Below are 56762 nucleotides of genomic sequence, written 5' to 3' on the forward strand. Positions count from 1 at the left end.
TCGCCTCGAAAACCTTCGAAAGGTCACTGTCCGTACAAGGCATCACGCTGCTGCGGCCATCGAGGAAGAAGGAGATCCTGCGGCCCGGCGAGCCGATGCTCAAGAAGGTCCGCCAGCTGATCGAGTCGGTCAACGACACCCTCAAGGGACAGCTCGACCTGGAACAACACGGCGGGCGCACCGTCGAGGGAGTCGCTGTCCGCGTCGCTCAGCGCATGCTGGCCTTGGCCGCCGCGATCTGGCACAACTTCCAGACCGGTCAAGCGGTCAGCCGCTCACTGACCGCCTATGACCACTGACCGTATTCGGAAAGACTCGTCTAGGGGAGGTCCGGTTTCTGCTCTCTGGACCCCCGCTTCTCAACGCCGGTCAGGCAATCTCAGCCTGTCCGGCGTTTGAGGACGAGGCCCCTTCAGGGCCGAAGCGGGGGTCCGGGGGCGGCAGCCCCCAGGGGACGGTGGGGGTCCCCCTCTGGGGGAGGGTAGGGGCGGCGGGGGCGAAAACCGCTCTCAGCGCCCGAACCGCACCGCCAGATACTCCTCGAACGTCCCCTTGCCCACCGCCCGCTCCGGCGCCAGATGCCCACCCGCCCGAAAGGCCCGATACGCCTTGCCCGCCAGCGGCACATTCACCACCCGCCGCTTCCGCCCCGTCGCCTTCAGATAGTCCCGGGCCAGGGCCTCGAACGACCGCTCTTCCGGCCCCGCCATGTCCTCGACCCGCCCCGCAGGAGCGGCCAGGGCCAGTTCAACAAGGCGATCCGCCACCTCGGAAACGTCGACAGGCTGGTCCCGCACCCCACTCGGAAGCAGCATCACCGGCGGCTTGGACAGCGCCCCGAACACCTGCACAAGCAAGTCGTGGAACTGTGTCGCCCGCAGGATCGTAAAGCCGACCCCCGAGTTCTCGACCAGCCGCTCCACCGCGAGCTTGCTGCGGTAGTAGCCGAAGGGAACCCGGTCCACGCCGACGATCGAGATGTAGACCAGATGGCCCACACCCGCCTTCCGTGCCGCGGCGATCAGGTTCGCAGCCGCCCGTTCATCGCCCCCGCGCGGAGAGCTCGCGCAGTGCACGATCACCTCCGCACCGGAGACGGCCGCGGCCAGCCCGGGCCCGCCCTCACGCAGGTCCACGGCGTACGGCTGCGTGTGCCGGCTGAGCACCCGCACCTCGTGCCCGTCCGCCTCCAGCCGCTCGGCGACGAGCCGTCCGAGCGTTCCGGTACCGCCGGTCACCAGGATTGTGGTCATGCTGTTCCGTCCCTTCGCAGGAGGCCGGGGCCGTCATCACCACACCCTGCCAGAAACGGGTGTTGAAGGCCCGGCGGCGGGCAAGGGCCGTCGTCACCGCCGCCGGGCCGGTCCGAGCGCGGAGCTCAGCAGGCGCCCAGGTCCTGCCACACACCCCATTCACCGGTGGTCCCGGGTTCCTCGCCCTTCGTCCACCACTTCGCCTTCCACGAGCGCCCCTTGTGCGACACGGTGCTGCCCCCGCCGTACTCCGTACTCGCGCTCCAGGCCGGAGTCGTGCACGAACCGGTCCCGTCGGAGGGAGTCGGTGAGGGCGAGGGCGATCCACCACCCGGCTCCACCACCGTCGTCCCCCGCGCCAGATCCCCCGCCAGCGCATACGTCGTCCCGCCGAAGCTCACCGTCCAGTTCGACGGAGTCGACACCGGCAGGTAGTACACGAAGTCCAGCTCCACCGACGCCCCGGGTGCCAGCGTCTGCCAGCTGGGCAGCTTCAGCGAGACCCGGTTGTAGTCGCCCTTCAGCCCGCCGACATTGCTCCCGGTGTGATCGCTGCGGATCACCGAAGTGCCCCACCCGGACTGGTCCTTGGCGTTCCCGGGCGCCGAAGTGCCGTAATCGAAGCGGAACTCCGTCCCGCCCGGCAGTGTCGCCGACGTGTTGTTCGTGATCTTCAGCTTGGGGCTGATCGGGTAGTTGGAGTCACCCAGCGGGAACTGCCCGAACTCCACGTCGATGTTCAGCGCCCGGCTCGGCAGATCGATCGTCGACCGCTTCGCGCCGTAAGGGGAAGCGGACTTGAACTTCTCGTACATCGCGGTCGTCAGCGTCGGCCCGGGCTCGTACTGTCCCTTGGCCGCGTTCCACCCGTAGTCGCCGGCCAGCTCCCAGACCATGGTGCCGCCGATGCCGTTCTCGACGACGTAGTCGGCCTTGGCGTTCACCGACTGCTCGTCCTCGGTGGACAGGAACACCTTCTTCTCCGCGTTCCACAGCCACGGCGCGACCAGCGTGGAGTCGTACTTGCGGGCGTAGGTGCCAGTCAGTCTGGTGTCGGCGGGGAAGCCGTACTTCGTCACGTAGTCCCCGACGACGCCCTTCTCCAGGTTCTTGGCGTGCCACATCGGGTTGGAACCCGCGGGCGACTCCTTGCCGTTGGTGTCCAGGTCGTGCCAGAGGTTGTCGATGCCGGAGGCGCCGTCACCGCACTTGGTCAGCCCGGACCCCGCGGGGCAGTTCGTGGACGGGGCCCTGCCCCACAGCCCGTCGGTCCCGCCGGTGACGTTCTTGAATCCCCGGGTGTAGTAGGGGAGTCCGATATTGATGCGTCCGGCCGGCATCGAACCGCGGAAGTAGTGATACGACCAGTCGGTGTTCAGATAGCCGATTCCGCCGTACTGGGAGGTGGAATACACGCCCGCGGCGGCGAGTTCGGCGTCCTTCCCGTCGTCGAAGAGCGAGGCGTTGGGGCCGACGTATTCGTTCCAGGCGCCATGGAGGTCGTACGACATGATGTTGACGTAGTCCAGGTACTTCTGGACCTGGAAGGTCTCCATGCCGCGCAGCAGGTATCCGGAGGAGGGTGCCGCGACCGAGAGCAGATAGTGCCTGCCGTCCGCGGCGCCCGCCCGGTCGAGCTTCTCGCGGAGCGTCTTCATCAGGGCCGCGTAGCCCTTGACCAGGCCGGCCCTGCGGGCGTTGGAGAGGGGCCAGTCGAGCGGGTTGCCCGCGTCCTTCATCGTCGTCGGGTACTCGTAGTCGATGTCGACGCCGTTGAAGCCGTACTTCCTGATGAAATCGACGGTGGAATTCGCGAAGGTCTCGATGCCTGGCTGATTGACCGAGCCGTCGGCGTTGGTGGCCATCGAGTAGAAGCCGCCGGAGTTCACCCGTGTGCCGTCGTCCGCGAAGTAGCCGCCGGTCTCGGCCCAACCGCCCACCGATATCAGCGTCTTGACGTTCGGGTACTGCTTCTTGAACTTGTTGAGCAGATTGAAATGGCCCTTGTAGGAGAACTCGGGGTCCATCTCCGCGCCGCTCACGCCCGGCCAGGTCATCCCGGTCGCCGCGTTGGTGGCGTTGTCCGTGCCGACGGAGATCTTGTTCGAGCCGTCGATGCGCGCGAAGGCGTAGTTGAGGTGGGTGACCTTGTCCCAGGGGATGTCCGGGGCGAGATAGGCGGGCGTGCCGTCCTTGCCGGTGCGCCAGCCGGTGAAGTAACCGATCACCCGGCGCTGGTGGTCGGCGCCCATCCTCTCCCGCCCCTCGGCGTCGTAGACCGAGCAGTACGGGACGTCGACGCCGGGCGTCTTGTAGAGCCCGTCGGGGCGGCAGGACTCCTGGTCGGCGGCGTGCGAGACGGTGGCCGGGAGCCCGGCGAGGACCAGGCCGGCGACCGCGGCCGCCGCGGCGAACAGGGCGGGTCTCGCTCGGTTGCGTGACAGCAAGTCGGTTCCTCTCCACGGAAGTTGCGCAGACCCTAGGGAGGACTAGACCAATGAGTCAATAGGTATGGACCAATTCGGGGGGGGGGGCGGATCGCCAGGTGCAGAAGTCCAGGCGTGATCCCTGTGAGCCACCCCACAGCCCTCACCCGCATGGACGCCGAGCGGGCGTGGCACACTGGCCCTGTACCAGAAGCAGCGCACTCCGGGGTCGGTGAAAGTCCGAACCGGCGGTTACAGTCCGCGACCCGGTCGCCTCCAGCGGCCGGTTGACCAGGTGAAATTCCTGGACCGACGGTTAAAGTCCGGATGGGAGGCAGTGCGCGGCGGGCGGGCATGCGTGCGCGCCGCCGATATGAGCTCGTCCTTTACGGACGGGTCTGTCCGGCGTCGCTCCCGGTGTCGTCGCCCGTAGTCTCTGTCGTTCTTCGACAGCCCCGGAGTCCGTGCCCCCATGAGGCAGGGAGGACCCGGGAAGTGTTCACCGGAATCGTCGAAGAGCTGGGCGAGATCACCGCCGTCGAGAACCTCGGCGACGCCTGTCGCTTCCGTCTGCGCGGCCCCGTCGTCACCGACGGCGCCAAGCACGGTGACTCCATCGCGGTCAACGGCGTCTGCCTCACGGTCGTGGACCACTCGGGCGACGAGTTCACCGCCGATGTGATGGCCGAGACCCTGAACCGCTCCAGCCTGGGCGCCCTCGGCGTCGGCTCCCGCGTCAACCTGGAGCGCCCCACCGGGGTCGGCGCCCGTCTCGGCGGCCACATCGTGCAGGGCCACGTCGACGGCACCGGCGAGGTGCTGGAGCGCAAGCCCTCCGACAACTGGGAGATCATCAAGATCTCGCTCCCCGCGGACCTCGCCCGGTATGTCGTCGAGAAGGGCTCCATCACCGTCGACGGCATCAGCCTCACCGTCGTCGACGCGGGCCCCGACTACTTCACCGTCAGCCTCATCCCCACCACCCTCGCCCTGACCACGCTCGGCATCAAGCAGCCCGGCGACCCGGTCAACCTTGAGGTGGACGTCGTCGCCAAGTACGTCGAGCGGCTGCTGGGAGCGGCCAAGTGAACTGGCTCAACTCCGAGGCCTTCGTCCTGTTCGGCCAGCGCATCATCTGGTCGGACATGGTCGGCAACATCCTGGGCCTCATCACCCTCGCGCTGGGCTTCCGGCGCTCCCTGTGGACCTGGCCGGTCCAGTTCCTCTCCGGCCTCGTCCTCTTCGGCGCCTTCTACGGCCATCTGACCGGCAGCGCCGGCAAGCAGGTGGTCGTCATGGCCGTCGCGCTGTACGGCTGGTGGCAGTGGAACCGCGGCACCGCCCGGGCCGCGGACGGCAAGGTCGCCGTCCGGTTCGCCACCTGGACCGAGCGCGGCGCGATGACCGCCGCGGCCGCCGCCGGCACCGTCGCGGTCGCCCTGCTCTTCAAGGCGTATCCGAGCCTGTCCTGGGACCCTTGGCCGGACGCCTACATCTTCGTCGGCACGATCGTCGCGATGTACGCCCAGGCCCGCGGCATGGTCGAGTTCTGGTTCGCCTGGCTCCTCGTCGACCTGGTCGGCGTCCCCCTGAACTTCGCGAACGGCTACGCCTTCTCCGGCTTCGTCTACGTCATCTACGGCGCACTCGTCCTGTGGGGCATGCGCGACTGGTGGCTGCGCTCCCGCAGGGACACGCGGCCCGTCCTGGAAGGAGCGCCCGCGTGAGCACCTCACCCGTTCTGTACAGCACCGACAACATCGAGGACTGGTCGCTCGACCCGGTCGAGCAGGCCATCGCCGACATCGCCGCCGGCCGCCCGGTCGTGGTCGTCGACGACGAGGACCGGGAGAACGAGGGCGACCTCGTCATCGCCGCCGAGAAGGCGACCCCCGAGATCGTCGCGTTCATGATGAGCGAGTGCCGCGGTCTGATCTGCGCCCCCATGGAGGGCGACGAGCTGGACCGGCTGCGCATCCCGCAGATGGTCGAGAACAACACCGAGTCCATGAAAACCGCGTTCACCGTCAGCGTGGACGCCTCGGGCGCTCATGGTGTGACCACCGGTATCTCGGCCTCGGACCGCTCGACCACGCTTCAGCTCCTGGCGAGCGGCGAGTCGGGGGCCGACGACTTCGTCCGCCCCGGCCACATCTTCCCGCTGCGCGCCAAGCCCGGCGGCGTCCTGGCCCGCAACGGCCACACCGAGGCCGCCGTCGACCTCGCCCGCCTCGCGGGACTGCGCCCGGCCGGCGCCATCGTGGAGATCGCCGGCGAGGACGGCCGTATGCTCCGCCTCCCCGAGCTCATCCCCTTCGCCCGCAAGCACGGCCTGACGATCATCTCCATCGAGGACCTGATCGCCTACCGCCGCTCCGCCGAGCCCACCGTCCGCCGCGAGGCCGAGGTCCACCTGCCGACCGCGCACGGCACCTTCACGGCGTACGGCTACCGCTCCACCGTCGACGGCGTCGAGCACGTCGCCCTGGTGCACGGCGAGATCGGCGACGGCGAGGACGTCGTGGTCCGCGTCCACTCCGAGTGCCTCACCGGCGATGTCTTCGGCTCGCTGCGCTGCGACTGCGGGCCCCAGCTGGACGCCGCCCTGGAGCGCATCCAGGAAGAGGGCCGGGGCATCGTGGTCTACCTGCGCGGGCACGAGGGACGCGGCATCGGCCTGCTGTCCAAGCTGCGCGCCTACGAGCTCCAGGAGCGCGGCCGCGACACCCTGGACGCCAACCTGGAGCTCGGCCTGCCCGCCGACGCGCGGGACTACGCGGCCGGCGCCCAGATCCTCGAAGACCTCGGCGTGCGCAGCGTGCGCCTGATGACCAACAACCCCGACAAGACCGACGCGCTCGTGCGACACGGCATCAAGGTCACCGACCGGGAGCCGATGCCCGTCACCGCGGGCGAGCACAACCTCCGGTACCTGCGCACCAAGCGGGACCGGATGGGACACGACCTGCCCTGGCTGGAGGCGGCCCCGGCCGTCTCCGCCTGCGCCAACCAGTAAGAGAGCAAGAGGAGAGACGTGAGCGGCAAGGGTGCACCGGAACTGTCCGTACAGGGCGTGGGCGATCTGCGGGTCGCCGTCATCGCGGCGCAGTGGCACGAGAAGGTGATGGACGGCCTGGTGGACGGCGCCCTGCGCGCCCTGCACGACCTCGGCATCGACGAGCCGACCCTGCTCAGGGTTCCCGGCAGCTGGGAGCTCCCGGTCGTCGCCAAGGTCCTCGCGGGCCGCGGCTACGACGCCATCGTCGCCCTCGGCGTCGTCATCCGCGGCGGCACCCCGCACTTCGAGTACGTGTGCCAGGGCGTCACCCGGGGCCTCACCCAGGTGTCGGTCGAGACCGGCGTCCCCGTCGGCTTCGGCGTGCTCACCTGCGACACCGAGGAGCAGGCCCTGGACCGGGCCGGTCTGACCGGCTCCAACGAGGACAAGGGGCACGAGGCGGTGACCGCGGCCGTCGCGACCGCGGCCACCCTGCGTTCAGTATCTGAACCCTGGCGCTGACGAACCGGGTATGTGGCATAGGCTGAGCGTCACCATGTCCAAGAAGACGTTCGAGGAGCTCTTCACCGAGCTCCAGCACAAGGCCGCCACCGGCGATCCCGCCACCTCCCGCACCGCGGAACTGGTCGAGAAGGGCGTCCACGCCATCGGCAAGAAGGTCGTCGAAGAGGCCGCCGAGGTCTGGATGGCCGCCGAGTACGAGGGCAAGGACGCGGCCGCCGAGGAGATCTCGCAGCTGCTGTACCACGTCCAGGTGATGATGGTCGCGCGCGGGATCTCCCTCGACGACGTCTACGCCCACCTCTGAGCCGCACCCGCACATCAGCACATCTCACGCAAAGGAAGCCGACCTCATGCTGCGCATCGCCGTCCCCAACAAGGGTTCCCTGTCAGGCCCTGCGGCGGAGATGCTGCATGAGGCCGGCTACCAGCAGCGCCGCGAGTCCAAGGAACTGCGGATCGTCGACCCGGAGAACGAGGTCGAGTTCTTCTACCTCCGTCCCCGCGACATCGCGATCTACGTCTCCTCCGGCCGCCTCGACATCGGCATCACCGGCCGCGACCTGCTGATCGACTCCGCCGCCGACGCCGAGGAGATCCTCCCGCTCGGCTTCGCCCGCTCCACCTTCCGCTTCGCCGCCAAGCCCGGCACCGCGAACGGCATCGAGGACCTCAAGGGCAGGACCGTCGCCACCTCCTACGAGGGCATCGTCGAGGGACACCTCGCCGACAAGGGCGTCGACGCCTCCGTCGTGCACCTCGACGGCGCCGTCGAGACGGCCATCGAGCTCGGAGTCGCCGAGGTCATCGCCGACGTCGTCGAGACCGGCACCTCGCTGCGCAACGCGGGCCTTGAGGTCTTCGGCGAGCCGATCATGAAGTCCGAGGCCGTCGTGATCCGCCGGACCGGCGCCGACGCCGAGGACCCCAAGGTGCAGCAGTTCCTGCGCCGCCTCCAGGGCGTCCTGGTGGCCCGGACGTACGTGATGATGGACTACGACTGCCGGGTCGAGCAGCTGGAGAAGGCCGTCGCCCTCACGCCCGGCCTGGAGTCCCCGACCGTCTCCCCGCTGCACAACGAGGGCTGGGTCGCCGTCCGGGCGATGGTCCCGTCCAAGGAGGCCCAGCGGATCATGGACGACCTGTACGACATCGGCGCACGGGCCATCCTGACGACGGCCATCCACGCCTGCCGTCTCTGAGAGCCGTACGTCATGTCCGAAATCCCCACACTTCCTGTCACCTTCCGGCCGGGCCGCACCCGAGCGGTCCTGCTCACGGCCGGTGTCGCGATCTTCGTCGTCATCACGGCGGTCGCGGCGCTGCTGGAGAAGCTCGGCCCGGGGGAGCGCCTCAGCTTCGTGTTCACCGCGGCGCTCATCGCCGGCGTGCTCGCGCTGCTCGCCCGGGTCAAGGTCGTCGCCGACGAGTCCGGCGTGACCGTCGTGAACATCGTCAGCAAGCGCCGTCTCGACTGGGCCGAGATCATCCAGGTGAACCTCCGGCCCGGTGACCCCTGGGTCTTCCTCAACCTCAGCGACGGCACCAGCCTGCCCGCGCTGGGCATCCAGCCGGGCATCGCCAAGCAGCGGGCCATCGCCGATGCCCGGGCCCTGCGGGCGCTCGTGGAAGCCCGCACGACGAGGGATCTGCCTTAGACGGCCCTGTCTTGATTAATCTGTTGGCGGAGGCGTTTTCGTGACGCCTCCGCCGCTGATGTTCCCCCTGGTCTTCAGAGGCCCCCTGCTACCCGAGGAGTGACTCCCTCCAGCGATGGACGGATCGTCCTGTAGTACCTGCGCCGCCCCCTCCCGACCTATCGAGGCGGCGGCATGACCATCCCCCTGCTGCTCCTTGCCGCGGCATTCCTGCTGATCCTCGCCAACGGCTTCTTCGTGGCCGCCGAGTTCGGCCTGGTCACGGTCGAGCGACCGGAGGCCGAGAGGGCCGCCGCCGAGGGCGACCGCCGCGCCCGTACCGTCGTCCAGTCGCTGAAGGAGCTCTCCTTCCAGCTCTCCGGCACCCAGCTCGGCATCACCATCACCTCCCTCGTCGTCGGCATGCTCGCCGAACCGGCGCTCGCGGAGCTGCTGCACGGCCCGATCACCGCGCTCGGCATCCCCGAGGGCGCCGTCTCCGGGGTCGCCGTGGCCGTCGGCATGCTGATCGCGTCGGCCGTGCAGATGGTGATCGGCGAACTCGTGCCCAAGAACTGGGCGGTGTCCCGTCCGCTGCAGGTCGCGCGGTTCGTCGCGGGCCCGCAGCACCTCTTCGCGCGGGTCTTCCGGCCGGTGATCGCCGGTCTGAACTCCGTCGCCAACCGTCTCGTCCGCGCGCTCGGCATCGAGCCCACCGAGGAGCTGGCCAGCGCCCGCACCCCCGGGGAACTCGTCTCCCTGGCCCGCCACTCCGCGCAGGCCGGCACCCTGGAGCAGGACACGGCCGACCTCTTCGTGCGGACCCTGTCCCTCGGCGAGCTGACCGCGCAGCATGTGATGACCCCGCGCGTGAAGGTCAGCGCGCTCCAGTCGTCCGCGACCGCCGAGGACGTGGTCAACCTGACCCGCGCCACCGGCCTGTCCCGCTTCCCCGTCTACCGGGAGCGGATCGACGAGGTCGTCGGCATGGTCCACCTCAAGGACGCCCTCGCCGTCCCCGCGGCCGACCGGCTGCGCACTCCCGTCGGCCGGATCGCCCGGCCCGCACTGCTGGTCCCCGAGACCCTGCCGGTACGGCCCCTGCTCACCCGGCTGCGCAGCGAACAGCCCATCGCCGTCGTCGTCGACGAGTACGGCGGTACGGCCGGTGTGGTCACCCTGGAGGACATCGTCGAGGAGATCGTCGGCGAGGTCCGCGACGAGCACGACGACGTGCTCAACGAACCCCCCGAACTCGCCGCCGCCCCCGCGGAGGACGGCAGGCCCGCCTGGGACGCCGACGGCAGCTGCCGCGTCGACATCCTCCAGCGGATAGGACTCGACGTGCCCGAGGGCCCGTACGAGACCGTCGCAGGCCTGGTCGCCGACCTGCTCGGCCGGATCCCGGTCCCCGGCGACAAGGCCGAACTGCCGGGCTGGCGGCTTTCGGTGCGCCAGGTCGGCCACTACCGCGCCGAACGGGTACGCCTCGTGCGTACCGCCCCCGTGGTGGAGGCCGCCCGATGAGCGCGCTCCAACTCCTCTTCGCCGCCCTGCTCGTGCTCGCCAACGGCTTCTTCGTCGGCGCCGAGTTCGCCCTGGTCTCCGTCCGCCGCAGCCAGATCGAACCGCTCGGCACGGCCCGGGCGCGCCAGGTGCTGTACGGCCTGGAACACCTGCCGCAGATGATGGCGGCGGCCCAGTTCGGCATCACCGTCTGCTCACTGACCCTGGGCGCGGTCGCCGAACCCACCGTCGCGCACATCCTGGAACCGCTCTTCGAGTGGATCCATCTCCCGCACGCGATGATCCAACCGCTGGGATACGTCATCGCGCTGGCGATCGTGGTCTTCTTCCACCTCGTCGTCGGCGAGATGCTCCCGAAGAACCTCGCGATGGCCGCGCCCGAGAAGGCCGCGCTGTGGCTCAGCCCCGGCCTGGTCGCCTTCGCCCGCCTGTGCCGTCCCCTCACCCTCGCCCTCGGCGCCTGCGCCCAGGGCATCCTGCGGCTCTTCCGTGTCGAGCCCAAGGACGAGGTCGAGGCGGTCTTCACCAGCGTGCAGCTGGGCCGCCTCGTGGAGGACGCGGGACAGGCGGGCCTGCTGGACCCCGAGGAACAGGAACGCCTGGAGGACGCCCTCGAGTTGGGCTCCCGCCCGGTGACGGACGTCCTCCTCGGGCGTGAGTCCCTGGTCACCGTCCCGCCCTCGGTCACCCCGGGCCAGATCGTCGAGCTGACCGCCCGCACCGGCTACTCCCGCTTCCCGGTGGTGGCGGCCACGGGCGCCTTCATGGGCTACCTGCACGTGAAGGACGTACTGGACCTGGAGGACTCGGAACGGGCGGTGCCCCAGCAGGTCTGGCGCCCCATGGCGACCCTCCGCCCCGAACTCCCCCTGGACGACGCCCTCACGGTGATGCGCCGAGCGGCCACACACCTGGCCCAGGTCGCGGACCCGTCGGGCAAGGTACTGGGGCTGGTGGCGCTGGAGGACGTACTGGAGCTGCTGGTGGGGGAGGTCACGGACCCCGCGCATCGGGCCGTGCCGCAACAGGCACTGGCGTCATAGCCGGGGCCGGGGGGCCCGGTCCGCCCGCGTCACATCGCCGACGGATCCTGTGGCCCCCGCCCCGACAGCACTTCTCCGTACGCCTGCATCAGATCCGGCAACCGCAGAGTCGACAAGTCGTCCCGAGTCAGAGTCCCCGGATAGGTCGACAACCGCAGATCCCGGTACGCGCAGCTCTTCTCGTACAGCGTCCGCAGGAACCGCCCGTTCCCGAGCTCGTCGATCCACCCCTGGTCCACCACATGCCCGGCGATGGAGCGCAGCTCGTCCAGCGCCTCCTCGTCCCACACGTCACCATTCTCCCCGGCGAGCACCTCACCGATGGAGGTGAGTTCGAGGGGCCGGTAGGAGGGGAAGTCCACGCGGGTGGTGAAGCGGGAGGACAGGCCGGGGTTGGCGGCGAGCAGGCGGTCCATGCCCTCGGGGTATCCGGCGAGGATCACCACCAGGTGGTCCCGGTTGTCCTCCGCCCGCTTCAACAGCACCTGCAGCGCCTCGTCGCCGTACGCATCGCCCTTGCCGTAGCCGGAGTTGGACAGCGAATACGCCTCGTCGACGAACAGCACCCCGCCCAGCGCGGAGTCGATCAGCTCGTTCGCCTTCACGGCCGTCTGCCCGAGGTACTCGCCGACGAGATCGGCCCGCTGCGCCTCCACCAGATGGTCACCGCCGAGCAGCCCCAGCGCATAGAACACCCGGCCCAGAATGCGCGCGACCGTGGTCTTGCCGGTGCCGGAGGGGCCGGAGAAGACGAAGTGCCGTTTGGGCGGCTGGACCGGAAGTCCCTGCCCCGCCCGCAGCCGGGCCATGTTCAGCTGTGCCGACAACGCCTTGACCTGGCGCTTCACCGGCTCAAGGCCCACCATGCGCTCCAGTTCGGCGAGCGCCTCCTCAAGTAACCCGGGATCGGTGGGTCCGGCGGGCGGGGGCTGTCCGGGAAGGTTCGCCCGTTCGCGCACCCCCGGCTCCGTCACCGGGGGAAGTGGGCCGGACGGCGGCAGGTCGGGCCCGGAGAGCTTCAGTTCACGGCCCTCGCCGAAGATCGGGTCGAGGGAGTCGGGGCCGTCGACGGAGTCCTGGCCGAGACCGGTGAGCGTGATCGGCGCGAGATCGCCGGCCTCGTCGTACCCGTCGCCCTCGGCGATGGCGGCGAGCCGGGCCGAGGTGTCCATGAAGGCGGCGTCGACGCGGTGCACGGCCCGGTAGAGGGGGAGGGCGGCGGCCGACCGGCCGGTGCCCTCATGGGCCCGCGCCAGCCAGTACCGCAGCTCCTTGCGCTGCGGCTGTTCGCTGCGGCAGCGCATCAGGGCCGCCGACAGCAGCGGTTCGGCCTGGCCGTACATCTCCAGACGGACCCGGGCCATGCCGCCGAACAGTCCCGCCTCGATCCCGAGCATGGGGTCGTCGAGCAGCGGGTCGGTGTGCCGGACGAGCTGTTCCCAGTCCTTGACCAGGTAGGCCCGGCAGGCGTGCAGGAAGCGGACCTGGGCGTCGGCGTCCACCGGGGGCAGGCCTGCCAGCGCCCGGTCCAGCTCCGGTACGTGCCGGCCGTCCAGCCAGTGCGAGGCGTGCGCGAGCAGCAGATCGCGCGGGCTCTCCAGCACCGGCTGCACCCACCAGCCCAGCCAGTACCAGGAGTTGAGGGTCCGGCGGTGCCGGGCGCGCTGATCCCCGAAGCGTTCCCGGTGCCGGAACATCCTGAGCAGCGCGGTGGTCGTGTCCACGCGCAGCGCGTGCAGGCCGAGCCAGCCGTCGGCCATGCCGGGATCCATCCGCACCGCGGTGCGGAACTCCTCCTCCGCCTGCGGATAAGCGCCCATGGTGTAGGCGTCCACGCCTCGCAACCAGGCGAGGTCGGCCGGGGCCTCGGGGCCCTGCGTGCCGAAGTCCATCACGTCCCCCACAAACCGTGCCCCCGTCGGTTGGCCACCGGGCCGTCGCCCGTCGGCCTTCAGAGTCGAACCGCCGTACTGCGGACCGGAGTTGCAACGGTGCGTGGAGCAGCAGTCCCAGGTCGCACCGAGGGCATCGTACCTGCGGTGGCGTCGCCCGCCCCAGGGTGCCGCACCGGCCGTTTGGCGAGGTGGGAGCAGATGGGGGCGCAGTCGTCGGTAACCGAGGGTGAGCGAATCACGGCTCGGTGCGGCCGGAAAACGGGGTGAGGGCAGAACGAAGCCCCCGATCACGGGGGAACAACCGGGGGCTTCGCGTCTGACGGGCGGTCCGCGTCGACCGCACATTGAGAACGTAAGACCTGTACGGCCCTTGGGTCAAGCCGAGTTGGGGCAGTGCGGCAAGTTCCCGCCGACCGCTCTTCACACCTTCACCACATTGCGGATGGTCCCTCACTCAGCGTGAGGAGCTGGTTCGTTTCTATGGTCCCGGCAGGCCCGGAACGCAACTCGTATCCCTTGGCGCACTGCCGTACCAGTGCGTCGGCGAACGGCCGCGAGGGGTCAACGGCGAAATGCTTCTGTTCCGCCGCGACCCAGTCGTCCCAGAACTCCCGTTGCTCCTCACCGTCCCGCGAGCGACCGCGCGCCCAGGACTCCGCCTGCGGCAGATCCATCCACAGCAGAAAGGCGAGATACGGCCGCAGCGCGTGCCGTCCGGCGCCGACCCCCTCGACGAGGACCACCGGGGCGGGCGGCAGGGCGACGGGGTTCCGGAAGCGGCGGGCGCGCCAGTCGTAGGGGGTGTAGTGCGCGGTCTGCCCGTGGGAGAGGGGCTCGATCACCTGGGCCAGCAGCCGGTCCGTCCAGTCGAACAGCTCGTCATGGCTGGCGATGTCGTCGAGCCGCAGCACGGGAGCCCCGCCCAGCGCCCGCGCCAACCGCTCGGCGAACGTGGACTTCCCGGAGCCGGCGTGCCCGTCGATCCCGATCAGACGGACGGGACCGCAGGACGCGGGGAGGCGGAGGAGCCGTGCGGCGAGGTCGTGGATGGCGGTTCCCGGAGTGAGTCGTGCGTACACCGGAAGTCTAGTGATGCGGCATCGCGGTGATGCCAGTGGTCGAGTCCAATATTCCTGGCGCGGCATGCTCCGAAGTGCTGGCAGTAGGCCTCGGCTGCGTCCATAGTTGGCGCACACATACGCACTGGACCTGCCCCGACTCGGACACCTGGGGGTCTTCCGCCCATGAGCAGATCCGAACAGCCGTCCCGCAGAACCGTCCTGACCGCCGCGGTCGCCGCAGCCATGGCCGGCGGCGCGGGCGCGGTGCCGGCCGCAGCCGCCGCCGGCACCCGCGCCGCAGCGGCCGACCCGGCGCGGGCCGGGGCCCGCCAGGTCGACAACCGGGCCTGGACGACGTACACCGACTGGCGCTCGGGCGCCGCGAAGGGCACCCGGGCCGTCGCGGGCGCCCGTCCCGGCCTGGTGATCGGCGCCCCCATCGGCCTCGCCGACTACACCGACCCGCACACCGGCACCACCGCCACCTGGGAGTACGCGACCTGGACCTCGCCCGTCCACCGGCTCACCGTGCCCTCGACCGAGGCCGTCGCCTCCTGGAACGCGCACACCCCGGGCGGCACCTGGCTCCAGGTCGAGCTCAAGGGCACCTACTCCGACGGCACCGACACCCCCTGGTACGTCATGGGCCGTTGGGCCGCCGGTGACCAGGACATCAAGCGGACCTCCGTCGACGACCAGACCGACGACAAGTCCACGATCTGGACCGACACCTTCGCCATCGACGACCCGGCGACGGGCCTGCGCCTGACCTCGTACCGGCTGCGCCTCACCCTCTACCGCAAGCCGGGGACGAAAAAGACCCCCACCGTGTGGCGGCTGGGCGCGATGGGCTCCGACGTCCCGGACCGCTTCACCGTCCCGGCCTCCACGCCCGGTCTGGCCCAGGAGCTGATCGTCCCGCGCTACTCGCAGGAGATCCACATCGGCCAGTACCCCGAGTACGACAACGGCGGTGAGGCCTGGTGCAGCCCCACCTCCTCGCAGATGATCATCGAGTACTGGGGCGGCCGGCTCACCGAGGAGCAGCTCGCCTGGGTCGACCCGAGCTTCGCCGACCCCCAGGTGTGCCACGCGGCCCGGTTCACCTACGACTACCAGTACGCGGGCTGCGGCAACTGGCCCTTCAACGCGGCCTACGCGGCCACCTTCAAGGACCTCCAGGGCGTCGTCACCCGGCTCGGCTCGCTGACCGACCTGGAGACGCTGATCGCGGCCGGGATCCCGGCCATAACGTCCCAGTCGTTCCTGAAGGAGGAGCTGACGGGGGCGGGCTACGGCACCGCGGGCCATCTGATGAACGTGATCGGCTTCACCGCGGAGGGCGATGTGATCGCCAACGACCCGGCCTCGCCGAGCAACGCGGAGGTCAGGCGCGTGTACCGCAGGCGGGAGTTCGAGAATATCTGGCTGCGGACCAAGAGGTACAACGCCAGCGGCAAGGTCGTCTCGGGCACCGGAGGCGTCTGCTACCTGTACTTCCCGGCGCGTCTGTCGGTGCGCCAGCACGTGGCGCTCGCGACGGTGGGCGTGCGCTGAGACGCAGTACGACCACGGCCCCCGGACCCCGCCGGGGGCCGTTCGCTGTGACCAAGGTCTCTGCCGCAAAAGCCCTGGTCGGTGGCAAGGTGGACGGATGAGTACGAATGCAGCCACCGTCACCCGCGTGCGCACCGGCGGTCCGGAGGAAGACGGTCCGAAGGTCCTCGAACACGTCATGGGCTGGACCCTGGTCGTGGTCGTCGCGATGCTCGTGGCCCAGCTCGGTCTGATCTGACCTGACACATATTCGAACCTGACATACTGCGGGATGTCCCGCCGCCAGCCTGAGACCAGGGTCGAAATTGAATAGTCAGCAGCGCGTTGCCGTCGTCCGCCCCCGGGCGCGCGGCACCGAGCGATCGGCGGCCCGCCGCGCCGAACTCATCGCCATCGGGCGGAGTTTGTTCGCCGACACGTCCTACGACGCGCTGTCGATGGACGACATCGCGCGGCAGGCGCATGTGGCCAAGGGACTGATCTACTACTACTTCCAGTCCAAGCGCGGTTATTACCTGGCGATCATCCACGACTCCGTCGCCGACCTGGTCACCTACGCGGCGAGCGGCGTCGAACTGCCCCCGGTGGAGCGGGTCCACCGCACGATCGACAGCTATCTGCGCTACGCCGAGCACAACCAGGCCGCCTACCGCACCATCGTCAGCGGCGGCGTCGGCTTCGACACCGAGGTGCATGCCATCCGGGACGGGGTGCGCGAGGCGATCGTCGCGACCATCGCCGAGGGCGCGTACGGCCGTACGGACATCTCCCCGCTGGCCCGCATGGGCCTGCTGGCCTGGGTGTGCAGCGTCGAGGGCGCCGCCCTGGACTGGATGGACCACCCCGAACTCTCCCGCGACACCATGCGGGAGCTGCTGGTGAAGACCCTGGGCGGCGCCCTGCGCGCGATCGAGGAGCTGGACCCCGCCCACCCGGCCCCCGAGCCCGCCCGCCGCGAGGCATGACGAAGGGGCGGAGTCTCGTGGTCTCCGCCCCCAGGTCCCCCGTATCAGGGGTTAGTTGATCGCCTTGATGAGCTCGCCGTTCGCGGTGTCCCCGCTCAGCTCCCAGAAGAACGTGCCCGCAAGGCCCTGCTGGTTCTTGTACGTCATCTTCGTGGCGATGGTCGCCGGGGTGTCGTAACTCCACCAGTTGGAGCCGCACTTGGCGTAGGCGGTGCCGCCCACCTTGCCGGTCGCCGGGCACCTGGTCCTCAGGACCTTGTAGTCCTCGATGCCCTGCTCGTACGTCCCCGCCGCCGGGCCGGTCGCGGTGCCGCCGGGCGCCGACTGGGTCACTCCGGTCCAGCCGCGGCCGTAGAAGCCGATGCCCAGCAGGAGCTTGGAGGCCGGGATGCCGAGGCCCTTGAGCTTGGCTATGGTCGCCGAGCTGTGCATGGTGGCCTTCGGGATGCCCGAGTAGGAGGTCAGCGGCGAGTGCGGAGCCGTCGGTCCCGTCGCGTCCCAGGCGCCGAAGTAGTCGTAGGTCATGGGGTTGTACCAGTTCACGTACTGCGCCGCGCCCGCGTAGTCCGCCGCGTCGATCTTGCCGCCCGCGGTGGCGTCGGCCGTGATCGCCGCGGTCACCAGGTTGCCCGTGCCGAACTTCGCCCGCAGGGCCTGCATCAGGTTCTTGAAGGCCGCACGTCCGCTGGTGTCACACGTGAGACCGCAGGCGTTCGGGTACTCCCAGTCGATGTCGATGCCGTCGAAGACATCCGCCCACTTGGAGTTCTCGACCAGGTTGTAGCAGGACTGGGCGAACGCGGCCGGGTTCTGGGCCGCCTGGCCGAAGCCGCCGGACCAGGTCCAGCCGCCGAAGGACCACAGCACCTTGAGGTTCGGGCGCTTCTTCTTCAGCTCGCGCAGCTGGTTGAAGGTGCCGCGCAGCGGCTGGTCCCAGGTGTCGGCCACACCGTCGACCGACTCGGCCGCGGTGTAGGTCCGCTCGGTGGCCGCGTAGTTGTCGCCGATGACGCACTTGCCGCCGGTGACATTGCCGAAGGCGTAGTTGATGTGCGTGAGCCTGGCCGCGGAACCCGACGTCTCGATGTTCTTGACGTAGTACTTGCGGTCGTAGGTGCCCCATTCGGTGAAGTAGCCGATCACCTTGGAGCCCGCGGCCGCCTCGGCCGCGGGAGCGCTCGATCTCGCGGTGGCCGAAGCGGTGGCCGAACCCGCCCCGGCCAGCAGCCCCGCGCCGAGGACGGCCGCGCAGGCGGCGGAGATCAGCGCCCGGAACCGGGTGCGGTGGGGTATGTGCATCGGGTGTCTCCTCGTGGGGGAGAGGGGGACGCGCGCCGATTGGCATGAACGCGGTAAGGCGTTGCCCGCACATTAGGAGGACTAGACCAGTCGGGTCAATGGTTCGGACCAATTTCGCGCGGCTTGAGTTTTCTTGGAGTAAGCGGTCGTTAACTGGTGACTCGGTGCCTCCGATCGGGCATACTCACAGCGCACAGCCGCTGGTCAGCAGCTTCCGTGACCCGGGAGTGCGAGCCGCCGGCCCGCACCCAGTGAGACCCGGCGGAGCCGCCCCACCCAAGGCGCACGTCCGCCGATGCGCCCGACAAGGGAGGAGAGCGTCGCCATGCCCGACCGCGCCCCGCAGCCGGTGGACCGGCAACTGCCCACGGACGAGGCCCGGGATCTGATCTCGCTCGTCCGCGACATCGCCCAGCGCGAGATCGCCCCGAAGGCGGCCGAGGAGGAGGACGCCGGACGATTCCCGCGCGAGGTCTTCTCGCTGCTGTCGGAATCAGGCCTCCTCGGACTGCCCTACGACGCCGAGTACGGCGGCGGCGAGCAGCCGTACGAGGTCTACCTCCAGGTCCTCGAAGAGCTCGCCATGGCCCGGCTCACCGTCGGCCTCGGCGTCAGCGTGCACACCCTGGCCTCCTACGCCCTCGCCGCCTATGGCACCAAGGAGCAGCAGGTCGAGCATCTGCCCGCGATGCTCGGCGGGGGACTGCTGGGCGCCTACTGTCTGTCCGAGCCCTCGTCCGGATCGGATGCCGCGTCCCTGCGCACCAAGGCGGTGCGGGACGGCGACGACTGGGTGATCACCGGTACGAAGGCCTGGATCACGCACGGCGGCATCGCCGACTTCTACACGGTCATGGCCCGCACCGGCGAGGAGGGCCCGCGCGGAATCACCGCGTTCCTGGTGCCCGGCGACGCCGAGGGGCTGAGCGGGGCCGCGCCCGAGAAGAAGATGGGCATGAAGGGCTCGCCGACCGCGCAGGTCCACTTCGACGGCGTGCGGGTTCCGGACGAGCGGCGGCTCGGCGAGGAGGGGCAGGGCTTCGCCATCGCCCTGGCCGCGCTGGACTCCGGGCGGCTCGGCATCGCGGCCTGCGCCATCGGCGTGGCCCAGGCGGCGCTGGACGAGGCCGTGGCGTACGCCTCCGGCCGACGCCAGTTCGGGCGGCCGATCTCCGACTTCCAGGGCCTGCGCTTCATGCTCGCCGACATGGCGACCCAGATCGAGGCGGGCCGTGCGCTGTACCTGACGGCGGCGCGACTGCGGGACGCGGGACGGCCGTTCGCCAAGCAGGCGGCAATGGCGAAGCTGCACTGCACCGACACCGCGATGAAGGTGACCACCGACGCCGTGCAGATCCTCGGCGGGTACGGCTACACCGCCGACTTCCCGGCCGAGCGCTACATGCGCGAGGCCAAGGTGCTGCAGATCGTCGAGGGCACCAACCAGATCCAGCGCATGGTCATCGCCCGTCACCTCGCGGGTCCCGAGGGGCGCTGAACTCACCCGGCCGCACCGTCGGCGCCGCCAGCCGGATCCACTCCGGGTCGTGGCGGCCCGGCAGGGTGCGGCCCCGGTCCGCCCACGTGCGCATCAGATCCCGGTAGATGGGCGGGTCCTGGAGCTGCGGCGGTGCCAGCGGAACCGATTCTGCGGGTCGCGGCACAAGGACGCGTCGTTGACGCCCGGTCGTCGAATATGTGGGGGTCATACCAGGGCAACGCGGCGGCGACCGGGCAGGTCACCGATCCGCGGAATCGGGCGTGAGTTCGCGGACGCCCCGCATCTGGTCACCCGTACCCATCTGACGTACCGTCAGCTCAGCCCCCTCCAGGAGGTCTGCCGTGGCCGACGACCGCCCCGTACCGCTCGACGAGTACCCGGTGCACCAGGTGCCCCTCTCCATGAAGCACACGGCGACCGGCGACCGGAACGCCTACGACCGCTGCATCTTCCACGTCCTCGACCACGAGGGCCGGGCGCTGCTGATCGTCGGGCTGGGGGTGTACCCCAACCTGGGCGTGATCGACGCGTACGCGACCCTGCGGATCGGGGACACCCTGTACGCGGCGCGGGCCTCGGACGCCCTCGGCGAGGACCGGATGCGGCTCGTCGTGGGGCCGCTCAGGATCGAGGTCCAGGAGCCGCTGCGCCGACTGCGCCTGGTGAGCGACGACGCGTCGTTGTCGTACGACCTCACCTGGACCGCCGAGTTCCCGGCGCTGTGGGAACCCCACCACACACAGCGCCGCGGCGACCGGCTCACGCTGGAGGGCCGTCGCTTCGTGCAGGCGGGCGGTGTCCGCCCGCCTCCGCCTCGACGGCCGGGTCGGGCACGGCATCTTCGAGCACGGCTCGTTCGGACGGCACGATCCAAGTGGGTTCACCGGCTTCGAGTCGGTCGCGCCGTAAGGGAGTTGAGTCCATGCCCTCAGCACCTCGTCCGCGTACCAGCACCCGTGACCCCGAGGACCTCGTGGTCTACGCGGGATTCGAACCCGCGGCCGTCCTCGACTGGGAGATGGCGGCCCTCGCCCCGTGTGAGGTGGACCTCGGCTGGACGATCTGTCTGCACCGCTTCTTCCAGGACCTGACCGTCGCCTTCGGGCAGCGCGGACTGCCGGGCTTCCTGCGCCGCGACCGGGTAGAGGCACGCTATGCCGAACTCACCGGCCACACCCCGCGCGACATGGAGTTCCACACCCTGTACGCCGCGCTGCGGCACGCCATTGTCATGCTGCGCGTCGCCTACCGGCAGGTGCGCTTCGGCGAAGCCGTCGTCCCGGCGGATCCGGACACACTGATCCTGCACCACGGCAGTCTGCGCGCCATGGTGCAGGGCAGCTACTGGGATCGAACCGAGCGGTTCCTGCCGCCGCTGTGTGCTCAGGCAGCGGCGCGCCGCATCCCCGGAACGCGCATCGGGCGCGAGCCCGGGCCGCCGACGTGCGAGAAGGGCTGCGTCCGCCAGTCGAGTCCCTGAGGGAGCGTCAACAGCAGGGCGGTGTCCTGCTCCTGGGGTTCGGCCGACTCGTCCGCGGCGCGGGCGTCGGAGGCGCGACGGCCGGTGCCGGCGCACACCGTCAGCCCGAACGGGTTCCACGGCGAGGCGCACAGCGCGTGCTCGGGCAGGACCTCCTCGTCCGCCAGCAGCGCGATGGGCTGCGCGCAGTCCGGGCAGATCACCCGGTACATCTCGAAGGTGTCGTACGCATCGAACTCCTCGTCGGCGAAGTCGCCATCGGGTTCGACGCCCTCCGGCTCGGGCTCGACGACAAGCTGCGGGCGCTTGGGTGCGGTACGACCAGGGCGCTTAAGACTCTGCATGGGATTCTCCCCCTCGGGCTGGGCCGTTCAGGCGCTGCGGCCTCGACCACAGCAAGCACTTCCCGTCCCGTCTCAGCGGTAATCACGAGAACATCACGGAGCCGGTCCGGTGGCTGTGGCGTTCGTCACATGCCGCCCGCAGGTGCCCGGGGCGGCCGGTTTGTCCCCCAGGCGGCTCACAGGCTCCTCTCCGTCACATCACGAACAGGGCATGACCTGGGCCGCTCGGGTATCCCGGGAGGTCAGGGGCACTGTAGGTTCTTGCGCCATGGAGGAGCTGGACCGACAGATCGTGCAGCTGCTCGTCAAGGACGGGCGGATGAGCTACACAGACCTGGGCAAGGCCACGGGCCTGTCCACGTCGGCCGTGCACCAGCGGGTGCGACGGCTCGAACAGCGTGGCGTCATCCGCGGCTACGCCGCGGTCGTGGACCCCGAGGCCGTCGGGCTGCCCATGACCGCCTTCATCTCGGTGAAACCGTTCGACCCCAGCGCGCCCGACGACATCGCGGACCGCCTGGCCGGGGTCCCCGAGATCGAGGCGTGCCACAGCGTCGCGGGCGACGAGAACTACATCCTCAAGGTGCGTGTGAGCACCCCGCACGAACTGGAGGAGCTGCTGGCACGGCTGCGCTCGCTCGCCGGGGTCTCCACCCGGACGACGGTGGTGCTCTCCACTCCGTACGAGGCACGGCCGCCGCGTATCTGACCCCACGCGCGCTCCGGGCGGCCGGGGCGGGTCGCGGTGCGCGCACGGGGCCGGCGGAGCGCGCGCCGGGCCCAGGTCACCGCTCTCGGCGCCGTACGACCCCACCTGCGTACCGGGCGGCCGGGGCGAGGCGGGAGACTGTTCCCCATGAGTGAGCGCACCGCCGAGTCCGAGTCGAAGACTGTCCTGCTCCGCCGCGGAGAGGTCCACAGCCCCGCCGACCCGTTCGCCACCGCGATGGTCGTCGAGCGCGGCCAGGTGGCCTGGGTGGGTTCGGAGGGTGCCGCGGACGCCTTCGCGGACGGTGTGGACGAGGTCGTGGACCTGGACGGCGCGCTCGTCACCCCCGCCTTCACCGACGCCCATGTGCACACCACCGCCACGGGCCTCGCCCTGACCGGCCTCGACCTGTCCACCGCCCCCTCCCTGGAGGCGGCCCTCGATCTCGTACGGGGCTTCGCCGCCGCCCGCCCGAACGACCGCGTCCTGCTGGGCCACGGCTGGGACTCCGCCCGCTGGCCCGGCGGCCGCCCCCCGACACGGACCGAGCTCGACGCGGCCACCGGCGGGCGGCCCCTTTATCTCTCCCGCATCGACGTCCACTCGGCGGTCGTGACGACGGCCCTGCTCGACATGACGTCCCTGGGCCGGGCCCACGGCCCGCTCACCGCCGACGCCCACCACGCCGTACGCGCCGCCGCGCTCGCCGCGGTGACGCCGGCTCAGCGCGTCGAGGCCCAGCGCGCGGCCCTCGCCCACGCCGCCTCCCTCGGTATCGGCTCCCTCCATGAGTGCGCCGGCCCGGAGATCTCCTCCGAGGACGACTTCACCGGACTGCTCCGGCTCGCCGCCGAGGAACCCGGACCCCGGGTCGTCGGGTACTGGGCCGAACAGGACGTCGACAGGGCGCGGGAACTCGGCGCGGCCGGCGCCGCGGGCGACCTCTTCGTCGACGGCGCCCTCGGCTCGCACACCGCCTGTCTGCACCAGCCGTACGCCGACGCCGGGCACACCGGCCTCGCCTATCTGGACGCCGCCGCCGTCGCCGCCCATGTCGCCGCCTGCACCGAGGCGGGGATCCAGGCGGGCTTCCACGCGATCGGCGACGCCGCCGTGACCGCCGTGGTGGAGGGCGTGCGCGCCGCCGCCGAGAAGGTTGGCCTCGCCCGCGTCCGCGCCGCCCGGCACCGGGTCGAACACGCCGAGATGCTCACCCCCGAGACGATCGCCGCCTTCGCCGAGTTCGGCCTGACCGCCTCGGTCCAGCCCGCCTTCGACGCGCTGTGGGGCGGCGAGGACGGCATGTACACCGCCCGTCTGGGCGCCGAGCGGGCCCGCTCCCTGAACCCCTTCGCGGCCCTGCTGCGGGCCGGTGTGCCGCTCGCCTTCGGCTCCGACAGCCCGGTCACCCCCCTGGACCCCTGGGGCACGGTCCGCGCCGCCGCCTTCCACCGCACGCCCGAGCACCGGGTCTCGGTACGGGCCGCGTTCACGGCCCACACGCGGGGCGGCTGGCGCGCGATCGGGCGGGACGACGCGGGTGTCCTGGTCCCCGGCGCGCCCGCGGACTACGCCGTGTGGCGCACCGGTGAACTCTTGGTCCAGGCCCCGGACGACCGGGTCGCCCGCTGGTCGACCGACCCGCGCTCCGGCACCCCCGGCCTTCCCGACCTCACTCCGGGCCGTGACCTGCCCGTCTGTCTGCGCACGGTGGTGGGCGGACGGACGGTGTTCGTACGGCCGGGCGAGTGATCTCCCGGGGTGGCGTGCCGCCGATTGTGCCCGCCGCGCCCTCGCGCGACCTGCGCATTCCCACGCGCTGACCAGGGAGTTGAGGAGAGACCCGCAGGTCAAACGGCTGTTGACAGCCGACGGCAGGAGGCCGGTAGGTTCGGCCGAGTCCACCACCGGACGCCCGACCAGGAATGCGTGAACGTTCCGGGAACTCGTCGCGACGCCGCTGGGTCAGGGACGGTGTGCCGCACCGGGGCACCGCCACTGGGAGCCAGGCTCAGCGCCCACGCCACGACGAGGGAACGTTCCGGCCGGTCGGGGAGGTGTGACCCGGGTGGGGCCCGGGCGCTCAGTAGACAACGGCTTTCGGTCGACCCGCAGCCAGCGGGCCCCAGGTCGGCCCGAAGGGCGCCGGGCCCCCATCCGCAGGGCGCGTGCATGATCCGAAAAGCAGATGGCTACCCCGCTCTTGTGCAATCGACACCACCATACGAACGTGATGTCACGTAATCGCAGGCCGCGCCCACTAAGGTGGAGCTTCTGCGGACGCACACGAAGGGGCAGCAGTGAACGACGGCGACGGGATCCGTGAGGCGGAGGCCTCGGGGAGGCGGTTCGGCCCGCTCGGCACCGCGTTGGTGATCATTCCGACCTACAACGAGGCGGAGAACATCAAGGCGATCGTCGGCCGGGTGCGCTCGGCCGTACCCGAGGCGCACATCCTCGTGGCCGACGACAACAGCCCCGACGGCACCGGCAAGCTCGCCGACGAACTGGCCGCCGGGGACGACCACGTCCAGGTGCTGCACCGCAAGGGCAAGGAAGGCCTCGGCGCCGCCTACCTCGCGGGCTTCCGCTGGGGGCTGGAGCACGGCTACGGCGTCCTGGTCGAGATGGACGCCGACGGCTCCCACCGCCCCGAGGAACTGCCCCGGCTGCTCACCGCGCTCAAGGGCGCCGACCTGGTCCTGGGCTCCCGCTGGGTGCCCGGCGGCCGGGTCGTGAACTGGCCCAAGAGCCGTGAGTTCATCTCCCGCGGCGGCAGTCTCTACTCCCGTATGGCCCTCGATCTGCCGCTGCGTGACATCACCGGCGGCTATCGCGCCTTCCGCCGCGAGACCCTGGAGGGCCTCGGCCTCGACGACGTCGCCTCCCAGGGCTACTGCTTCCAGGTCGACCTCGCCCGCCGCGCGGTCAAGGCCGGTTACCACGTCGTCGAGGTGCCCATCACCTTCGTCGAACGCGAGCACGGCGACTCCAAGATGAGCCGCGACATCCTCGTGGAGGCCCTGTGGCGGGTCACCACCTGGGGCGCGCAGGAGCGGGCGGGCAAGCTCCTCGGCCGTGTGAAGCCGCAGCCGCCCCAGTCGTAGTCCTACGGCCGCGCAGGCCCCGTTGATCGTCCCCTTATCCCGCACTGAGCCGGGCCCAGGCACACTGGATGCATGACGACTGGCGCACCGACTCCCACGCATCCCGCCCGGCCCCGGCGCTCCCGGCTGCGCACCTTCCTGCCGCTGGGCATCGCCGCCTGGCTGGTGCTGGAGATCTGGCTGCTCACCGTGGTCGCGGGCGCCGCGGGGGGCTTCACCGTCTTCCTGTTGCTGCTCGCCGGCCTGGTGCTCGGCACCGTGGTCGTCAAGCGGGCGGGCAGGCGCGCCTTCCAGAACCTCAACGAGGCACTGCAGCGCGGCGGCACCCCGGCCCCCTCCAGCGGCGGCAACGGCCTGATGATGCTCGGCGGTCTGCTGCTGATGCTGCCCGGCCTGATCTCGGACGCGATCGGTCTGCTGCTGCTGATCCCGCCGGTGCAGAAGGCCCTCGGGCAGTACGCGGAGCGCACTTTCGACCGCAGGCTCCGCCAGGCCGGCCCAGGCTCCCTGGGCGACGCCTTCCAGCAGGCTCGTATGCACCGGCCCGACGGGAAGGTCGTCCAGGGTGAGGTCATCCGGGACGAGCCGGGGGACGCCCCCGAGGGACCGCGGCCGCTGACGCACTGAGCCGGACGAAAAACCGAGGGCGCCGTACGCAGAACGTACGGCGCCCTCGGTCTTGTTGTGCTGTATCGGGGTTCCGGACCCGGTGGGACTAGGCCGACTTGCGGCTGTCCCTGGGGTGGACCGCGATGTTCATCGCGCCGGAACGCAGAACGGCCAGGCGCTCCTCAAGGACCTCTTCGAGTTCCTCGCGGGTGCGCCGCTCCATCAGCATGTCCCAATGCGTACGCGCGGGCTTGGCCTTCTTCTCCTCAGGGCCGTCGCCGTCTACGAGGAGTGCCTGGGCCCCGCAGACCTTGCACTCCCACTCCGGCGGGATCTCCGCCTCGACCGAGAAGGGCATCTCGAAGCGGTGCCCCTTCTCGCATGCGTACTCCACGGCCTGGCGCGGGGCCAGGTCGATGCCGCGGTCCGTCTCGTAGCTGGTCACCACGAGGCGCGTGCCGCGAAGAGCTCGCTCACTCATGAATCGTGCCTCCCGGGCTTGTCGCCCACAGGACAGGTGTCGCTGTCGTCGTCATCCGGTCAACGTCCGGTCGGCGGTAAAGATTCCCGTTCCGGGTCATGCGTCGCCGTCGTAGCCGCCCCTTGTTGTACCCACCGGCGCCCGGTTTGTCACATCTGCTAGCAGATGTCACCCAGCGTTTCGGCATCTTTGACGCGCAGTAACGGTACGCCTGGCAGGCCAAACGCGTACACTACAGCCCTTTCGCGCTGAACGCTAAATCCTTGCCGGAACGGGGTTTCCCGCGTCGCTGATCGCCTGCCGTACCGGGACCCGCGCGAGCAGCACGAACCCGATCACGAAGAAGGCCACCAGCGAGATGATCGCGTCCCGATAACTTCCGGTCAGTTGGTACGTGAGCCCGAACAACAGGGGGCCGAGCCAGCTCATCCCGCGGTCGCTCATCTCGTACGCCGAGAAGTACTCGGCCTCCTTGCCCGGCGGCACGAGATGGGAGAACAGGGAACGGGACAGGGCCTGGCTGCCGCCCAGCACCAGGCCGATCCCGGCCGCCAGCACGAAGAACCACACCGGTGCCCCGGCCGGCAGGAAGTACCCCGCCGCCAGTGTCACCGTCCATGCAATCAGCGACCCCAGAATCGTGCGCTTGGCGCCGTACGTCCGCGCGAGCCGCCCCATCAGCAGCGCCCCCGCCACCGCCAGCAACTGGACCAGCAGCACCGCGCCGATCAGCGTGGACTGGCCGAGCCCCAGCTCCTCGGAGCCGTAGATGGAGGCCTGGGAGATCACCGTCTGGATGCCGTCGTTGTAGACGAGGTACGCCAGCAGGAAGGCGAGCGTCAGCGGGTGGCGGCGCATGTCGCGGACGGTGGCCGCGAGCTGCCGGAAGCCGGGCGCGGTCGACCGCTCGCCGCAGGAGGAGCGGCGGTCGCGCAGCCGGAGCAGCGGTATCAGGGTGAAGGCACCCCACCACAGGCCCGCCGAGGCAAGGCAGATGCGGACGGCCGTCGTCTCCGAGACACCGAAGGAGTCGTGCGCGAGGTACAGCACCAGGTTCGCGATCAGAACCAGGGCGCCCGCCGCGTATCCGAAGGCCCAGCCCCGGGAGGACACCGCGTCGCGCTCCTCGGGCGGGGCGATCTGCGGCAGATAGGAGTTGTAGAGCATCATCGACACGGACTGTGCCGCGTTCGCGACGATCAGCAGGGCGCCGCCGAGCAGGTAGCGGTCGCCGTCGAGGAAGAACATGCCCGCCGTGGCCGCTGCCCCGGTGTACGCGGCCGCGGCCAGCAGCGGCTTCTTGCGGCCGCTGCGGTCGGCGGCGGCGCCCACCAGGGGCATCACCAGGACGGCCATGATCACCGACAGGGACACCGAGTAGGCGAAGAAGGAGCCGGCGCGCACCGGGATGCCGAGCGGGTGGACGAAGCCGTCCGCGTCGGCGGCCTGCTCGGCCACCGATGTCAGATAGGGGCCGAGGAACACGGTGAGCACGCTCGTCGAATAGACGGAGCACGCCCAGTCGTAGAAGTACCAGCCGCGCTGCTCGCGCCGCCGCCCCGCGACCTCCTCGGCGGCCGTCGTCCCCATGGTGCCGGTGTCCACCCGCGCCCTCGCTTCCCCGTCCGGGCCGCGGCCCGCCGAGGTCTCAGACCCAGACGCCCCGGTCCTCCATGACCTTGCGCAATGTCTCGATGTGATCGGTCATGATGCCATCGACCCCCAGGTCCAGGAGCCGGTGCATACGGTCCTCCTCGTTGACCGTCCACACGTGCACCTGGAGCCCGTGCGCATGGGCGGTGCGCACGAAGCGGTGGTCGACCACCTGGATGCCGGACTGCATCTCGGGCACCTGCGCGGCGACCGCCGAGCGGCGCACCGCCGCGGGCAGGCCCCAGGAACGCAGCCGCAGACTGAGCACCCCGCGCGTGCCGTACGACGTGGCCAGCTGAGTACCGGCCAGCCGCTGGGCGCGTACCACGCGGGCCTCGGAGAAGGAGCCGAGGCAGATGCGGTTCCAGGTGCCGGTGCGCTCGACCAGGTCGAGGAAGGGCAGCAGCGCGGACTCCGCCTTCACATCGACGTTCCAGCGCGCCTCGGGGAAGGCATCCAGGAGCTCCTCGAACAGCGGCACCGGCTCCTGGCCGGCCACGCGCGCGTGCCGTACGTCCGCCCAGGGCAGGTCGGCGATCTTGCCCGCACCGTCGGTCACCCGGTCCAGCGTCGAGTCGTGGAAGGCGACCAGCTTGCCGTCGCGGGTGGCGTGGACGTCGGTCTCCAGGTACCGGTAGCCCAGGTCCACCGCGCGACGGAACTGCAGCAGCGTGTTCTCCAGGCCGTCCGCCGCACCGCCCCGGTGGGCGAAGGGGATCGGACCGGGATGGTCGAGATAGGGGTGGCGTATGGGCGTGCTCACGGTCGCAGTATGGCGCGCCGGGGTTGACCCGTGGCAACGACCGTGCTGCCGCCGGGTGCCTGGTGGACGGCGAAGACGCGCAGGAAGAGCTGGGCGAGCGGGCCGATGGCCAGCGCGTACAGCAGGGTGCCCACGCCGATCGTGCCGCCCAGGAGGAAGCCGGAGACGACCACCGCGACCTCGATGCCCGTACGCATCAGCCGGATCGAGCGCCCGGTCCGCTGGTGCAGCCCGGTCATCAGGCCGTCGCGCGGGCCCGGTCCGAAGCGGGCGGCGATGTAGAGGCCGGTGGCCATGCCGTTGAGGACGATGCCGGCGATGAGAAGGGGTATCCGGACGGCGAGGGTGTGCACCTCCGGGAGGGCGGCCAGTGTGCCGTCCATGGCGATGCCGACGACGAAGACATTGGAGACGGTGCCGAGGCCGGGCCGCTGGCGCAGCGGGATCCACAGGAGCAGGACCGCGGCGCCCACGATGATCGACACAACGCCGATCGTCAGACCCGTCAACTCGGCCAGGCCCTGGTGCAGCACGTTCCAGGGTTCGAGGCCGAGACCGGCTTCCACGAGAAGGGCCGAGCTCGCTCCGTAGAGCGCGAGACCGACGTACAGCTGGATCAACCGTCGCCCGAGACGGCTTGTGGTGGACAAGAGGGTCCCCCCTGTGGTGGTAGTGGCCTGCTTCATGACACCCTGTGGCTTGAGGGGAATGGCCATCCATGGCCAATTCGGGGAAGGTGGACTGATTTCCATGGCGCAGTGGACCTCGGCGGTGGGACCGGCCCAGCTCGCCCGGCTGCTCAGCTCCCAGCAGGACCGCCCCGCGGGCCCCGGCACGCGCCGCCCGCCCGCCTATCGCGCGCTCGCCGACGGCATCCGGCTGCTGGTCCTGGAGGGCAGGGTGCCGGTGGCGGCGCGGCTGCCCGCGGAGCGTGAACTGGCGCTCTCCCTCTCCGTCAGCCGTACGACGGTCGCCGCGGCCTATGAGGCCCTGCGTGCCGAGGGCTTCCTGGAGTCCCGGCGCGGCGCCGGCAGCTGGACCGCTGTCCCGGCCGGAAATCCGCTTCCCGCGCGGGGCCTCGAACCCCTGCCGCCCGAGGCCCTCGGCTCGGTGATCGACCTCGGCTGCGCGGCGCTGCCCGCGCCCGAGCCGTGGCTCACCCGGGCCGTGCAGGGCGCCCTTGAGGAGCTGCCGCCGTACGCCCACACGCACGGCGACTATCCGGCCGGGCTGCCCGCCCTGCGCGCGATGATCGCCGAGCGGTACACCGCGCGCGGGATCCCCACCATGCCCGAGCAGATCATGGTGACCACAGGGGCGATGGGCGCCATCGACGCCATCTGTCATCTCTTCGCGGGGCGGGGCGAGCGGGTCGCCGTGGAGTCGCCGTCCTACGCCAACATCCTGCAGCTGATGCGGGAGGCGGGGACGCGGCTGGTGCCCGTCGCCATGGCCGAGGGGCTCAGTGGCTGGGACATGGACCGCTGGCGGCAGGTGCTGCGCGACGCGGCACCGCGGCTCGCCTATGTCGTCGCCGACTTCCACAATCCGACCGGCGCGCTCGCCGACGAGGACCAGCGGCGGCAACTGGTGGAGGCGGCGCGCTCCGCGGGGACGGTGCTCATCGCCGACGAGACGATGAGCGAGCTCTGGCTGGACGCCGAGGTGTCGATGCCGCGGGCGGTGTGCGCCTTCGATCCGGCCGGGGCCACGGTGATCACCGTCGGCTCCGCGAGCAAGGCGTTCTGGGCGGGGATGCGGATCGGATGGGTGCGGGCCGCCCCCGACGTGATCCGCAGCCTGGTCGCCGCGCGCGCCTATGCCGACCTGGGAACGCCGGTGCTGGAGCAGCTGGCCGTGAACTGGCTGTTCAGCACGGGGGGTTGGGAACAGGCCGTCGAGCTGCGCCGGATGCAGGCCCGCGAGAACCGGGAGGCGCTCGTCGGCGCCGTGCGGCGGGAGCTGCCCGAGTGGGAGTTCGAGGTCCCCAAGGGCGGGCTGACCCTGTGGGTCCGCACGGGCGGCCTGTCCGGCTCGCGGCTCGCGGAAGCGGGGGAGCGGGTCGGTGTCCGGGTACCGTCGGGGCCGCGCTTCGGGGTCGACGGCGCCTTCGAGGGGTATGTGCGGCTGCCGTTCACCGTGGGGGGCGCGGTCGCGGAGGAGGCGGCTGTACGGCTGGCCGCCGCGGCGCGGTTGGTGGAGAGCGGGGGCACGGGCGGCGGGGAGGGGCCTCGTACGTTCGTGGCGTGAGCGGCGTGAACCGCCTCGGCGGCTACGACAGGTGTGAAGGCTCCGCCGCGACTGGCTCCGCCGCTACGGGCTCCGGCTCCGGCCGCTGCTCCGGCTGTTGTTCCGAGTCCGCCGGGGTCGTGCGGGGAGGGAGCAGCTCCAGTACCGCCTGGCGGTGGGTGTCGGTGGTGGCGTCGTCGTAGGGGTCCGGGGTGGCCGGGACCTGGAGGCGGAGGACCGGACCCGTGCCCAGGCGGGCGTAGCCGCGGCCCGGGGGGACCTGGGTGATCGGGGTGGTGTGCGGGGGCGCGCCCAGGAACGCGGTCAGTTGTTCCGACGTCGTGGGGCCGAGTACGGCACGCGCGCGTGTGTGCTGGCGTACGGCGTCGCTCAGGAGTTCCGCGCTGTCGAACTGGTCGGCCACGACCACCGTGACGTTCGCCGCGCGGCCGTGCCGCAGCGGTACCTGGAGCAGGGACTGGGGGTCCCTGTGACCGTCGGTGGCGGCCAGGTGGGCGAAGGCGGTCGGGCGGTCCAGGAGGATCCACAGCGGGCGCTTGGTGTCCTCCGGCGGCGGGTGACCGGCCTGACGGGCTCGGTTGGCCGCGATGAGCCGGCGTTCCGTCTCGTGCGCGGCCCACTCCAGGCTGGCCAGCGCTCCGGCCAGCGCGCACTCCACGGCGAGGACGCCGTCGCGGCCGGTCAGGCACGCGTACTCGCCGGTGGCGCCGCCCTCCACGATGACGACATCGCCGTACTGGAGGGCCTGGAGGGCGATCGAGCGGAGCAGGGTGGAGGTGCCGCTGCCGGGCTGGCCCATGACCAGCAGATGGGGCTCGGTGGAGCGGACGCCGGTGCGCCAGACGACCGGCGGCATGTCGCGCTGCTCCTCGCCGTGGGTGAGGGGGAGCGTGCGCTGGACCTCGCCGGGGTCGGTGAAGCCGAGGACCGTCTCGCCGGGGGCCGTGACGAAACGCTGGGCGGCGATGTCGGTGGGCAGCGGCGGCAGGACGGCGAGGGAGAGCTGGTTGCCCTCCTCGTCCCAGACGAAGCGGTACTCCCGGCCGCGACCCGACTTCGCGGTGAGCAGATGCTCGATCCGCGCGCGGGCCTCGGGCTCGCCGTCGGTGAAGTAGGCGGGGTAGCGGATCGTGAGGCTCGTGACGCGGCCCGAGGCGTCGAACTCGTACTCGGGGAAGGCGTTCTCCCACTCGCCGCCATGGGCGTACAGGGGGGCCGGGTCCTCCGGGGCCGAGAAATACGGCACCAGTGCTTCGTACAGCGACTTCAGGCGTTCCGTCTGGGACTCGTCCGGGCCCTCGGGGGCCGACGGGGCGCGGTCCCGGCCCTGCCAGGCTGCCGCCGCCATCAGCGTGATGACGGCGAGCAGCGGGCCGTACGGGGCGAGCGCAACGACCAGGATCACCGAGGCCACCAGGAACAGCAGCGGCCCGCGCTTGTCCTTGGGGGTGTCGGCCCACTTGCGCCGCCCGGCCGATGCCAGCCGGCGCAACCCGCGGGTGATCGTGATCAGCGGGTGGAGGACGTCGGTGGCGCTGTCGGCCGCCGTCCGGGCCAGCTCCCGGCTCCGGGCGATCTGCGCGCTGCCTGTGCTCAGGATGCGGGGGAGGGGGCGCCGGGCCACTGCTGTCTCCTGAAGGTGCGTACGGACGTGAGGGGCGTCAGAACTTGATGCCGCCGAGGAGGCTCGCCAGGCTCTCGCCGCCGGCCTTGATGCTCGGCGCGATGGCCGTGCTGGCCAGGTAGAAGCCGAAAAGGGCGGCCACCAGGGCGTGGGAGGCCTTGAGTCCGTCCTTTTTGAAGAAGAGGAAGACGATGATGCCGAGCAGGACCACGCCTGAGATGGACAGGATCATTTGAGTTCTCCTGGTTCGTGGGGACAGTCACCATGAGTACTTCCAGGATCACAGGATGTATCCATACGATAAAAGGTGCAACTGGGTGAATTTCGGCAGATTTCCCCCGGTTGGCGGGGTGGTCCTGCGCCGGACGAGCTGGGGTCTTGCGTCCGACCGGGTTCGTGGTGATCTTTACCTCGGGCACATCGGGTCATGTGCCCCGCGAGCCAGTACCCTGGCGATTCACCTGAACGGTTGTATGGAGAGGCGGACCGGCGATGAGTGAAGCCCCCGACCCCGAGGTCGTGGAGCTGGCGACCAAGATCTTCGATCTGGCCCGGCAGGGGCGGACCGAGGCACTCGTGGCGTATCTCGACGCGGGCGTTCCGGCCAACCTCACCAACGACCGAGGCGACTGCCTGGTGATGCTTGCCGCCTACCACGGCCACGCCGAGGCGGTGCGTGCGCTCCTCGCGCGCGGCGCCGAGGCCGACCGGATCAACGACCGAGGCCAGACCCCGCTCGCCGGGGCCGTGTTCAAGGGCGAGACAGACGTCATCAAGGCTCTTCTGGAGGGCGGCGCCGACCCGTCGGCGGGCACTCCGTCGGCCGTCGACACCGCCCGGATGTTCGGCAAGACGGAACTGCTGGAATTGTTCGGCGCACCCTGATCCGACGCTCTGACCAGCTACGACACAGAAAACGGGGAAGGCGGTAAGGGGCCGCCGAAATTTCGGTCGCGGCAGATGGAACTGCCGAGTCATCATGACGTCGTGATTCACGGACGCGATGGCTGGGCAGGTGTTGCCGCACCGCGCGGGCCGTGATGCGGTCCGCATGGGCCACCGACGAGAGGCAGAGGAAGATGGCTTACAGCAAGCAGGAAACGGCGGGCGCCCCGACGTGTTGTCACGCGGCCAGGTAGAGCACGTCCCCGGTTGCGTCGACGCTTGATGTGAGGCTGTTTCCCATGTTCGATCCGGTCATAGCGCCCAGCGGTACGCTGCTCGGCCTGCTCCAGAGGGGCCGCGGCGACGGCACGCTGCACGCGCTCACCGCACCGCGGGCCGAGGCGCTCGCGGCGCTGAACCACTGCGTGCTGAGCGACCCCCGCCACGACTGGCAGGTGGAGAACCGCTCCCTGTACTACGCCCGGCTCTTCCTCGACCTGAACGGCGAGCTGGACGAGATCGAGGCCCATCTCTTCGACGTCGAGGACGTCTTCGACACCGAGGAGTCACGCACCGGCCTCACCCTGGCCGTCCTCGGCCACCTCGCCTCCTATGGCAGGCGGGACGCGCTCGCCCTGCTGCGCAGGTACGCCGCCACGGGCGCCAACTGGGCCTGGGCCCTGGACGAGCTCGCGCTGCGCGACGACGACGCCGGACTGCGCGCCCTCGCCGCGCCCGTCCTGGCCCGCTTTTCCACCGACGCCGAGGGCGAGGCCGAGCTGGCCGCCGCCGTACGCGACGCTTTTGAGCCACGGCCCTGGCGGCTGTGGGCGGAGGATCCGCGCGAATCGATCGCCACGCGCGTGCGTGCCGCTCAGGAGACCGGCTGTTTCGACCGCTGGCAACGGCAGATGAGCCCCACCGGGCCACGCCCGGGGTGGAGCGTGCGGGCCGTCTTCGAGTGGGCCCAGCAGGGCATCGATCGCGGCGCCGCGCTCCATGTGCCCGCCGCCCGGTGCCTCACCGCCGTCGCTGGTCCCGAAGACCGGCCCGAGATCCTCCAGGCCGCCAAGGACGGCACCGAGGGCGCCCGCTGCACCGCCCTGCGCTACCTCGCCGACAGCAATGACCCGGACGCCCTCGACCTGATCGAGGCGGCCGTGACGACAGGTCCGCCGTCCGTCGTGGAGGCCGCCGTCGACGCCTTCGAACGGATGCGCAGTGTCGCCGCCGTCGACCGGGCCCGCGGCTGGGCCCGCCGCCCCGATCCGCTGGGCGCCTCCGCCGGACGCATGCTCGCCTGCCGCGGCGGGGCCCAGGACAGCGACCTGGTCCTCGCGGCGCTGCGGGAGGCCGTCCGGGGCGAGGGGCCCGACGCGAAGACCCTCTGGACCCTCGTGGACGGCACCGGCCGGCTGGGCATCGCCTGCGCGGCCCCCGTCCTGCGCCATATCTACCGCGAGACCGCCTCCTCCCATCTCCGCGGCCGCACCGCCCGCGCCCTGGCCGCGACCGATCCCTCCTTCCCGTCCGGCTTCGCCGTCGAGTGTCTCTGGGACTGCGAGGAGACCACCCGCGAGATCGCCGCCCGGCATGCCGAGACCGGGGACAACCGCGTCGTGGAGCGACTGCGCCGGCTCGCCGCCGACCCGGCGGAGGAGGACGAGGTCCAGACAGCCGTTCGCAGCCGATTCGGGCCTGACACGGCCGCCGGGTGAACGAGGGGTGACCCGCGGGTCAGGCGGGCATGGACGCGGCCTGACCTGCTCGGGTGTGCAGCGCAACGCTCATGGGACGTTCCCTGTTCGGAAAGATCCACGTTGACGCGGCCACGTCCAGCACGGCGACAACACGGGTATGCGTGTCGTCATCGTGACCGAATCCTTTCCCCCCGATGTGAACGGCGTGGCCCACTGCGCGCTCCAGACCGCCCGACACCTCGTCGATCGCGGTCACGCCCCCGTCGTCGTCGCCCCGGCCCCCGCTCCCGGGAGCAAGCTCGGCGCTCTCGCGCCGTGCCCCGTCGTCCATGTCCCCTCCCTTCCGCTCCCCGGCTACCCCCAGGTGCGCGTCGCCCTCCCCAGCAGGCGCCTCGCCTCGACGCTGATCGAGCACAACGCCGACATGGTCCACCTGGCCAGCCCCTTCATCATCGGCGTCCGCGGCATGGCCGCCGCCGCCCGGCTCGGCATCCCCGCCGTCGCCGTCTACCAGACCGACCTGGCCGGATACGCCCGTACCTACGTGGGCGCCGGCGAGGCCGCGGCCTGGCGCCGTATCCGCGCCGTCCACTCCGCCGCCGACCTCACCCTCGCCCCGTCCAGCCCCTCCCTGCACGACCTGGAGGCCCATGGCGTGCCCCGGGTCAAGCTGTGGCCGCGCGGTGTGGACACCGTCCGCTTCCGCCCCGGCCTCCGGGACGACGCCCTGCGCCGGGAGCTCGCCCCGAACGGCGAGCTGATCGTCGGCTACGTCGGCCGGCTCGCCCCCGAGAAGCACATCGAACTGCTGGCCGACGCCGGCCGCCTGGACGGCGTCAAGGTCGTGATCGTGGGCGACGGACCGAGCCGCCCCAACCTGGAGCAGGCGATGCCCGGCGCGGTCTTCCTGGGCCGCCGCACCGGCGACGACCTCGCGCGGATCTTCGCCTCGCTGGACGTCTTCGCGCACACCGGCCCCTTCGAGACCTTCTGCCAGACCGTGCAGGAGGCCATGGCCAGCGGTGTTCCCGTCGTCGCGCCCGCCGCAGGTGGCCCGCTGGACCTGGTCGCCCACGGGCGCACCGGCCTGCTCTTCCCGGCCGGTGACGCCAATGCCGTACGTGAGGCGGTGCGGGCACTTCAGGCCGACCCCGCCATGCGGACGGCCTACGGCACCGCCGCGCGCGCCATGGTCGAGGGGCGCACCTGGGCGGCCGTCGGCGACCAGCTCATCGGCCACTACGCCGACGTGCTGGCCGGTCGCAGGGCAAAGGTGGCGGCGGCGTGAACGAGTCACTGCGCATCGTCCGGCTCGCGAACTTCGTCGCGCCCGCCTCCGGCGGACTGCGCACGGCCCTGCGCGAGCTCGGCAAGGGCTTCAAGGCGGCCGGGCACGAGCCGGTGCTCATCGTGCCCGGCGAGCGCCACACCGACCAGGAGACCGAGCAGGGCCGCGTCATCACCCTGCCCGGGCCGCTGCTGCCCGGCACCGGCGGCTACCGCGTCCTGACCGACAAGCGGCGCGTTGCCGCCCTCCTGGAGGAACTCGGCCCGGACCGCCTGGAGGTGTCCGACCGTACGACGCTGAGGTGGACCGGCAAGTGGGCGCGACGCGCGCGCGTGCCCTCCGTGATGGTCTCCCACGAGACCGCCGACGGCGTCCTGCGCACCTGGGGCGTGCCCGAGGGCGCGGCCCGCCGTGCCGCCGACGCCCTCAACGTCCGTACGGCCCACACCTACTCGCGCGTGGTGTGCACCACGGAGTTCGCCGAGCGGGAGTTCATACGGATCGGCGCCCGTAACGTCGTACGCGCTCCGCTCGGCGTCGACCTGGTGCAGCGGCACCCCGCCATGCGCGACGCGGGGCTGCGTGCTCGGCACGCGCGCGCGGACGAGGCGCTGCTCGTCACCTGCACCCGGCTGTCGGTGGAGAAGCGGCCCCAGACCGCACTGGACGCGCTGGAGGCGCTGCTCGGCCGTGGGCGGCGGGCGGTGCTCGTGGTGGCCGGGGACGGCCCGCTTCGGCAGCGCCTCGAACAGCGGGCGCGGGAGCGCGGGCTGCCGGTGACCTTCCTCGGGCATGTCTCCGACCGGGCCATGCTCGGGGCGCTCCAGGCATCGGCGGACGTGTGCCTGGCTCCGGGGCCCGCGGAGACCTTCGGGCTCGCCGCCCTGGAGGCGATGGCGTGCGGTACGCCCGTGGCGGTCAGCACGTCGTCCGCGCTGCCCGAGGTGATCGGCTCCGCCGGGGCTGTCGCCGCGGACCACGGGGAGGCGTTCGCCGACGCCGTGGAGAAGCTCCTCGCCCGTCCCGAGGCCGAGCGGCGCGAGGCGGCACGCGCGCGTGCCGAGCTTTTCGGCTGGGACACCGCGGTCACCGCGTTCCTCACCGCGCACGACGTGCCTGTCCCCGGGCGGGCCCGGGTGCCGGAGGGCGTCGCATGAGACCCCTGCGCTTCGTCGCCCTCGGGGATTCACTGACCGAGGGCGTGGGGGATCCCGTCGGCCACGGGTGGCGCGGGTGGGCCGCGCTGCTCGCCGGCGGGCTCGCCGAACAAGCCGTGGACTTCACCAACCTCGCCGTCAGCGGGGCGCAGACACGGGAGGTACTGGAACGACAACTGCCCGAGGCGCTGGCGCTGCGGCCGGACGTGGTGTCCGTCGTCGTCGGCGTGAACGACACGCTGCGCTGCACCTTCGACATCCGGGCCGTGGCGGCGCGGTTGGACCAGGTGTACGCCGCGCTCACCGCGCAGGGGGCCGTCGTGCTGACGGCCTGTCTGCCGGATCCGGGGGCGATGCTCGGGCTTCCGGGGGCGCTGGGGCGTCCGCTGGCCCGGCGGCAGCGGGCGGTCAACACGGTGGTGCACGCGTTGTCCGAGCGGTATGACGCGGTGCATCTGCATGCCGCCGAGGGGGCCTGGCTCACCGACCGGGCGATGTGGAGTGCGGACCGGCTGCATCCGGGGGAGCGGGGGCATCGGCAACTGGCGGTCCGGTTTCATGCGTTGCTGGCGGAGGGCGGCCTTGCCACCGGCGTCGCGCCCGCGCCCGAGCCCGAGTTCCCGGCTCCGACCAAGTCGGCGAGTCTGTGGTGGCTGGCCACCGCGGGGACGGGGTGGGTGGCTCGGCGGTGCACCGATCTGCTGCCTCAGCTCTTGAGGCTGGCCATGGATGAGATGCGGTACCGCGCGCGGGGGACGAGTGCGCGGCTCGACCTGCGGACCGCGCACGCGGTGTCGGCGGCACTGGCTGCCTTGTCCGTGGCGGAGCAGCAGCCGGATGTGGCGTAGTCCGTCGTCTGCGGGTGGGTGGGTGAGGCTGGCCGAGCACTTCCCGCGACCCCCGGCCGGAGTCACTGCCCGCCTACGGCTATGAATCGGACCGGCGTTCCAGGCACCGCCTGGGCCGCCGCTGGTAGGTCCTGGGCTCGGACCACCGCGATCACCGGGTAGCCCCCGGTGGTCGGGTGGTCCGCCAGGAACACCACCGGTCTGCCGTCCGGGGGGACCTGGATCGCGCCCAGCACCATGCCCTCGCTGGGGAGTTCGCCGGTGACCGCTCGCTCCAGGACGGGGCCCTCCGTGCGCAGGCCGATGCGGTTGCTCGCGGGTGAGACGCGGTACGGGCGCGACGTGAAGGTTCTGACGGCAGCACGCGTGAACCAGTCGTCCCGGGGGCCGAGCGTCACGCGCAGGATCAACTCGGTGGGCGGGGACGGCTGGGGGGCTGTGTCCACGCGCGCGTGGAGGGCGGTCGGGTGTCCCAGGGGCAGCACCATGCCGTCCGTCAGGGGCGCGGGGCCCAGCCCTGACAGCAGGTCCGTGGAGCGGCTCCCGAGGACCGGGTCCACGGCGATGCCGCCGGAGACGGCCACATAGCTGCGGACGCCTGTGACTGCCGGGCCGATGTCCAGTACGGCCCCGGCGGGGACGCGTACCGGGGCGCCCCAGGCGACCGGGCGGCCGTCCACGGTGACGGCGCCGGGGGCTCCGCCGACCGCTGCGGTGACCGTCGAACGCGGGCGTACGGCAACGCCGTTGAGCGTGGTCTCCAGGACCGCCGCCTCGGGCGGGTTGCCCACGAGGCGGTTGACCAGGGCCGCCGCAGGGACGTCGAGGGCACCGGAGCGGGGCACGCCGAGGTGGGCGTGGCCGGGGCGGCCGGTGTCCTGGACGGTGGTGAGGACCCCCGCGCGGACGACGGCCAGGGCGCGGTCCGTCATGAAGACCTCACTGCGACGAAGCGCACGCGCGTGCCCGGTGCCAGCAGCGCCGCCGGCACGCGCGCGTGGTCCCACAGCACCGCGTCCGTGGTGCCGATCAGCTGCCAGCCGCCCGGTGACGAGCGCGGGTAGACGCCCGTGTACGGGCCGGCGAGGGCCACCGACCCGGCCGGGACGGCCGTGCGGGGGGTGTCCCGGCGCGGTACGTCGTAGCGCGGGGGCAGTCCGGTGAGGTAGCCGAAGCCGGGCGCGAATCCGCAGAAGGCCACGGTGAACTCCGTGTCCGCGTGGATGCGGGCCACCTCCGCCGGGGGCACCCCCCAGTGCGCGGCGACGTCCGCCAGGTCCGGGCCGTCGTAGCGCACCGGGAGTTCGACGGCCTCACGCGTGCGTGGAGGCGCGGCGGGCACCTCGGAGGCGGTGAGTTCGGATGCCAGGCGGGCCGGGTCCGTGACACCGTCGAGGAGGACCGTACGGGCGGCCGGGACGATCTCGCGGACGGACAGGGAGCCCTCCGCGCGGCGGCGCAGCAGCTCCGCGTGCAGTGCCTGGGCCTGCTCGCCCGAAGACACCTCGACAAGGAGGGCGTCGCCGCCGACGCGCAGCGCTTTCATGCGAAGGCCTCCACCCGGACCCCCGACCGCTGGAGCTGCTCGCGGACCCGGCGGGCGAGGTCCACCGCGCCGGGCGTGTCGCCGTGCAGGCACAGGGAGCGGGCCCGTACCTGGATGCGGGCCCCGGAGTGGGCGTCGACCTCGCCGAAGCGTGCCAAGCCGACCGAGCGGGCCACGACGGCGTCCGGGTCGGTGACGACGGCACCCGCCTGATCGCGCGGGACGAGGGTGCCCTCGTCGGTGTAGGCGCGGTCCGCGAACGCCTCCGTGACCGTCGGCAGCCCCGCCTTGGCGGCCAGCTCCAGCAGTCGGGAGCCGGGCAGCCCGAGGACGGGCAGCGTGGCGTCGGCGAGAAGCACTCCGTCGACGACCGCGCCCGCCTGCTCCTCGTCGTGCACCACGCGGTTGTAGAGCGCGCCGTGCGGTTTGACGTACGACACGCGCGTGCCGGCCGCGCGGGCGAAGACCTCCAGCGCGCCGATCTGGTACGCCACCTCGGCCGTGAGCTCCGCGGACGGCACGTCCATCGCGCGGCGCCCGAAACCCGCCAGGTCCCGGTAGGAGACCTGGGCGCCGATCCGTACCCCGCGCGCGGCCGCCGTTTCGCACACCCGCCGCATGGTGGCCGCGTCCCCGGCGTGGAACCCGCAGGCCACGTTGGCGCTGGTGACGACGGACAGCAGCCGCTCGTCGTCGGTGAGCCGCCAGCGGCCGAATCCCTCGCCGAGGTCGGCGTTCAGATCGATCGAGGTCATGGGTCTCCTGTCAGGCGGCGGTCAGTACGCGGTACTGCTCGTCGCGGGCGTCGGTGAGGAACATCTGGCCCGGCGCGTGGGTGATGGCGAACGGCGGGCGGGAGGCCGTCACGGCCGCCTGCGGGGTCACTCCGCAGGCCCAGAACACCGGGATGTCGTCGGGCGCGATCTCCACCGGGTCCCCGAAGTCGGGGCGGCCGAGGTCGTCGATGCCGAGAACCGAGGGATCGCCGCAGTATACGGGGCTGCCGTGCACCGCCGGGAGCAGACTGCTCTCGCGGATCGCCGCGCCCAGATGCTGCGGCGGCACCGGGCGCATCGACACCACCATGGGGCCGTGGAGCCGTCCCGCGGAGCGGCACTGACGGCCCGTCACATACATCGGGACGTTCCGGCCCTGCTCGATGTGGCGGATCGGGACCCCCGCCTGCGCCAGCGCCCACTCGAAGGTGAAGCTGCACCCGATCAGGAACGACACCAGATCGTCCCGCCAGTACGCGCGCACGTCCGTCGGCTCGGCCGTCAACTCGCCGTCCTGCCATACCCGGTAGCGCGGCAGATCGGTGCGCAGATCGGCGCCCTCGGCGAGGACGGTGGTGTGCGATCCGGCGTCCGTGACGTCGAGCACCGGACATGGCTTCGGGTTGCGCTGACAGAACAGCAGCATGTCGTACGCCCAGTCGGCGGGCACCGAGATCAGGTTGACCTGGGTGTGCCCCGCGGCGACTCCGGCCGTGGGGCCCGTGAGCCCCGCGCGGAAGCGGGTGCGCGCGTCCGCCGGCCGCCACGCGTGCGCGTGTTCGTCGACGAGGATCAAGGGGTGGTCGTCCGTGCGGTTCACGCGAGCTCCTTCCCGCGCGTCTCCGGCAGCCCGAACAGCGCCAGCGCGGCCAAGCCGTAGCCGATCGCGCCGAAGACCAGCGCGCCGCCCACGCCCCAGCTGTCGGCCAGGAAACCGACCGTCGTCGGGAAGACGGCACCCACCGCGCGGCCTGTGTTGTAGGTGAAGCCCTGTCCGGTGCCGCGCACCGCCGTCGGATACAGCTCGCTCAGGAAGGACCCGAAGCCGCTGAAGATCGCCGACATACAGAACCCGAGCGGGAAGCCCAGCACCAGCAGCAGGGTGTTGGCGCCGCTCGGGATGTTCGCGTAGGCCAGGATGCAGACCGCCGACAGCAGGGCGAACAGCCAGATGTTGCGGCGGCGGCCGAGACGGTCGGTCAGGTAGCCGCCGGTCAGATAGCCGAGGAAGGCGCCCGAGATCAGGAAGGTCAGATAGCCGCCCGTACCGACGACCGACAGGTCGCGCTCCGTCTTCAGGTACGTCGGCACCCATGTGGCCAGGGTGTAGTAGCCGCCTTGGACGCCAGTGGAGAGCAGCACGGCGAACACCGTAGTGCGCAGCATGCCCGGCTTGAAGATGGCCGTGAACGAGCCCTTCCCGGCACTGTGCTCGCGTACGGCGACCGCCTGGGGCGCGTCGTGCACGCGGCGGCGCATCCAGACCACGAGCAGCGCGGGCAGCGCGCCGGTCCAGAACATCACGCGCCAGGCCAGGTCGTCGCCGAGCAGCGAGAACACCAGCGTGTACATGATCGCGGCCAGGGCCCAGCCCACGGCCCAGGAGCTCTGGATCGCCCCGAGGGTGCGGCCCCGGTGCTTGGCGCTCGCGTACTCGGCGACCAGGATCGCGCCGACCGCCCACTCGCCGCCGAAGCCGAGGCCCTGGAGGCCGCGGAAGACCAGCAGGGTCTCGTAGTTGGGCGCGAATCCGCAGGCGACGGTGAAGACCGCGTAGGTGATGACGGTGATCATCAGCGCCTTGACACGGCCGATCCGGTCCGCCACCACGCCCGCGAGGGCGCCGCCGACCGCGGAGACCACCAGCGTGACGGTGGTGAACAGGCCCGTCTGGCCGCTGTCCAGGCCGAAGTACGCGGCCAGCGCCACCATGCTCAGCGGCAGCGTGAAGTAGTCGTAGGAGTCCAGGGCATAGCCGCCGAAAGCGCCGGCGAAGGCGCGGCGGCCCCGCGGTCCCAGGGCGCGCAGCCAGCCCAACGCGCCTTCGTCGTCGGCGTGTTGGGCGCTGGCGGTACGGGCGTCGGTGGTGGGTGGGGTCGTGCTCATGCGCACCTCGCAGAGGGAGGACGAAGGGTGCTGGGGACTGAGCCGTGCCGTGCGGAAGCGAGCGGCGCCGTGGTGAGGGAGGCGGCGCCGTGCGTAGCAAGGTAGAGGATCGTTGAACGATCCCTCAATACCCACGTTGTTTCGTTCTTGTATCTGCGATTGAATTCCGGGCATGGCAGAGCAGCTGACGGGTCTGGCCGACGACCGCGCCCTCCTGGGCCGCACCAGCACCGCCGAGCGGGTCTCGGACATCCTCAGGACCCGGATCGCCGAGGGGTACTTCCCGCCCGGCACCCGTCTGTCGGAGGACAGCATCGGCGGCGCCCTCGGCGTCTCCCGCAACACGCTGCGCGAGGCGTTCCGCCTGCTCACCCACGAGCGCCTGCTCGTTCACGAGCTGAACCGGGGCGTCTTCGTCCGGGTCCTGACCGTCGAGGACGTCGAGGACATCTACCGCACCCGGAGCCTCGTCGAGTGCGCCGTCGTGCGAGGGCTCGGGGAGCCGCCGTACGCGCTGGACGATCTCGACGAAGCCGTCGGAGAGGGGCAGCGGGCGGCGCGCGAAGGTGACTGGAACGGAGTGGGTACGGCCAATATCCACTTCCACCGGGAGCTGGTGGTCCTGGCGGGCAGCGCCCGCACCGACGAACTGATGCGCAGCGTCTTCGCCGAACTGCGCCTCGCCTTCCATGTCGTGGACGACCCGCGGCGGCTGCACGAGCCCTATCTGGTCCGCAACCTGGAGATTCTCCAGGCCCTCCAGGGCGGGGACCGGGACAGGGCGGAGCGGCTGCTCGCGGTCTATCTCGACGACTCGCTCCAGCGGGTCGTGGAGGTCTACCGGCGCCGGGTGGGCGAGGACGGGACCGGGCTCGGCTGAGGTCTCTCGCGGGCTGTCGTGCCGTTGCGACGGCCGTCGCTTCTGAGTCGTTTGGGTCGTTGTCAGACCTAGGACCTAGTCTGTGCACCGTGACTTCGCCTGCATCGACGGACAGCGTTCCGCCCCAGCTCAGCGCGGGACCGCGCCCCGCGTTGGGCCCGGCCGCCGACGAGGGCCTGGCGCGGCGCCTGCGCGCGCTCGCCTGCACCGCCCCGCTGCACGACCTGGACGCGCGCAAGGCCAACCTGGCCGGCGAGTACTCGGTGTACGGCATGGCGGAGGTGGCGCTCGCCGCCATCGATCTGGTCACCCTGAACATGGACTTCGACACGGGCGCCGACCACGACCAGATAGTGGCCCGGCTCATCCCGCGCATCGCCGCCCAGGCCCCGCGCAGGCCCGTCGCCGAGCACGAGCGCGTGGCCCGCTGGGTGCTGGAGAACCTGATCAACGTCGGCAGCGTCGACCGCGGATTCCGTGCCGTTTACGGGACTTTCGCCCCCGATGGCACCTATGTCCGGCGTGACTACGACTTCAAGCTGATCGAGGAGGTGCCGGGCCCCGGCGGCACGGTGTACCTCCGTACGACGGACGAAGCGGTCAATGTCCTCGTCGGCGCGCTGGACACCGATGTCACCAGCGCCCAGATCGCCGCCGAGGTCAAGCTGGAGGTGCTGATCAGCCGCGGGCGCCTCGCCGACGCGCAGCTCGCCGCCGAGCAGGCCCGGTACCGGACCGTGCAGTACTCGGAAACCCTGCGCAGGGCCCTGGACGCGACCCGGCGCAATGTCCGCGCGGTGGACTGGCTTCAGACGGTGCCCGACATGATCGCCGAGGCGCTGGACCATGTCGCCGACCGGTACCGCCACGAGAACGCGATCCTCACCAACATCCGCAAGGCGCGGGACGAGTCCGAGGACCCCGAGCACAAGCGCCGCGCCGCCGAGCTCGTCGACATCGTCAAGGACTGCATCCGACGGCACACCCAGTTGCAGTCGCGACTGCTGGAGGCCGGGCCGCTGTTCCGCGCGGAACAGGACCGACAGGCCTTCGCCACACCGATGACGACGTCGGGCACAGACCTCTACGGCCATCTCGTCGCGCCCGTGCTGCCGCTGCCGGTCGAACAGGCGGTCCGGGTCACGGACGCGTTCTTCGGGCGCGGGACGGGACTGCGGACGCCCGTGTCGGTGCGGGTCAGCGACCTGGTGGACATACTGCTCACGCCGCCTGTGGAGCGGGAGCATCTCGGGGCGGAGATGCCCGAGCCGGATCTCATCGCCACGCCGGACGACAGCCGGTTCAGCGAGGAGCAGCTCGCCGCCGCGATGGAGCTGCTGGATCTGCCGGCGGACGCGCCACGACGACTTTCGGGTTTGCTGGCGCAGGCTCGTCGGTCGGATCCCGACCTGCCCTACCTGGTCGCCCTGTTGGCCGTCCACGCGGCCAGTCCGGCCGTCGGGACCGCCTATCGGCAGGGCGAGCAGAAGCTGTTGTTCGCCGTGGACGACGGGACCGAACTGGACGACCCCGAGTTCGGCGGGGCGGACCTGATCGTCGGGACGGCCCTGCTGGACGCCGCGGGGATGGCGGCGGACAGGACGGAAGCAGCATGAGTCGAGTGACAGCACAGCGAGGAGCCCAACCGTGAGCGAGCACGTCGAGTGGAGTGAGCCGGAGGCCGCCGCGCCCTCCGCGAGCGCCGCCGTCACGCCCGCAGACGCCGCCGACGCCGCGCGGCTCGTCGCCTTCGGGCTCCAGCCGAAGCTGCAGCCCGCGCGGGACCAGGAGTACACCGAGCTGCTGCGCCGGTACCGGGAGGACCCGCCGTTCGCACGGCTCGCGGACGCGGTGGCCGCCGGGCTCGGGCTCGTGGTGCTGGAGGTGTCCCCACGCGCGGGGATGGCGGTGACCGCCGCCGAGGACTCGGTGTTCGCCGTCCGCATGGGCGACTACGCCCGCCGGACCGCCGCCGATTCCGGCGACCGCTTCCTGCACGGCCTCGCCCACCTCGCTGTCGCCGCCCTGGCGTTCCCCCGGCCCGAGGACCTCGCCGGCGACGGCTACATCGGGCGCGTCTCCGTCAACGGCGTCGACGCCTTCGTACGGCAGGCCTGCCGGCGCCTGGAGGAGCGGGCCGAGGAACAGGGCGAGAACACCGACCCGGCCAGCGACGCACCCGGTCTGGAGGCCGCCTGGCGGATCTGGGCCAGACGCACCGCCACCGGCGCCACCAAGGACGCCCGCAGACTCGCCGGGTCCACCACCGGCATCGTCGGCAAGGCCGTCGCCTTCCTCACCGACTCCGGGTTCCTCCAACGGACCGGCGAGGACAACGGCGGTACGTACCGCACGACCGCCCGTTACCAGCTCCAGGTGCGCGACATGGCGGGCAGCGCCGCCATGGCCGAGCTGCTGGAGCTGGGCGTCGTCCCGGTCACCGACGGGACGGCGACACTGCTGCCGCCCGAGGAGAGCGACGACCTGGACCTGGTGGCCGACGCCGGACTGCCGTTCCACGCGCCCGCCCAGTCCTGAACTTCCCCGACCTGCCGAAGACTTACGAGAGTCCGCCATGTACGAGCTGTCCCGGGTCCGCCTCTACTCCATCGGTCCCGCCGGTGCGCGCTACGCCGACACCGTGCTTGACCTGCGAGGCGTGGGCGAGCCCGTGCCCGATCCCGCGCCCGCGCAGGCGCAGTTCTTCGAGGAGGAGCCCGTCGGCCCGCCGCGCCGGCCCGCGCCCGCCGGCGTGCTGTTCCTGGAGAACGGCGGCGGCAAGTCGGTGCTGCTCAAGCTGATCTTCTCGGTGATGCTGCCGGGCCACCGCAACACCCTCGGCGGCGCCAGCTCCGGTGTGCTGCGCAAGTTCCTGCTCGCCGACGACTGCGGACACGTCGCCCTGGAGTGGCAGCACACCCTGACCGGTGAGTGCGTGGTGGTCGGCAAGGTCAGCGAGTGGCGGGGGCGGCAGGTCTCCAACGACCCGCGGAAGTTCGCCGAGGCCTGGTACTCCTTCCGGCCCGGGCCCGGGCTGTCCCTGGACAACCTGCCGGTCGCCGAGTCCACCGCCGTACGGCCGCCCGTCGAGGGCGCGTCCGGCGCGCAGGGCCGCCGCCGCACCATGAAGGGCTTCCGGGACGCCCTCACCGAGGCGGGCAAGGCCTACCCGCACCTGGAGGTGCACTGGGAGGACATCCACGACCGGTGGATCGAGCACCTCGGCGACCTCGGTCTGGACCCCGAACTCTTCCGCTACCAGCGGGAGATGAACGCCGACGAGGGTGAGGCCGCCGGGCTGTTCGCGGTGAAGAAGGACTCCGACTTCACCGACCTGCTGCTGCGCGCGGTCACCGACACCCGGGACACGGACGGGCTCGCCGACCTGGTCAGCGGCTTCGGCAACAAGCTCGGGCGGCGTGCCGAGCTGATCGCCGAGCGGGACTTCACCGCCGGGTCCGTCGATCTGCTCGGGCGGATCGTGGAGGCGGCCGAGGCGCGTTCCCGCGCGCGGGACATCCACTCCGGGGCCGAGCGGCGGACCCGGACCCTGGCGCGGCGACTGTCCGCGCGCGGGGTCCAGGAGCGGGTGCGTGCTTCGGACCTCGCCCAGCGGGTCACCGCCGCCGCGTACGCGGTCACCCATGCCGAGGCGGGACGGGAGCGCAGTGCGTCGATCGCCGCCGAACTGGCCTACCGGCACGCCTCGCTGGCCCTCGCCGCGGCCGAGAAGTCGGCGGCGGCGCAGAAGCGCGAGCTCGCCGAGGCCCGCACCGTGCACTCCGCCTGGCAGGCCGCCGAGGCCGTGCTGCGGCACCGCGCGGCCGCCGACCGGGTCGCGCGCGTGGCCGCCGCCATCCAGGAGGCCGAACGGGACGCGGCCCCGGCCCTCGCCGCCCGCGCGAAGGCCGCCGTCGATCTCGTACGGGCACTGCACGCGGCCGCGGAGAGCGCCGAGGCCCTCGCCAACGAGGGGGAGGAGCGGTCCGCCGCGCTCCAGGAGGTGGGCGAGGCCGCCCACCGGGACGCCACCTCCGCCGCCACCGAGGCCCAGCGCGCCCGCAGCGAGATCGGCCACCTCAAGCAGCGCCTGGCGGAGGTCGAGCAGGAGACGGCCGAGGCCGTGCGCGCCGGCTGGCTCGACGACAGCGCCCCCGACGCAGACCCGGCCCGGGCGGCCCTCGCCGCGAGCGATGCCGAGAAAAGCGCCGTCGCCGCCTGGGACACCGCGCGGGAGGCCTCCCGGCGGGCGTCGGAGCACGCGCGCGAGGCGGCCGCCACGGAGTCCCGCGCGGAGCTGACGGCGGCCCGTGCGGCGGACGCCGCGACCGCCACCGAGCGTGCCTGTGAGGCCGAGCGCCGTCTCGCCGAGGGGCTGGCGGGGGAGGGGCGGCTGGCCGCGCTGCTGAGCCTGCCGGGCGCCCCTGGCCGGGAGCGGGCGGGCCTGCCCGGGCCCCGAGCCGGGAGGGACGCCGTGTCCGGCGGGACGCGCGCCGCATCGAGCCAGGCAGCGGTCGGCGGCAACGGCCCCCACGCCGACGCCGACACAGCCTCGCGCGGCCGGACGACCAGCACCGGCGCCGGAGAGCCCGGCGGCACCCGCGCCCCGCGCCTCGCCCCTGACGGCATGCTCACACCAGAGGAACTCGACCGCTTCGCCGACGAGCTGCGCGAACTCCTCGACGACGCCGTCTCCTCCGCCGAGCGGCAGCTCTTCGAGCTGCGGACGGCCGCGGCCGACGACTCCCGGATCCTCGGCGCCCTCGGCGACGGCGGCCTGCTGCCGCCGGGCCCGGACGTGCTGGCCACCGTGGAGTTCCTCGGCGAGCACGGCATCCCCGCCCTGCCCGGCTGGCGCTACCTCGCCCAGGCCGTCGATCCCGCCGACCACGCGCGCGTGCTGGCCACCCGGCCCGAGCTGGTCGACGGCGTGATCATCACCGACCCCGCCACGCACGCGCGTGCCCGCGAGGCGCTCAACGACGCGGCACTGCTGCCGCGGTCCGCCGTGGCCGTCGGCACGGCCGCCGCCCTGCTCGCCCCGACGCCGGGCACCGACGCGCTCGGCGGCGACGTCTTCCTCGTGCCGCCGAACCCGGCCATGCACGACGAGCACGCCGCCGACGAGGAGCGGCAGGCGCTGCGCGCGCGGGCGACCGAGCGCGACGAGGAGATCCGTACCCTCGCCGCCCGGCTCGGCAAGGACCGGGAGCTGGCCGCACGGCTCGCCTCCTGGCGCACCGGCTGCCCGGCCGGACGGCTGGTGGAGCTGGCGGAGGCCGCCCGGGAGGCGCGCGCGTTCGCGGACGAGTCCGAGGCCGAGCTCGCCGAGGCGCGAACCGTGCGCGCGGAGGCCGACGAGGCCGCAGCCGAAGCCGCCCAGGTCCGCGACGAGCGGCAGGAGGCCGAGCAGAAGGCCCGGCGCGCGGCCGACGCCCTCGCCGGGCTCGCCTTCCGGCTGCGCGAGCGGGCGGGCTGGCAGGCGAAGCTGCGCGAACTCGCCGAGGAGGCCACCGAGTCGGAGGCCCGCGCCCAGTCGTGCCTGGAGCGCGCCCGGGCCGCCGACGAGGACCGGCGCGCCGCCCAGCGAGCCGCCGACGACGCCCGCCGCACCGCGCGTGCCCTGCGCGCCGAGCGCGCCGAGATCGCGGGCGCCCCCGACGACGTACCGAAGACCGACGCGGACGACCCGAAGGTGTCGCTGCCCGCGCTGCGCGAGGCCCACCGGGCCGCCTCCCAGGTGTACGAGAAGGTCGGCGTCGGCGCCGATCTGCGGGCCGAGCAGGCCCGCGCGGAGAGCGACGAGAGCGCGGCGCGCGCGGAGCTGGACCGACTGAGCAACAAGGTCCGCACACGCGCCGAGCAGTTGCTTCAGTCGCCCGACGGCTCCGACGGGCCCTCCCGGCAGGCCGCCGTCGCCCGCGCGGAGGAGCTGGTGCAGCTCCTGGAGACCCGGATGTCGGCCGCGAGCGAGCAGCTCGGGCGGCTGCGTGGCGAGGCGGAGCGGCACGCGCCCGAGGACGGCGAGGCGCACACCGAGCTGGCCGAGGAGCTCCAGCCGCGCGACGCCGAGCACGCCCAGGCGCTGCTGCGCACCGCCACCGCCGAACTGGCCTCGCGCACTGAGGCGTTGGGGCAGGCCCGGGAAGCGCACGCCGAGCTGCTGGAAGCCCATCGCGCCGCTGAGGACGCGGCCGGGGGCTTCGACGAGATCTCCGCGATGCTTCGCGATCTGCTGCGCGAGCACGCCCCCGAGGAGGACCAGGAGGAGACCGAGCCCTACCCCGGTTACCTGGACGAGGCCCGGCAGTCCGCCGCCGAGGCCCGCCGGTCGCTGCGCGGCTGCGCCGCCGACCTCTCAGCCGCCGAGGCCGCCGTACGCGAGGCGAGCGATGTGCTCGTACGGCACGCCAACTCCACGCGCTACGAGCAGGTGCGCACCCCCGCGCGGCAGCAGATCCGGGAGCTGCCCGCCTCCGCGCTCCCCGAGCACGCGCAGAAGTGGGCGGACGCCTTCGCGCCCCGGCTGCGGGTCCTCACCGACGAGTTGGAGCAGCTGGAGCGCAACCGCGACTCGATCGTGGACCGGCTGCGCGGGCTGGTGGAGTCGGCGCTCGCCACCCTCAGGTCCGCGCAGCGGCTGTCCCGGCTTCCCGAGGGACTCGGCGAGTGGTCCGGGCAGGAGTTCCTGCGCATCCGCTTCGAGGAGCCCGACCAGGCGACCCTCACCGAGCGGCTCGGCGAGGTCATCGACGAGGCCACGCGCGCGGCGGTGAAGAAGAACTCCGATCTTCGGCGGGACGGAATGTCCCTGCTGTTGCGGGGTGTCGGCGCCGCGCTCCAGCCCAAGGGCGTCGCTGTCGAGATCCTCAAACCGGACGCGGTACTGCGCGCGGAGCGCGTGCCCGTCGGCCAGATGGGCGATGTGTTCTCCGGCGGGCAGCTGCTGACCGCCGCCATCGCGCTGTACTGCACGATGGCGGCCCTGCGCTCGAACGACCGGGGCCGGGACAAGCACCGCCATGCCGGCACGCTGTTCCTGGACAACCCCATCGGCCGCGCCAACGCGACCTACCTGCTGGAACTCCAGCGCGCGGTGTCCGACGCCCTCGGTGTCCAGCTCCTGTACACCACCGGCCTGTTCGACACCACCGCGCTCGCCGAGTTCCCGCTGGTCATCCGGCTGCGCAACGACGCGGACCTTCGGGCGGGCCTGAAGTACATCAGCGTCGAGGAACACCTTCGCCCGGGACTGCCCGAGGCGTCCGCCGGAGAGGCCGTGCACAGCGAGATCACCGCGACCCGGATGTTCAAGCGCCCGGAGCCGAGCGTGCCGTAGAGACATGGCAGGGGGGAACTGCGGGCCGTCCGTGGCCGGTCGCGCAGTCCCCGGTCGATGCTCCTGGAACCTGCTTCAGTCGACCTCGGCCATGGGTGCGGGGGAGTCGACACGATGCTCGGCGAGAACGCCGGTGCGGTGCCGCTGGACGAACCAGTAGTAGGCGAAGCCGCCGCCCGCGATGACTCCGACGAACAGGACCGCGCCCCACTGGAGGTACCAGTGGAAAGGGGCGGAGGCGTTGTAGACGGAGGCCCGTGGCCAGATCAGGTTGATCGTCATGCCGAGGCCCCACAGCACGGCCAGCGCATTGACGAGCAGGCCCCAACGGCCCAGCGAGAATCGGCCGTCGCCCGCCGGCTGCCACTTGCCGCGCAGCCGCGCCACCAGCATCGGGGCGGTGACGCCCAGGTAGGCGAGGTAGATCATGATGATGCCGATGCTGGTGACGACTGTGAAGATCTGCGGCTGGCGGATGTTGACCACCAGGATCGCCAGCGCCAGGATCCCGATGATCACGGTCGGCAGCACTGGCGTCTGGAAGCGCGGATGGCACTTGGCCAGCTTCGAGGACGCGGGCAGGTTGTTGTCCCGGGCCATCGCGAACGCCAGCCGCACCGCGGCCGTATGGACCGCCAGGGCGCAGACGGTGACCGCGATCAGCACACACCACAGCATCGCCTTGCCGGCCGTCGAGCCGAGCACGTCCAGCACGATGTACTGCAGACCGTCCGTGGAGAGCTGCTCGCCCTTGAGGCTGGAGACGCTCATCAGCGCCAGGAGCAGGATCAGACCGCCGAGGACGAAGGAGGCGACGATCGCCCGGACGATGGCGCGCGGCGCGTTCCGGGTGGGGTCGAGGGACTCCTCGCCGAGAGAGGCGGCCGTGTCGAAGCCGTACATGACGTACGCCGACGCCAGCGAGGCGACGAGGAACGCCCCCAGGTATCCGGCGCCGTAGCCCGTGCCGGTGCCGTTGGTCTCCATGACCACCTGCGGACCGCGGGTGATGTGGACGGCGAACAGCACGATCAGTACAACGGTGGCGATCAACTCGATGAACACGCCCGCCGTGTTGATCGTGGCCATCAGCTTGACGCCGAAGGCGTTCACCAGGGTGGTGAACAGGATCAACACCGCGGCCAGGATGACCGCGTTGGTCGCCACGTCGTACTTTCCGGTGCCGTCGCCCACGAACTGGAACACGTCCGAGATCTGCGGAAGCGTCAGCTGATACGCCAGCGCCACCGCGGATATGGACACGACGGACGCGATCAGCATCATCCAGCCGGCGAGCCAGCCCAGGTGCGGATTGCCTATCTTCTTCGACCAGTTGTAGACGGATCCCGCCACGGGATAGCGGGCGGCCAGCTCCGCAAAGCACAGGGCGACCATGAACTGGCCGCCGAAGACCATCGGCCACGACCACCAGTAGGCCGGGCCGCCACTGCCGTAGCCGAAGTAGAAGAGCTGGAAGGTGCCGGTCAGGATCGAGATGTAGCTGATGCCGGCGGCGAAGGTGTGGAAGTTGCCGAGTGTGCGCTTGAGTTCGGGTTTGTAACCGAACTCGGCGAGTTCGGCGTCGTCGGTTTCTCTAGGTGGATGGGTTGCGGTCATGAGCGGACTCCAGGGGGCCTGAGGGAGGGGAGCGAGCGGCTCGTGCGGGTGCCGGGTGTTGCGTGCTGCTACCCGGAGATCAGGTGAACCATCCCTGGGGCGTGGGGCGTGGGGCGTGGGGCGTGGGGCGTGGGGCGTGGGGCGTGGGGCGTGGGGCGTGGGGCGTGGGGCGTGCCGGCCGGGCAGACCTGCCCGGGTGCAGGGAGACGGCGGTCAGCGCCATGTCGACGGAGGTGTCACGGCGCGGCCCTTGATCGCCCCGATGAACTCGGCAGCGTGGCCGGCGTAGTACTGGGCGGCTTGGCCGTCGGCGAACTCCGGGAGGATGTGGGCGTGTCGGGAAGTCAGGCGTGGCGGAAGGCGGGTGGTGGGTCGAGGGCCTCCTCCTGAGGAGACGGCGGCTGACTGAGGGCCCAGGGTCAGGGGCCGGGAGCTGACCGAGGGGCCGCCGGAGGCCGACTGTCCCCGGAGCTCGGCGACAGCCGGTGCCCGGCTCAGGAGTGCGACAGCTGGCCCGCGCCGCCCCGCCCGGGTATCCGCTCTTGCGCGCGGCCGGTCGCCCTCGCCTGGCGTCGCGCCCTGCGCCGCTCCCGCCGTAGCGCCCGCGCGGTGCTGGCAGGCAACGAGACCACGCCGTTGCGCTGGTTCCACACCTGGCGGGTCACCCAGACGTCCAGGGCTCCCCAGGTGGCGACCACGGTGCTGGCCACGCTGCTGAGCACCATCGGGAAGGCCAGCCATGATCCGGCCAAGGTGCACAGGAAGGCCACCATCGCCTGTATCAGTGTCACGGCGATGATCAACACCGCCCGCACCGCCGCCGTACGCACCGGATCGGGCATCCGGCGCCGCCGCGCCGGCTCCTCGACCCACAACGGGCGGTAAAGTGCCTGTTCTTGAGCCTCCTCGCGCTCGTTCCTCTCCTCGGACTTGGTGAACTGCGCGTACGCAGTCGCCTGCTCACCCGCGCCCGTCGGAACCTCACCCCGGTCCGCCGGAATGTCGCGATTCGGCGCCTGAGGGCCCTCGCGCACCGCCACACCACCGTCGTCGGACGTCTCGCGCCGCTCCGCCGTGCCCATCACCGTGTCACTCCCCACCGCCAGCAGACCGCTCGCTCCCGTGTCCGAAGACCCGACTCCCCAGTGGCTGCCCGGCTTGCGCTGTTTTACGCCGCCGGGAGGCGAGATGCGGCTCCTGTGGCCGATTCCGCCCCCGTTTCCCATAGAGAAGGACGAACAACATCGCCCGAAGATTCCCAACCATGGAAAAATTCCGGCCAATTGACATTGCGGACGAGTAGGGCGGGTTCCACCGGCCGGCGCCGGAATCCGGGAGGCAATCTCCCCCAATGACCGGACAACTCCCCATGTCTCGCCCCCGGTGCGGACGTTCAGCTTCCGGACGGCTCTTCGAGTTACCTGTGCGTCGGTAGTAGGCTCGCGCCGTTTGTTGACGCACATGTGTACCCCCGGCCGGCGGGGGTCGAGCTGGGGGAGGCCATGCGCTTTCGCGGGAAGTCCATCCGCCGGAAGATCGTGGCGTTGCTTCTCGTGCCGCTGGTGTCCCTCACCGCGATCTGGGGCTTCGCCACGGTACTGACGGGTCGTGAGGCACAACAGCTGTTCAACGTGTCGTCCGTCGTGGAGAAGATCGGCTACCCCATCGAGGACACGGTCCGTGTCCTCCAGCAGGAACGCCGTCAGACACTCGTCTACCTCGCCGACCCGCGCGCCTCCGACGGGCTTGCCGCCCTGAGGCGCAGCCGCACCGCCACCGACGAAGCCGTCGCCGAGATCCGCAAGAACGCCAAGAACCCCGACGTGCGCGACGCGATGGGCCAGGGCACGGACGAGCGCCTGACCGCCGTTCTGGACGCTTTCGACGGCATCGTCTCCCTGCGCCGCAGCGTTGAGGACGGCACCATCAACCGGGCCACGGCCCTCCGCCTCTACAACAGCCTGGTCGACCCCTGTTACGTCCTGCTCGCCAACCTCCACGTCGTCGACAACGTCGAGATGGACAAGCAGTACCGCGCGCTGGTCAACCTCGCGCGCGCCCGGGAGCTGCTCTCCCGCGAGGACGCTCTCCTCGGCTCCGCCCTGATCGTCGGCAAGCTCTCGCGCGACGAGGTCCGCGACGTCTCCGACTACGCCGCCCAGCGCAACCTGATCTACGACGTCAACCTCCCCCTGCTGCCCTCCTGGGAGCGAGACCGCTTCACCCGCTTCTGGAAGAACGCCGCCAGCGCCCCCCTGCGCGTGGCCGAGGAGTCCGCAGTCTCGGTCGGCGCCGGCACACCCAGCGGCGTCACCGCGAAGAGCTGGGACACCGCCGCCGGCAGTGTGCTCGAAGAGCTCGCCGAGCTCAACGACCAGGCGGGCGACCGCTACCAGGACCGCGTCCAGCCGGTCGCGATGGGCGTCATCGCCAAGGCCGCCATCGCCGGCGTACTCGGTCTCGTCGCACTGCTGGTGTCGCTGTTCCTGTCCGTGCGCATCGGCCGCGGCCTCATCCGCGACCTGCGACAGCTGCGTCTGGACGCCCACGAGGCGTCCGGCGTCCGGCTGCCCAGCGTGATGCGCCGCCTGTCGACGGGCGAACAGGTCGACGTGGAGACCGAGGTCCCGCGCCTGGAGTACGACAAGAACGAGATCGGCGAGGTCGGCCAAGCCCTCAACACCCTCCAGCGCGCCGCCGTCGAGGCTGCCGTCAAACAGGCCGAGCTGCGCGCCGGTGTCTCCGAGGTCTTCGTCAACCTCGCCCGCCGCAGCCAGGTGCTCCTCCACAAGCAGCTCACCCTCCTCGACACCATGGAACGCCGCACCGAGGACACCGACGAACTGGCCGACCTGTTCCGCCTCGACCACCTGACCACCCGTATGCGCCGGCACGCCGAGGGCCTCGTGATCCTCTCCGGCGCCGCCCCCTCCCGGCAGTGGCGCAAACCCGTCCAGCTCATGGACGTGGTGCGGGCCGCTGTCGCCGAGGTCGAGGACTACGAGCGCATCGAGGTCCGCCGGCTGCCCCGGGTCGCCGTCACCGGCCCGGCGGTCGCCGACCTCACCCACCTCGTGGCCGAACTCCTGGAGAACGCCACGGTGTTCTCCCCGCCGCACACCGCCGTCCAGGTGCTCGGCGAACGCGTCGCCAACGGCTTCACCCTGGAGATCCACGACCGCGGACTAGGCATGGCCGCCGACGCGCTTCTGGACGCCAACCTCCGGCTCGCCGAGACCCCGGAGTTTGAGCTGTCCGACACCGACCGGCTCGGTCTCTTCGTGGTCAGCCGGCTCGCCCAGCGCCAGAACGTCCGAGTCTCCCTGCAGCCGTCCCCGTACGGCGGCACCACCGCCGTCGTGTTCATCCCCGACGCCCTGCTGACGGACGACGTACCGGACACCAACGGACTCGGCTTCCGTCTGGACCGGCCCGGCCCCTCCAAGGAGGCCGAGCTGGAGGAGTCCCGCCGACTGGAGGAGAGCCGCCGGGCCGCCCTTGCGCAGGTGCCCGTGCAACTGCCCGGCCTGCCCACCCAGCTGCTGGACGGGCCGGTCGAGCTGGAGGCGCCCGTGGACCTGGACGCCCTGAGCGACTTCCCGGACGGACTGGACGAGGAGGACGGGGAGCGCGGCGGACTGTTCCGCCCACGCCGCTCCCACCTCGCCCGCGCGGAGGACACCACCGCCCGCCACGACTCGGCGAACACCGGCCCTGCGGACCATGACTCCCCGGAGGACCACCTGGGCCCCGCGGTGCCGCTGCCCCGGCACGGGACACCCAAGCTGGTGAGTTCGCACGGGCGCCCGGTCACCGACCAGCGCCCCCGGCGCGACGAGGCCCAGCCCCCGACGGGCGTGAGCCGCCACGAGCCGAACGCCCCGGCACCGCTGCCGACCCGGCGCCGCGGGGACGC

48 protein-coding genes, 3 pseudogenes and 1 riboswitch (1 of these 52 running past the window's edge) are annotated in these 56762 nt (G+C 71.5%); of the genes and pseudogenes, 31 read left to right on the forward strand and 20 right to left on the reverse strand.

The features are described from left to right. A pseudogene (locus RMT89_RS26860) lies at positions 1–299 on the forward strand (IS982 family transposase); the annotation flags it as partial. 210 nt (positions 300–509) lie between these two features. Here RMT89_RS26860 and RMT89_RS26865 read toward each other — a convergent pair. Beyond that, entirely contained in the window at positions 510–1253 is a 744-nt protein-coding gene (locus RMT89_RS26865) for an SDR family oxidoreductase (protein ID WP_315886361.1), read from the reverse strand. Positions 1254–1378: 125 nt separating this feature from the next. Further along, positions 1379–3700 carry a chitinase C-terminal domain-containing protein gene (locus RMT89_RS26870; protein WP_315886362.1) on the reverse strand — a complete coding sequence of 774 codons (2322 nt, stop codon included), beginning with the start codon at positions 3698–3700 and terminating at the stop codon, positions 1379–1381. A 193-nt stretch (positions 3701–3893) separates the two neighbouring features. Then, positions 3894–4024, forward strand: a riboswitch (FMN riboswitch). A 150-nt stretch (positions 4025–4174) separates the two neighbouring features. Between RMT89_RS26870 and RMT89_RS26875 the strand changes: the two genes are divergently transcribed. From RMT89_RS26875 to RMT89_RS26915, 9 genes are all read left to right on the forward strand, one after another. Beyond that, positions 4175–4768, forward strand: coding sequence for a riboflavin synthase (locus RMT89_RS26875; RefSeq protein ID WP_315886363.1), 594 nt, complete (start codon positions 4175–4177; stop codon positions 4766–4768). Then, positions 4765–5406: a nicotinamide mononucleotide transporter family protein gene (locus RMT89_RS26880; RefSeq protein ID WP_315886364.1), complete on the forward strand. Its 642-nt coding sequence runs from the start codon at positions 4765–4767 to the stop codon at positions 5404–5406. Before RMT89_RS26875 ends, RMT89_RS26880 begins: the two co-directional genes overlap by 4 nt. After that, positions 5403–6695, forward strand: a complete 1293-nt coding sequence (locus RMT89_RS26885) for a bifunctional 3,4-dihydroxy-2-butanone-4-phosphate synthase/GTP cyclohydrolase II (RefSeq protein ID WP_315886365.1) — start codon at positions 5403–5405, stop codon at positions 6693–6695. The genes RMT89_RS26880 and RMT89_RS26885 overlap by 4 nt, the downstream gene beginning before the upstream one ends. Positions 6696–6713: 18 nt before the next feature. Then, positions 6714–7199: a 6,7-dimethyl-8-ribityllumazine synthase gene (gene ribH, locus RMT89_RS26890; protein ID WP_315886366.1), complete on the forward strand. Its 486-nt coding sequence runs from the start codon at positions 6714–6716 to the stop codon at positions 7197–7199. Between the two features lie 34 nt (positions 7200–7233). After that, entirely contained in the window at positions 7234–7506 is a 273-nt protein-coding gene (locus tag RMT89_RS26895) for a phosphoribosyl-ATP diphosphatase (RefSeq protein WP_250076780.1), read from the forward strand. A gap of 46 nt (positions 7507–7552) precedes the next feature. After that, a complete protein-coding gene (gene hisG, locus RMT89_RS26900) occupies positions 7553–8401 on the forward strand; it encodes an ATP phosphoribosyltransferase (protein ID WP_315886367.1) in 849 nt (282 codons plus the stop codon). A 12-nt stretch (positions 8402–8413) separates the two neighbouring features. Then, on the forward strand, positions 8414–8857 hold the full coding sequence (locus RMT89_RS26905; RefSeq protein ID WP_315886368.1) for a PH domain-containing protein: 444 nt from the start codon (positions 8414–8416) through the stop codon (positions 8855–8857). A 174-nt stretch (positions 8858–9031) separates the two neighbouring features. Further along, positions 9032–10363 (forward strand): hemolysin family protein, encoded by a 1332-nt coding sequence (locus RMT89_RS26910; RefSeq protein ID WP_315886369.1) that lies wholly within the window; start codon positions 9032–9034, stop codon positions 10361–10363. Beyond that, positions 10360–11406 carry a hemolysin family protein gene (locus tag RMT89_RS26915; protein ID WP_315886370.1) on the forward strand — a complete coding sequence of 349 codons (1047 nt, stop codon included), beginning with the start codon at positions 10360–10362 and terminating at the stop codon, positions 11404–11406. The genes RMT89_RS26910 and RMT89_RS26915 overlap by 4 nt, the downstream gene beginning before the upstream one ends. 29 nt (positions 11407–11435) lie before the next feature. On the opposite strand, the gene RMT89_RS26920 is transcribed toward RMT89_RS26915, so the two are convergent. Together RMT89_RS26920 and RMT89_RS26925 are read right to left on the reverse strand one after the other, a co-directional pair. Then, complete coding sequence (locus RMT89_RS26920) at positions 11436–13298, reverse strand: AAA family ATPase (protein WP_315886414.1); 1863 nt, start codon at positions 13296–13298, stop codon at positions 11436–11438. A 431-nt stretch (positions 13299–13729) separates the two neighbouring features. After that, positions 13730–14380, reverse strand: coding sequence for a hypothetical protein (locus RMT89_RS26925; RefSeq protein ID WP_315886371.1), 651 nt, complete (start codon positions 14378–14380; stop codon positions 13730–13732). 165 nt (positions 14381–14545) lie between these two features. Between RMT89_RS26925 and RMT89_RS26930 the strand changes: the two genes are divergently transcribed. The 3 genes from RMT89_RS26930 to RMT89_RS26940 all read left to right on the forward strand — a co-directional run bounded on the left by RMT89_RS26930 (position 14546) and on the right by RMT89_RS26940 (position 16884). Then, complete coding sequence (locus tag RMT89_RS26930) at positions 14546–15919, forward strand: peptidase C39 family protein (protein WP_315886372.1); 1374 nt, start codon at positions 14546–14548, stop codon at positions 15917–15919. Positions 15920–16016: 97 nt separating this feature from the next. After that, positions 16017–16157: an SCO1431 family membrane protein gene (locus tag RMT89_RS26935; protein ID WP_315886373.1), complete on the forward strand. Its 141-nt coding sequence runs from the start codon at positions 16017–16019 to the stop codon at positions 16155–16157. A 67-nt stretch (positions 16158–16224) separates the two neighbouring features. Next, positions 16225–16884, forward strand: coding sequence for a TetR/AcrR family transcriptional regulator (locus RMT89_RS26940; protein WP_315886374.1), 660 nt, complete (start codon positions 16225–16227; stop codon positions 16882–16884). Positions 16885–16935: 51 nt separating this feature from the next. On the opposite strand, the gene RMT89_RS26945 is transcribed toward RMT89_RS26940, so the two are convergent. After that, entirely contained in the window at positions 16936–18183 is a 1248-nt protein-coding gene (locus RMT89_RS26945) for a glycoside hydrolase family 18 protein (protein WP_315886375.1), read from the reverse strand. 325 nt (positions 18184–18508) lie between these two features. Here RMT89_RS26945 and RMT89_RS26950 point away from each other — a divergent pair, with 325 nt between their 5' ends. Beyond that, on the forward strand, positions 18509–19681 hold the full coding sequence (locus tag RMT89_RS26950) for an acyl-CoA dehydrogenase (RefSeq protein WP_315886376.1): 1173 nt from the start codon (positions 18509–18511) through the stop codon (positions 19679–19681). On the opposite strand, the gene RMT89_RS46070 is transcribed toward RMT89_RS26950, so the two are convergent. Further along, positions 19644–19892 (reverse strand): hypothetical protein, encoded by a 249-nt coding sequence (locus tag RMT89_RS46070; RefSeq protein WP_399498489.1) that lies wholly within the window; start codon positions 19890–19892, stop codon positions 19644–19646. The two genes, RMT89_RS26950 and RMT89_RS46070, sit on opposite strands and share 38 nt — an antisense overlap. Positions 19893–20025: 133 nt before the next feature. On the opposite strand from RMT89_RS46070, the pseudogene RMT89_RS26955 reads away from it, so the two are divergent. Both RMT89_RS26955 and RMT89_RS26960 read left to right on the forward strand, forming a co-directional pair. Further along, positions 20026–20484, forward strand: a pseudogene (locus RMT89_RS26955) (hypothetical protein); the annotation flags it as partial. A gap of 173 nt (positions 20485–20657) precedes the next feature. After that, positions 20658–21032: pseudogene (locus RMT89_RS26960) on the forward strand (phosphotransferase family protein); the annotation flags it as partial. A 35-nt stretch (positions 21033–21067) separates the two neighbouring features. On the opposite strand, the gene RMT89_RS26965 reads toward RMT89_RS26960, so the two are convergent. Continuing rightward, positions 21068–21508 (reverse strand): hypothetical protein, encoded by a 441-nt coding sequence (locus RMT89_RS26965; RefSeq protein WP_315886377.1) that lies wholly within the window; start codon positions 21506–21508, stop codon positions 21068–21070. Between the two features lie 268 nt (positions 21509–21776). Here RMT89_RS26965 and RMT89_RS26970 point away from each other — a divergent pair, with 268 nt between their 5' ends. From RMT89_RS26970 to fxsA, 4 genes are all read left to right on the forward strand, one after another. Further along, the gene (locus RMT89_RS26970) at positions 21777–22217 is read left to right on the forward strand and encodes an Lrp/AsnC family transcriptional regulator (protein ID WP_024887321.1); all 441 of its coding nucleotides are present in this window, start codon (positions 21777–21779) and stop codon (positions 22215–22217) included. A 147-nt stretch (positions 22218–22364) separates the two neighbouring features. After that, entirely contained in the window at positions 22365–23969 is a 1605-nt protein-coding gene (locus RMT89_RS26975; protein WP_315886378.1) for an amidohydrolase, read from the forward strand. Positions 23970–24517: 548 nt separating this feature from the next. Beyond that, positions 24518–25324 carry a polyprenol monophosphomannose synthase gene (locus RMT89_RS26980; protein WP_315886379.1) on the forward strand — a complete coding sequence of 269 codons (807 nt, stop codon included), beginning with the start codon at positions 24518–24520 and terminating at the stop codon, positions 25322–25324. Between the two features lie 72 nt (positions 25325–25396). After that, positions 25397–25951 carry an FxsA family membrane protein gene (fxsA, locus tag RMT89_RS26985; RefSeq protein ID WP_315886380.1) on the forward strand — a complete coding sequence of 185 codons (555 nt, stop codon included), beginning with the start codon at positions 25397–25399 and terminating at the stop codon, positions 25949–25951. Between the two features lie 88 nt (positions 25952–26039). Here the strand turns inward: fxsA and RMT89_RS26990 are convergent, their stop codons facing one another. The 4 genes from RMT89_RS26990 to RMT89_RS27005 all read right to left on the reverse strand — a co-directional run bounded on the left by RMT89_RS26990 (position 26040) and on the right by RMT89_RS27005 (position 29516). After that, the gene (locus RMT89_RS26990; RefSeq protein ID WP_003977404.1) at positions 26040–26414 is read right to left on the reverse strand and encodes an RNA polymerase-binding protein RbpA; all 375 of its coding nucleotides are present in this window, start codon (positions 26412–26414) and stop codon (positions 26040–26042) included. 255 nt (positions 26415–26669) lie between these two features. Then, positions 26670–28004, reverse strand: a complete 1335-nt coding sequence (locus tag RMT89_RS26995) for an MFS transporter (RefSeq protein ID WP_315886415.1) — start codon at positions 28002–28004, stop codon at positions 26670–26672. A 58-nt stretch (positions 28005–28062) separates the two neighbouring features. Next, a complete protein-coding gene (locus RMT89_RS27000; RefSeq protein ID WP_315886381.1) occupies positions 28063–28830 on the reverse strand; it encodes a glycerophosphodiester phosphodiesterase in 768 nt (255 codons plus the stop codon). Continuing rightward, on the reverse strand, positions 28827–29516 hold the full coding sequence (locus RMT89_RS27005; RefSeq protein WP_315886382.1) for a hypothetical protein: 690 nt from the start codon (positions 29514–29516) through the stop codon (positions 28827–28829). The genes RMT89_RS27000 and RMT89_RS27005 overlap by 4 nt, the downstream gene beginning before the upstream one ends. Positions 29517–29580: 64 nt before the next feature. On the opposite strand from RMT89_RS27005, the gene RMT89_RS27010 reads away from it, so the two are divergent. Beyond that, positions 29581–31080, forward strand: coding sequence for a PLP-dependent aminotransferase family protein (locus tag RMT89_RS27010; RefSeq protein ID WP_315886383.1), 1500 nt, complete (start codon positions 29581–29583; stop codon positions 31078–31080). Positions 31081–31102: 22 nt separating this feature from the next. Here the strand turns inward: RMT89_RS27010 and RMT89_RS27015 are convergent, their stop codons facing one another. Together RMT89_RS27015 and RMT89_RS27020 are read right to left on the reverse strand one after the other, a co-directional pair. Beyond that, complete coding sequence (locus RMT89_RS27015; protein WP_315886384.1) at positions 31103–32704, reverse strand: ABC transporter ATP-binding protein; 1602 nt, start codon at positions 32702–32704, stop codon at positions 31103–31105. 37 nt (positions 32705–32741) lie between these two features. Beyond that, complete coding sequence (locus RMT89_RS27020; RefSeq protein ID WP_015661880.1) at positions 32742–32936, reverse strand: hypothetical protein; 195 nt, start codon at positions 32934–32936, stop codon at positions 32742–32744. 260 nt (positions 32937–33196) lie between these two features. Between RMT89_RS27020 and RMT89_RS27025 the strand changes: the two genes are divergently transcribed. The 5 genes from RMT89_RS27025 to RMT89_RS27045 all read left to right on the forward strand — a co-directional run bounded on the left by RMT89_RS27025 (position 33197) and on the right by RMT89_RS27045 (position 38582). After that, entirely contained in the window at positions 33197–33589 is a 393-nt protein-coding gene (locus RMT89_RS27025) for an ankyrin repeat domain-containing protein (protein WP_315886385.1), read from the forward strand. Between the two features lie 299 nt (positions 33590–33888). Next, on the forward strand, positions 33889–35307 hold the full coding sequence (locus tag RMT89_RS27030; RefSeq protein WP_315886386.1) for a HEAT repeat domain-containing protein: 1419 nt from the start codon (positions 33889–33891) through the stop codon (positions 35305–35307). A gap of 139 nt (positions 35308–35446) precedes the next feature. Further along, a complete protein-coding gene (locus tag RMT89_RS27035; RefSeq protein WP_315886387.1) occupies positions 35447–36577 on the forward strand; it encodes a glycosyltransferase family 1 protein in 1131 nt (376 codons plus the stop codon). Further along, the gene (locus tag RMT89_RS27040) at positions 36574–37734 is read left to right on the forward strand and encodes a glycosyltransferase (RefSeq protein ID WP_315886388.1); all 1161 of its coding nucleotides are present in this window, start codon (positions 36574–36576) and stop codon (positions 37732–37734) included. Before RMT89_RS27035 ends, RMT89_RS27040 begins: the two co-directional genes overlap by 4 nt. Then, positions 37731–38582 carry an SGNH/GDSL hydrolase family protein gene (locus tag RMT89_RS27045; protein ID WP_315886389.1) on the forward strand — a complete coding sequence of 284 codons (852 nt, stop codon included), beginning with the start codon at positions 37731–37733 and terminating at the stop codon, positions 38580–38582. The genes RMT89_RS27040 and RMT89_RS27045 overlap by 4 nt, the downstream gene beginning before the upstream one ends. 62 nt (positions 38583–38644) lie before the next feature. Here RMT89_RS27045 and RMT89_RS27050 read toward each other — a convergent pair whose 3' ends face one another. Genes RMT89_RS27050 through RMT89_RS27070 form a run of 5 tightly spaced genes read right to left on the reverse strand, consistent with a single transcriptional unit; the run spans position 38645 to position 43010 of the window. Further along, positions 38645–39514 (reverse strand): biotin-dependent carboxyltransferase family protein, encoded by an 870-nt coding sequence (locus RMT89_RS27050; protein ID WP_315886390.1) that lies wholly within the window; start codon positions 39512–39514, stop codon positions 38645–38647. Continuing rightward, on the reverse strand, positions 39511–40128 hold the full coding sequence (locus tag RMT89_RS27055) for an allophanate hydrolase subunit 1 (RefSeq protein ID WP_315886391.1): 618 nt from the start codon (positions 40126–40128) through the stop codon (positions 39511–39513). Before RMT89_RS27055 ends, RMT89_RS27050 begins: the two co-directional genes overlap by 4 nt. After that, positions 40125–40883 (reverse strand): 5-oxoprolinase subunit PxpA, encoded by a 759-nt coding sequence (locus RMT89_RS27060; RefSeq protein ID WP_315886392.1) that lies wholly within the window; start codon positions 40881–40883, stop codon positions 40125–40127. Before RMT89_RS27060 ends, RMT89_RS27055 begins: the two co-directional genes overlap by 4 nt. Before the next feature lie 10 nt (positions 40884–40893). Continuing rightward, entirely contained in the window at positions 40894–41724 is an 831-nt protein-coding gene (locus tag RMT89_RS27065; protein WP_315886393.1) for a putative hydro-lyase, read from the reverse strand. Continuing rightward, positions 41721–43010 (reverse strand): MFS transporter, encoded by a 1290-nt coding sequence (locus tag RMT89_RS27070; protein ID WP_315886394.1) that lies wholly within the window; start codon positions 43008–43010, stop codon positions 41721–41723. The genes RMT89_RS27065 and RMT89_RS27070 overlap by 4 nt, the downstream gene beginning before the upstream one ends. 172 nt (positions 43011–43182) lie before the next feature. Between RMT89_RS27070 and RMT89_RS27075 the strand changes: the two genes are divergently transcribed. The 4 genes from RMT89_RS27075 (at position 43183) to RMT89_RS27090 (ending at position 51229) form a co-directional block, all read left to right on the forward strand. Further along, positions 43183–43890, forward strand: coding sequence for a GntR family transcriptional regulator (locus RMT89_RS27075; protein ID WP_315886395.1), 708 nt, complete (start codon positions 43183–43185; stop codon positions 43888–43890). Between the two features lie 89 nt (positions 43891–43979). Then, positions 43980–45506 (forward strand): hypothetical protein, encoded by a 1527-nt coding sequence (locus RMT89_RS27080; protein ID WP_315886396.1) that lies wholly within the window; start codon positions 43980–43982, stop codon positions 45504–45506. 31 nt (positions 45507–45537) lie between these two features. Continuing rightward, positions 45538–46428, forward strand: a complete 891-nt coding sequence (locus tag RMT89_RS27085) for a hypothetical protein (RefSeq protein ID WP_315886397.1) — start codon at positions 45538–45540, stop codon at positions 46426–46428. Positions 46429–46465: 37 nt separating this feature from the next. Beyond that, positions 46466–51229: a hypothetical protein gene (locus RMT89_RS27090; RefSeq protein ID WP_315886398.1), complete on the forward strand. Its 4764-nt coding sequence runs from the start codon at positions 46466–46468 to the stop codon at positions 51227–51229. Between the two features lie 75 nt (positions 51230–51304). Here RMT89_RS27090 and RMT89_RS27095 read toward each other — a convergent pair whose 3' ends face one another. Together RMT89_RS27095 and RMT89_RS27100 are read right to left on the reverse strand one after the other, a co-directional pair. Continuing rightward, positions 51305–52846 (reverse strand): amino acid permease, encoded by a 1542-nt coding sequence (locus RMT89_RS27095; RefSeq protein WP_315886399.1) that lies wholly within the window; start codon positions 52844–52846, stop codon positions 51305–51307. A 494-nt stretch (positions 52847–53340) separates the two neighbouring features. Further along, on the reverse strand, positions 53341–53928 hold the full coding sequence (locus RMT89_RS27100) for a hypothetical protein (RefSeq protein ID WP_315886416.1): 588 nt from the start codon (positions 53926–53928) through the stop codon (positions 53341–53343). Between the two features lie 420 nt (positions 53929–54348). Between RMT89_RS27100 and RMT89_RS27105 the strand changes: the two genes are divergently transcribed. Then, positions 54349–56762, forward strand: the 5' portion of a protein-coding gene (locus tag RMT89_RS27105) for a nitrate- and nitrite sensing domain-containing protein (RefSeq protein WP_315886400.1). Its footprint extends 430 nt past the window's final position; the window shows 2414 of its 2844 coding nt (coding positions 1–2414); the start codon lies at positions 54349–54351; its stop codon lies beyond the right edge, outside the window.

It is taken from the genome of Streptomyces sp. P17, assembly GCF_032436805.1.
Lineage (GTDB): Bacteria > Actinomycetota > Actinomycetes > Streptomycetales > Streptomycetaceae > Streptomyces.

Excerpts from the sequence above, each read along its gene's own strand:
- RMT89_RS27025 (WP_315886385.1), top strand. The coding sequence starts at position 33,197 with ATGAGTGAAGCCCCCGACCCCGAGGTCGTGGAGCTGGCGACCAAGATC.
- RMT89_RS26970 (WP_024887321.1), top strand. The coding sequence starts at position 21,777 with ATGGAGGAGCTGGACCGACAGATCGTGCAGCTGCTCGTCAAGGACGGG.
- RMT89_RS26945 (WP_315886375.1), bottom strand. The coding sequence starts at position 18,183 with ATGCACATACCCCACCGCACCCGGTTCCGGGCGCTGATCTCCGCCGCC.
- RMT89_RS27010 (WP_315886383.1), top strand. The coding sequence starts at position 29,581 with ATGGCGCAGTGGACCTCGGCGGTGGGACCGGCCCAGCTCGCCCGGCTG.
- RMT89_RS26930 (WP_315886372.1), top strand. The coding sequence starts at position 14,546 with ATGAGCAGATCCGAACAGCCGTCCCGCAGAACCGTCCTGACCGCCGCG.
- RMT89_RS27050 (WP_315886390.1), bottom strand. The coding sequence starts at position 39,514 with ATGACGGACCGCGCCCTGGCCGTCGTCCGCGCGGGGGTCCTCACCACC.
- RMT89_RS27075 (WP_315886395.1), top strand. The coding sequence starts at position 43,183 with ATGGCAGAGCAGCTGACGGGTCTGGCCGACGACCGCGCCCTCCTGGGC.
- RMT89_RS26935 (WP_315886373.1), top strand. The coding sequence starts at position 16,017 with ATGAGTACGAATGCAGCCACCGTCACCCGCGTGCGCACCGGCGGTCCG.
- RMT89_RS27005 (WP_315886382.1), bottom strand. The coding sequence starts at position 29,516 with ATGAAGCAGGCCACTACCACCACAGGGGGGACCCTCTTGTCCACCACA.
- RMT89_RS26975 (WP_315886378.1), top strand. The coding sequence starts at position 22,365 with ATGAGTGAGCGCACCGCCGAGTCCGAGTCGAAGACTGTCCTGCTCCGC.
- RMT89_RS27035 (WP_315886387.1), top strand. The coding sequence starts at position 35,447 with ATGCGTGTCGTCATCGTGACCGAATCCTTTCCCCCCGATGTGAACGGC.
- RMT89_RS27020 (WP_015661880.1), bottom strand. The coding sequence starts at position 32,936 with ATGATCCTGTCCATCTCAGGCGTGGTCCTGCTCGGCATCATCGTCTTC.
- RMT89_RS26910 (WP_315886369.1), top strand. The coding sequence starts at position 9,032 with ATGACCATCCCCCTGCTGCTCCTTGCCGCGGCATTCCTGCTGATCCTC.
- RMT89_RS27070 (WP_315886394.1), bottom strand. The coding sequence starts at position 43,010 with ATGAGCACGACCCCACCCACCACCGACGCCCGTACCGCCAGCGCCCAA.
- RMT89_RS26995 (WP_315886415.1), bottom strand. The coding sequence starts at position 28,004 with ATGGGGACGACGGCCGCCGAGGAGGTCGCGGGGCGGCGGCGCGAGCAG.
- RMT89_RS26950 (WP_315886376.1), top strand. The coding sequence starts at position 18,509 with ATGCCCGACCGCGCCCCGCAGCCGGTGGACCGGCAACTGCCCACGGAC.
- RMT89_RS27100 (WP_315886416.1), bottom strand. The coding sequence starts at position 53,928 with ATGGGCACGGCGGAGCGGCGCGAGACGTCCGACGACGGTGGTGTGGCG.
- RMT89_RS27045 (WP_315886389.1), top strand. The coding sequence starts at position 37,731 with ATGAGACCCCTGCGCTTCGTCGCCCTCGGGGATTCACTGACCGAGGGC.
- RMT89_RS26865 (WP_315886361.1), bottom strand. The coding sequence starts at position 1,253 with ATGACCACAATCCTGGTGACCGGCGGTACCGGAACGCTCGGACGGCTC.
- RMT89_RS27030 (WP_315886386.1), top strand. The coding sequence starts at position 33,889 with ATGTTCGATCCGGTCATAGCGCCCAGCGGTACGCTGCTCGGCCTGCTC.
- RMT89_RS26895 (WP_250076780.1), top strand. The coding sequence starts at position 7,234 with ATGTCCAAGAAGACGTTCGAGGAGCTCTTCACCGAGCTCCAGCACAAG.
- RMT89_RS26965 (WP_315886377.1), bottom strand. The coding sequence starts at position 21,508 with ATGCAGAGTCTTAAGCGCCCTGGTCGTACCGCACCCAAGCGCCCGCAG.
- RMT89_RS26920 (WP_315886414.1), bottom strand. The coding sequence starts at position 13,298 with ATGGACTTCGGCACGCAGGGCCCCGAGGCCCCGGCCGACCTCGCCTGG.
- RMT89_RS27095 (WP_315886399.1), bottom strand. The coding sequence starts at position 52,846 with ATGACCGCAACCCATCCACCTAGAGAAACCGACGACGCCGAACTCGCC.
- RMT89_RS27060 (WP_315886392.1), bottom strand. The coding sequence starts at position 40,883 with ATGACCTCGATCGATCTGAACGCCGACCTCGGCGAGGGATTCGGCCGC.
- RMT89_RS26905 (WP_315886368.1), top strand. The coding sequence starts at position 8,414 with ATGTCCGAAATCCCCACACTTCCTGTCACCTTCCGGCCGGGCCGCACC.
- RMT89_RS27055 (WP_315886391.1), bottom strand. The coding sequence starts at position 40,128 with ATGAAAGCGCTGCGCGTCGGCGGCGACGCCCTCCTTGTCGAGGTGTCT.
- hisG (WP_315886367.1), top strand. The coding sequence starts at position 7,553 with ATGCTGCGCATCGCCGTCCCCAACAAGGGTTCCCTGTCAGGCCCTGCG.
- RMT89_RS26990 (WP_003977404.1), bottom strand. The coding sequence starts at position 26,414 with ATGAGTGAGCGAGCTCTTCGCGGCACGCGCCTCGTGGTGACCAGCTAC.
- RMT89_RS27090 (WP_315886398.1), top strand. The coding sequence starts at position 46,466 with ATGTACGAGCTGTCCCGGGTCCGCCTCTACTCCATCGGTCCCGCCGGT.
- RMT89_RS26915 (WP_315886370.1), top strand. The coding sequence starts at position 10,360 with ATGAGCGCGCTCCAACTCCTCTTCGCCGCCCTGCTCGTGCTCGCCAAC.
- RMT89_RS46070 (WP_399498489.1), bottom strand. The coding sequence starts at position 19,892 with ATGACCCCCACATATTCGACGACCGGGCGTCAACGACGCGTCCTTGTG.
- fxsA (WP_315886380.1), top strand. The coding sequence starts at position 25,397 with ATGACGACTGGCGCACCGACTCCCACGCATCCCGCCCGGCCCCGGCGC.